The following is a 57,671-nucleotide window of genomic DNA, read 5'->3' as shown; positions in this document are numbered from 1 at the left end:
CGTTCGGCCCCAGCCTATTCGGCGGCGGCCTGGAACGGGCCGAGGCTGTCCAGCGGGATCTTCGCCAGCGCATCGGCCAGGACGGTAAAATCGGCAGCAATCTGATCGAAGCGCGCGGTTCGCTCACGGCGGCGTTCGTCCATATAGATCGCCCGGTTCAGCTCGATCTGGATGGCGTGCAGCCCACTGGCCGGGTTGCCGTAATGCTCGGTAATGAAGCCGCCGGCATAGGGCTTGTTACGGCCCAGCGAATAGCCGAGGCCGCCGAATGTGTCTTCGACCACCTCGGCCAGGATAGTGGCGCAGCTGGTGCCATATCGGTCGCCGACGACCACGTCCGGGCGGCGCGGCTCCTCGCGGGAAATTCCGATCGAGGGCATCGAGTGGCAATCCACCAGGATCACCGTGCCGAATGTCTGGTGCGCCTTGTTGATCAGGCGGCGCAGGGCGCGATGGTACGGCTTGTACAACGCCTCGATCCGGGTGAGGGCGTCATCGACGTCCAGCCGCTCGCGGTAGATCTCCTGGCCGTCGCCGACCACCCGGGGAATAGTGCCAAGACCGCCGGCGACCCGCATCGAGCGGGTATTGGCAAAGCTGGGCAGCCGGCCGTTGAACATCCGCGGATCGAGCTCATAGGGCTCGCGATTGACGTCCACATAGGAGCGCGGGAAATGCACCCGGACCACCGGGAAGCCGCGATCGCTCAATCCCGCGATCAATTCGTCCATGAACGAATCTTCCGAGCGGCGCAGTGCCGTCACGTCAATGCGGGACGCGCTGAGGAATTCCGCCGGATAGACCGAGCCGGAATGCGGGGAATTGAAAATGATCGGGGCGCGCCAGTTGGCCGGCTCGACGATCTCGAAGGGAGGCGACAGCTCACCGTCAAACTGGGTCATCGTCGCGCATCGTCCCTGCAGCCGCGTTCTTCGGTTTGCCCAGTCTGGCAGAAAACCGGCGCTTTGTGAGGCTGCATTGTCGATAACGGAAACAAGTCTGCCAAGTTAAAAACCTTCCGCAGGCGCGGCGATCGCGAGAAACGCGCTCATTTGTTGTGTTTCACGACGTTCTGGCGCACCATCTTGAGACGCTTATGCACAGTCTGCGCTGATCACCTTCACCCGAAATTTACCAGACCTCGGGCTTAGTGGGCGAACAGGTCCTCTCATTCGGGTTCGACGTCCAACCGCCATGCACAAAATCCTTCTCGCAGAAGACGACAACGACATGCGCCGCTTCCTGGTGAAGGCGTTGGAAAACGCCGGTTTTCAGGTGTCGCACCACGATAACGGGATGTCAGCCTATCAGAGACTCCGCGAGGAACCCTTTGAAATGCTTCTAACGGACATCGTGATGCCGGAGATGGACGGGATCGAACTGGCGCGCCGCGCCAGCGAACTCGATCCCGACATCAAGATCATGTTCATCACCGGTTTCGCCGCCGTGGCGCTGAATTCCGACTCGGAAGCGCCGAAAAACGCCAAGGTTCTGTCCAAGCCGGTCCACCTGCGCGAATTGGTCAGCGAAGTGAACAAGATGCTGGCGGCCTGAGGGCAGCCCGCTTTCCTGGATTTCTTTCTTGGATTTCCTGCAAATCAGGCAAGGATTGGCCCTCCGCCGTCCTTGCTTGTCCGGGTTTGACCCGTTATAGACCCCACACCCGTAACGACCGGTTCTTAGGGCGCGTAGCTCAGCGGGAGAGCACTTCCTTGACATGGAAGGGGTCACAGGTTCGATCCCTGTCGCGCCCACCATCCAAACGCACCTTACACTTTCGAAAACTGCCGGATTGGCGCTTTTTCAGGCGCCGGGAGACGTTTCTTTCCCTAATGCTCCGATTAGTGACAGTTTTATTTCGGAACCAGTCGTGTTCACGCCGTGACTCGGCTATAGCTCAATGGTCCAGGATTTTTCGACCGGAAGCTGATGCCAACGAAGACCCGGCCGGTAATCGGCGTGATCGGCAACGCGTATCGCATTGAGAACAGGTTCTCCGTCCAGGCGGTCGGAGAAAACAACCTTCGTGCGGTCGCGGAAGTGGCCAATGCCCTGCCGATGATGTTTGCCGGCACCCCCGACATTACCGATATCGGTCAGGTGCTCGATCTGGTCGATGGCATTCTGCTCACCGGCGCGCGTGCCAATGTCCACCCGACCCGGTTCGGCATGGAAGCCCATGCCCGTCACGAGCCCTATGACAACGGCCGCGATGCGGTGGCTCTGGCCATGATCGAAGCCTGTGTCGCGCGCGGAGTCCCGATTTTCGGTATCTGCCGCGGATTGCAAGAGATGAACGTCGCATTCGGCGGTTCATTGCATCCCGAGATCCGCGAGATTCCCGGCCGTATCAATCATCGCATGCCGCGGCTCGAGAGCGGCGAGATCCATCCCGATCCGGCCGTCGTATTTGCCGATCGCCACGACGTGCATCTGACCAGCAACGGCACCTTCGCCAGCCTGCTGGGGCGCGAGACCATCACGGTCAATTCCCTGCATGGTCAGGGCATCGATGTCCCTGGCGAGCGAGTGGTGATCGAGGGTATTGCCGAGGACGGCACCATCGAGGCCATCCGCATTGCCGATGCGCCGAGCTTCGCGCTCGGTGTGCAATGGCACGCCGAATATGATCCGCAGATCAACCCGATCAACCGGACGCTGTTTCAGGCCTTCGGCGAGGCAGTGGCCGCTCGCAGGCAGCGTGGGGCCTTCACGGCTGCGGCCGCGCCGCTATCAGCAGGAATGCGCTGAGCGCGGCTGCGACACAGAGCACAGCACCCGCGACCGTCGCTGCTGCAAAGGCGCTGATCAGCGCCGGCCCCTTTGCCGCCATAACCGATCCGATCAGCGCCGTGACCACAAGACCGCCCGTGCGTGCGACCGCGCTGTTGAAGCCCGATGCAGACCCGGTGTGACGCGCATCGACGGACATCAGCACGGCCGTCGTCAGAGGTGCGACAGCGCCGGCCATGCCGATGGCGATGACGACCATGGCGGGGAAGACACTGGTCCAGTAGCTGGTGTCGGGACCGATTCGGAGCGCCAGCAGAAAACCCATCGCCACAATCACCGGTCCCAGCGTCAGCATGATCCTCGGGCCGGTTCTGGCTGCGAGCGAGCCAGCAAGCGGTGATGTCAAAGAGATGACAAGCGGCAAGGGCAGCAGCGCGGCACCGGCCTGTGTCGCCGTGTAGCCGGCGGCTTCGATCAGGAGAAAAGGCATCAAGACGAACAGCCCACCGAGTGCGCCGTACAACAAGAATGTCAGCAGCGTCAGGCCGACGAAGCTCGCCGACCCGAACAGTGCGAGCGGCATCATCGCGCGTTCGCCTTTGCGGCCTTCCACCCACACGAAAACGAGCAACAGCAGGAGTCCTGCGACGAGCGCGCCAAGCGTGAAACCCGTCCAATCATGTGACGTAGCTTCGGTCAGACTCCAGGTCGTCAGGCCAAGTCCCGCAGTCGCGAGGATGGTGCCGAGACTATCGAGCGGCTCGTCGCTGTCGTGTCGATCGCGGGGGATGCCTAGCCAGGCAAGCACCATTGCCACCAATGCGATCGGCACATTGATGAGAAAGATGAGATGCCAGCTGCCGATGTCGATCAGCCATCCGCCCAGCACCGGGCCGAGCGCGCCGGCGGCAGCGCCGCTGGCAGCCCAGATGCCGATAGCGCGGCCCTTGGCTTCGCCGGAAAACGTCTGGCCGAGGATCGCCAGGCTGTTCGGCATCAGCATCGCCGCGCTGACGCCCTGAAGGAAACGCGCGGCCAGCAGCAGAGGCAGGCTGGGCGCCACAGCGCAGGCCAGCGAGGCCAGCGCGAACAGGCCGACTCCGCAGATCAGAAGCCTGCGGCGGCCGAAGCGGTCGCCTGCTGCACCGCCGAGCAAAAGAAGTGCACTGAGCGGCAGCAGATAGGCATTGATCACCCATTGCAGGTCGACGGCATCGGCCTGAAAACTCGCAGCAATGGCCGGAAGTCCGACATTCACCACCGATCCGTCGATGAAGGCCAGGCTGGAGGCCAGAATCGTGGTGGTGATCACCAGGCCGGGATGGCTGATATCATCGATCTTTTCCGTGGCGCCGGCGGCGCCTGCGTCACAAAGCGCATGCAAGGCGTTACTCATGACCGGGTTGTAGGGGGAACGGGAGCTCAGAACAAACCATTGTCCTCCGATCGGGCAATTCCGTTTTGGCCCCGATTGTGCAAGCATCCCGGGCGGTCGTGCCGGGGCGCTCGGTAAGAGAGTCGTCGGCGTGAGATCGGACTGTGTTGAGGAGAGGGACTATGAAACGAATTTATCTGTTGGGGACCATGATCGCCGCGGCGGTCTGCACGACGCAGGCGGGCGCTCAGGAGCTCACCGGCACGCTCAAGAAGATCAAGGACACCGGCGCCATCACCATCGGCTTCCGCGATTCCTCGGTGCCGTTCTCTTATCTGGATGACAATCAGAAGCCCGTCGGTTTCGCCATGGATATCTGCTACAAGATCGTCGATGCGGTGAAGAAAGAGCTGAAGAACGACAAGATCGAGGTGAAGCTCAATCCGGTGACCTCTGCCACCCGTATTCCGCTGATTGCCAACGGCACCGTCGACCTCGAATGCGGCTCGACCACCAACAATGCCGATCGCCAGAAGCAGGTCGCGTTCACCAATACGCACTTCCTGACGGCCAGCCGCTTCGTTTCGAAGAAGGCCGCCAAGCTCGACAAGATCGACGATCTGAAGGGCAAGTCGGTGGTCTCGACCTCCGGCACCACCAACATCAAGCAGCTCACCGAAGCCAATGCCGCGCGTAATCTCGGCATCAACGTCATTCCCGCCAAGGATCACGCCGAAGCATTCCTGATGGTCGAGACCGACCGTGCTGTGGCCTTCGTGATGGATGACATCCTGCTTGCCAGCCTTGCTGCCGGTGCGCGCGATCCGAGCGCCTATGTGATCTCCAAGGACGCGTTCTCGAAAGCTGAGCCCTACGGCATCATGCTCCGCAAGGACGACGCGCCGTTCAAGAAGGTTGTCGATGCGGCCACTGCCGAGCTCTACAAGAGCCCGGAAGGCGCCAAGATCTATGACAAGTGGTTCACGCAGAAGATTCCGCCCAAGGGCCTCAATCTGAACGTTCCGATGGGAGCCGAGCAGAAGAAGGCGTTCGCCAGCCCGTCGGATTCGCCTGATCCCGACGCCTACGCAGCCAACTAACTCTTGCTTACCTCTCCCCGCTTGCGGGGAGAGGTCGTCTTACATGCGCGTAGCGCGTGTAAGACGGGTGAGGGGGAGGCAGCGAGTAAAACACTGGCTCCCCCTCACCCGTCTCGAACGACCCTCGGTCGTTCGATCCACCCTCTCCCCGCAGGCGGGGCGAGGGAAGAAGCAATGGCCCGGCCATTGCATGGGTTTCTGCCTGAGGTTGCCAGGTTTTCGCGTGGACGGCGCGTGGGGGTGAATGCGTGAACTATAACTGGAATTGGGGAATCTTCTGGGATCAGACGCCTGATGCGACGGGGACCTATTTTGGCTCGCTGATGAGCGGCCTTCAGGTCACGATCCTGCTCGCACTCTGCGCCTGGTTCATCGCGTTTGTGATGGGCTCTCTGATCGGCATCATGCGGACCCTGCCTGCGCGCTGGGCGGTGTTTGTCGGCAATGCCTATATCGAGATGTTCCGCAACATTCCGCTGCTGGTGCAGTTGTTCATCTGGTTCTTCGTCGTTCCCGAACTTTTGCCCGGCGATCTCGGCATCTGGATCAAGCAACTGCGCAACGGGCCGTTCATCGCCGCGATGCTCGGGCTTGGCTTCTATATGTCCTCGCGTGTCGCTGCACAGATCACCGCCGGCATCAATGCACTGCCAAAGGGCCAGCGCATGGCCGGCACGGCCATTGGCCTTACCACCTGGCAGACCTATCGCTACATCCTGCTTCCGCTGGCCTATCGCATCATCTTTCCGCCGCTGACCTCCGAATTTCTCAACACCATCAAGAACACGGCGCCCGCACTCACCATCGGTGTGCTTGAACTGACGGCACGGGCGCGGTCCATGCAGGAGTTCTCGTTCCAGGTGTTCGAGGCCTTCTCGGCTGCGGCCGCCATCTACCTCGTCCTCAGTGCCGTCGTGACGATCGGAATGCGCATCCTCGAAAAGCGCCTGGCGATCCCCGGCTTCAACGAGGGGAAATAAGCGATGTTCAGCAATTTCGATTACGACGTCATCTGGCGTAGCCTGCCCTACCTGTTTCAGCAGGGCATGGCGTTCACCCTCACGCTGACGGCTATTGCGACGGTCTTCGGTCTCATCCTCGGCACCTTGATCGCGATGATGCGGCTGTCGTCCAGTGCCGTGCTGTCGGGCTTCGCCGTAAGCTACGTCAATCTGATGCGCTCGCTGCCGCTCGTGCTGGTGATCTTCCTGTTCTACTTCCTGATGCCCTATGTCGGACAGTGGATCATCCGCTCCGATCAGCCGGTACAGGTCGGCGCCTACGCCTCGACTATCGTCACCTTCACGCTGTTCGAGGCTGCCTATTTCTCCGAGATCATGCGTGCCGGCATCCAGTCGGTGCCGCGGGGGCAGGTGATGGCCGGTTATGCCATCGGCCTCAACTATCGCGAGGTGATGCGCCATGTCGTGCTGCCGCAGGCGTTCCGCAACATGCTGCCGGTGATCTTCACCCAGACCATCGTGCTGTTCCAGGACACATCGCTGGTCTACGTGCTGTCGATCACGGATTTTCTGGGTGCTGCGTCCAAGGTCGCACAGCGCGACGGTCGTCTCACCGAAATGTATCTGTTCGCGGCGCTGGTCTACTTCCTGATCTGCTTCACCGCGTCATTCTTTGTGAAGCGCTTGCAGAAGCGCATCAGCATCATCCGCTAGCCACTTTCGCTTTCAGTCTTTGCCTCCAACTATCGGTCGCTCATCATGCCCATGATCACCATCGAAAAAGTCAGCAAGTGGTACAACCCGCAGTTCCAGGTGTTGAAGAACTGCACGACGGCCGTTGAGAAAGGCGAGGTGGTCGTCGTCTGCGGTCCCTCGGGATCTGGCAAGTCGACGCTGATCAAGACCGTGAATGCGCTGGAGCCCGTGCAGCAGGGCACCATCATGGTCGATGGACTGAATGTGACGACGATGAAGAAGGACCTGCCGAAGCTGCGCTCACGCGTCGGCATGGTGTTTCAGCACTTCGAACTGTTTCCGCATCTGAAGATCGTCGAGAACCTGTGTCTCGGCCAGACCATCGTGCTCGGCCGCTCCGAAGATGCGGCGAAGGCCAAGGCCATGAAGATGCTGGAGCGCGTCGGCCTCACGGCGCATGCGCAGAAATATCCCGGCCAGCTCTCCGGCGGTCAGCAGCAGCGCGTCGCCATTGCGCGCGCGCTGGTGATGGATCCTATCTGCATGCTGTTCGACGAACCGACCTCGGCGCTCGATCCCGAAATGATCAACGAGGTGCTCGACGTCATGGTCGAGCTCGCCAAGGAAGGCATGACCATGATGGTGGTGACCCACGAAATGGGCTTCGCCAAGAAGGTCGCCAACCGTGTCATCTTCATGGATGCCGGTGAGATCGTCGAGGATGCGCAGAAGGAAGACTTCTTCGGCCATCCGCGCAGCGATCGGGCCCAGCAGTTCCTGTCGAAGATCCTCGCGCACTGACGCAAGAGCGGGCGCATACAGCATCGCGCAAGCGCCTCAAGTTTATGCAGATTCTTGAATGCTGCATGACGGGGCAATTAACGAATGTGTCAGAAATGGAGTGGTATCCTTCAACCGTGAGGGCGAGGGCCTGTTGGTCCGCTGATTGAACTCCACCGGAGCGATCGGGTCTTTGTCCTCACGGACAATTCCACGACGCCACGTTCTCAGCCTCTGCCCAATGCTTCTCTGACCGTCTTCCAACGACCCGAGCCGAGGCTGCGCGAGCCATGCTTGCGCGCGTCCTGACTTGGCCCTTCTCCGGAAAGTGCATCGCATGATCAAGATCAACAGTGTCGGCAACAAATTGGGTCTTGCCGGTCTCGTTGGCATCTTGCTCTCGGCGGGCGTCGTGGCGAACCAGATGAGGACCGAGACCGCGATCTCGGAGGTCAACCGTCTGGCCGATGTGCAGCAGAAAATCGCCGATAGCGCGATGGAGGCCGACGGCCAGATGCGCGCCATGCAGGTGGCCAGTCAAGGCCTGCGCATGGCCATCACGACACCCGAGATTGACAAGAACGCGGCCGAGATCAGGGCCGCCAAGGCTGCGCAGGACCGCATCATCGATGCCGCGTCCGCCCTGGCGACCAGGCAGGAATACAAGGACAATTTCGCGAAGATTAAATCGCTGACGTCAACCTATCTCGCCGCTGCCGACGAGATCGTCGGTCTGCAGAAGAAACTGCTCGAGCTCTATCGCAACCGCAACGTCGCCGTGATCGACTGGAACCGGCATCTCGACCAGCTGCGCCTCACCACTGCCGTGACCGAGGCGACGAACTGGCCTGAAGTCGATGGACAGCTCAAGATCGCGGACAATGCCATCAACGCTGTGCAGGCAGCCGCATGGCGTTATGCGTCGATGAATGAAGTCACGCAAAAGGGTCAGATTATCACCCGGGCCAAGGTGCTGACCGACGCACTGGCCAAGGCCAGCGTGTTCGAAGACAGCGAGCTCGTGCAGAGCGGTCTGATCCAGCTCGGCACCGACATGAAGAAATTCATGACGGCCACCGATGAAGCGATCGGCAGTAACGACCAGAAGACCGATATCGTCCGCACCAAAATCACGCCCGCCGCTGTGGCAGCATCTCAACTGGTCGCGCAATCGGTCTCGTCGGCGAAGGCTGCGGTTGGAGAGGCCCGGGCGCAGGCCGCCGAGGAAATGGCACGATCCGGCCAGGTCAATCTCGCGCTCGGCCTCGCGGTCGTGCTGGTGCTGATCTGCACCATGGTGTTCTCCTTTGTCGGCGTCGCACGGCCGATGACGCGCCTGAACGGCGCCATGGGCAAGATGGCGGCCGGCGATCTCGATGTCGTCATCCCCGGCGCCAAGCGTGGCGACGAAATCGGCGATATCGCCAAGACCGTTACGGTCATTCGCGCCAATGCCGAACAGAAGGCACGCGACGAGGCGTCGGCCCGCGTCGATCAGGACAATCTGGCCGCGGCGTCGCGCAAGCGCGAAATGGTCGAGCTCGCCGGGACGTTCGAACGCGCCGTCGGCAATATCGTCGACAACGTCTCCTCGGCGTCGAACAGACTCGAGGAGTCCGCGGGCGCGCTGACGGCAACAGCCGAACAGGCCAAGGAGCTGACCGCTGCAGTCGTTGCTGCATCGGACGAGGCATCCACCAATGTGCAGGCGGTTGCGTCATCGACCGAAGAGATGTCGTCATCGGTCAACGAGATCAGCCGGCAGGTCCAGGAATCTGCGAATATCGCCAACTCGGCCGTGGCGCAGGCGCGCAAGACCAATGAGCGTGTGGCCGAGCTCGCCAAGGCAGCGGCCCGGATCGGCGATGTCGTCGAGCTCATCAATACCATTGCCGGCCAGACCAACCTGCTGGCGCTCAACGCCACCATCGAAGCGGCGCGCGCCGGCGATGCGGGCCGCGGCTTTGCGGTGGTTGCGTCCGAGGTGAAGGCGCTGGCCGAACAGACCGCCAAGGCGACGGGCGACATCAGCCACCAGATCAACGGTATCCAGGCGGCGACCCAGGAATCCGTCGGCGCCATCAAGGAGATCGGTGACACCATCGGCCGCATGTCCGAGATCGCCTCGACCATCGCCTCTGCCGTCGAGCAGCAGGGCGCGGCAACCCAGGAAATCTCGCGCAATGTTCAGCAGGCAGCGCAGGGCACGATGCAGGTGACGTCGAACATCACCGATGTACAGCGTGGCGCCAGCGCGACCGGATCAGCTTCGACGCAAGTGCTGTCCGCGGCGCAGTCGCTGTCCGGCGAAAGCGCGCGGCTCAAGCTCGAAGTCGGCAAGTTCCTGGACTCCGTCCGGGCCGCATAAATTCATGCTCCTCCCATAATGGGGGAAGCAGCAACGAAGACGGCGCCCGTCGCCGAAGCCAGATCAGATCCCACCTAGGAAGCCAATGATGTCGCTGCTCAATCTCCGTATCCGCGGTCGCCTCTATGGTGGTTTCGGCGCGCTGGTCCTGTTTGGTCTCGCCAGTTCGGGATTTGCCGTCTGGCAGATGACGGAAGTTGGAACGCAGGTCGACTCCCTGAACATTCTTTCGGCCAACACGATCCGGGCCTCGGAGATCGCCTCCGAACTGCACGCGATCCGCGGTGCCGTGTTGCGCTATTCGTTCGATCAGGATGAAGCGGCGCTTGCGGATGCCGACAAGCGTCTCGCCGGGGTCACCGCCAGCCTGGATACGGTGATCAAGACCAGCCGCTCGGAAGAGCGCCGCGCCGCCTACCGCACCATCGAGAAGGACGTTGCCGACGTGAAGGCGCAGCGCCAGGCGCTTGGCGAGGCCATCAAGCAGATGGTCGCCGGCCGGGAAGTGCTGCAGGAAGCCGGCGACAAGCTGTCATCCAGCCTGCGCAAACTGGTGATCAGCACGCGCAACACCATGTATGGCCAGGGTTCGACCAAGCTCGAATCCGATACGCTCATGGTGCAGATTGCGAATTGGCGCTTCTTCGTTAGCCGCGACGAGAAACATATCGAATCGTTCAAGGATCACGTCCGCATCGCCGAGCAGCAGATCGGCGAGATGGAGAAGATGCAGATGCCGCCGACGCTCAGTGCGTTGTTCGGCACTATCCGCAGCAACCTGAAGAGCTACGCCGCCCAGTTCGAGAAGGCTGCCGCCAGCCTGCAGACGGCAGATGGCATCTTCAACAAGTCGATCAGCCCGACCGTCGTGAAAGCGATCGGCAAGGTCGAGACCATCAAATCCGACATCCAGCAGGTTCAGTCGCAAACCGTCGCCGCAACCAGCAACCGCATGTCGACGACGAGCATGCTGCAGCAGATCGTGGCCGGCGTCGCTACTGTGGTCGGTCTAGCGATTGCCTTCCTGATCGCGCGCGGCATTATTGGCCCTCTGTCGGGCCTGACGGCTGGCATGAAGCGGCTCGCTGACGGGGATTTCAGCGTGGTGCTGCCGGGTCTCGCCCGCAAGGACGAGGTCGGCGACATGGCGCGTGCGGTCGAGACCTTCAAGGTACGAGCCGAGGAGAAGGCGCGCGCCGAAGCCGAAGCCAAGCTGACGCAGGACCAGCAGGCAGCGATTCAGCGCCGCCGGGACATGATCCGTCTCGCGGACGATTTCGAGGGCGCCGTCGGCAGCATCGTCGAGAACGTGTCATCGGCCTCGAGCCAGCTCGAAGAATCGGCGGGCGGACTGACTGCGACCGCCGAGCAATCCCGCCAGCTCACCGCCATCGTGGCCGCAGCCTCCGACGAAGCGTCGACCAATGTGCAGGCGGTGGCGTCATCCACCGAGGAGATGTCGTCCTCGGTCAACGAGATCAGCCGTCAGGTTCAGGAGTCGGCCAATATCGCCAACTCCGCGGTGGCACAGGCCCGCAAGACCAATGATCGCGTGGCTGAGCTTGCCAAGGCGGCCGCGCGGATCGGCGATGTTGTCGAGCTGATCAACACGATTGCCGGCCAGACCAATCTGCTGGCGCTCAATGCCACCATTGAAGCGGCGCGCGCCGGCGATGCCGGTCGCGGCTTCGCGGTCGTTGCATCGGAAGTAAAGGCGCTCGCCGAACAGACGGCCAGGGCAACCGGCGACATCAGTCACCAGATCTCCGGCATCCAGGCCGCGACTGAAGAGTCGGTCGGCGCCATCAAGGAAATCGGGGACACCATCGGCCGCATGTCGGAGATCGCGTCGACCATCGCATCTGCCGTCGAGCAGCAGGGTGCGGCGACACAGGAGATCTCGCGCAACGTTCAGCAGGCCGCGCAAGGCACGATGCAGGTGAGCTCGAACATTCTGGATGTGCAGCGCGGCGCGAGCAACACGGGTTCAGCGTCGTCGCAGGTCTTGTCCGCTGCGCAATCGCTGTCCGGCGAAAGCGCGCGGTTGAAGCGCGAAGTCGGCAAGTTTCTGGACTCCGTTCGCGCGGCATAGGACAAAACGTCACACGATCGCGCGCGTTCGCCTGACGAATAAGATACAACTAGCAAACAGCCCGGATGCGTCATCGCATCCGGGCTGTTTGTTTTGGTGAGTCAAACGATGACACGCGCGACAAAAAGTCATTCCACTTTAAAGCGTTTGCGCGGCTGAAATTAACCTGAAGTTCTCGCAACCTGACGATGATCGGATTCGAGATTGCCTCTTGCGTTGCGGGTGCGATTCGCGACGTGCAAGGTTGGCTGTCAGTGGTTCTCCCAAGAAGGGCATGTCGCATGTCGCTATTCAATCTCCGCATCCGTGGCAGGCTGTATGGGGGCTTCGGTGCGCTCGTGCTGTTCGGGTTGGCCATGGCGGGTTTCGCGGTGTGGAAACTCACGGAAATTCGCGACGACGTCTCGGCGATGAATGCCCAGTCCGCCAATGCGATGCGCTCGATGGAGATTTCGGCGGAACTCCAGGCGCTTCGCCGCGCGATGCTGCGCTATACATTCGATCAGGACGAGGCGTCATTCGCTGAAGCCGAAAAGCTGCTGACTCAGGTCGGTGGTGTGCTGGAAGAGACGATCAAGGCGAGCTCGGAGGAGCGTCGGGGGGTCTATCGCGAGGTCGAAAAGACGATCAATGATTTGAAGAGCAAGCGAGTCGATCTCGGCAACACCGTCAAGGAGATGATCGACGGCCGCAAGGCACTGCTTGCCGAAGGTGAAAAGCTTCAGACGGACCTGAAGAAGCTCGTGCTCTCGACCCGCAGCTCACCATTTGCGCAAGGGTCGACGACGCTGCAATCCGAAACCCTCCTGGTCCAGATGGCGAACTGGCGGTTCTTTGCCGGCCGCGATCAGGACAATGTGACGCTGTTCGCGAACAGCGTGAAGAATGCGCAGCAACAGATCGCCGAGATGGAAAAGTTCGACATGCCGCCAAGCCTTGCGGCGCTGTTCGAGTCGATCAAGAAGGGACTGGTCAGCTACTCCAGCGTGTTCGATAAGGCGTCCAACAACCTGCTGAAGATGGATCAACTCTATTACAACTCGATCACTCCGATGGTGGTCAGCGCCATCCGCAAGACCGACGGCATCAAGGCAGCGATCCAGCAGGAGGTCGTGAGCGCGACGACAGCCAATGAGCAGCGCATTTCCGGCACGATCACGCTGCAGCAGATCGTGGCCGGCGCAGCGACCATCACCGGTCTGCTGATTGCGTTCCTGATCGCGCGCGGCATCATCGGGCCACTGTCGGGTCTGACGGCGGGCATGAAGCAGCTCGCCGAGGGCAATTTCGGCGTGGTGCTGCCGGGGCTCGGCCGCAAGGACGAGGTCGGCGACATGGCGCAGGCTGTCGAGACATTCAAGGTCAAGGCGGAAGAGAAAGCCCAGGCGGAAGCCGAGGCACGGATCACGCAGGATCAGGCGGCGGCCTTGCAACGCAAGCAGGACATGATCCGGCTCGCCGACGATTTCGAAGGTACGGTCGGTGAAATAGTCGAGGCGGTGTCGTCCGCGTCGACCGAATTGGAAGCCTCGGCCAGCACGCTGACGTCAACAGCGGATCGGTCGCAGCAGCTCACCACGGTCGTCGCGACGGCGTCGGAGGAAGCCTCCACCAACGTGCAGTCGGTGGCGTCCGCCACTGAGGAAATGGCCTCGTCCATCACCGAGATCGGCCGTCAGGTCCAGGAATCCGCGCGTATTGCCAATGAGGCCGTGGACCAGGCTCAGAAGACCAATGATCGCGTCGGCGAGTTGTCGAAAGCTGCCGGCCGCATTGGCGCGGTGGTCGAGCTGATCAACACCATTGCGGGGCAGACCAACCTGCTGGCGCTCAACGCCACCATCGAGGCTGCGCGTGCAGGAGACGCCGGCCGCGGCTTCGCAGTGGTCGCGTCCGAGGTGAAGGCGCTCGCCGAGCAGACCGCCAAGGCCACCGGCGAGATCAGCCAGCAGATCGCGAGCATCCAGACTGCGACCGATGATTCCGTCTCGGCGATCCGCGAGATCGGCACGACCATCGGCAAGATGTCGGAGATCGCGTCCACGATCGCTTCGGCTGTCGAAGAGCAGGGCGCGGCGACGCAGGAGATTTCCCGTAACGTGCAGCAGGCTGCGCAAGGCACGATGCAGGTCTCGTCCAACATCATCGACGTGCAGCGCGGCGCGAGCGAGACCGGCGGCGCGTCGTCTCAGGTGCTGTCGGCAGCGCAGTCGCTCTCGTCAGATAGCAACCGTCTGAAGCATGAAGTCAGTCGCTTCCTGAACTCGGTCCGCGCGGCCTGAGTTCTCCAACATCGCAATTCACTGGCTTGAGTAACGGTGCGTTCTCCGCACACCGCCACTCAAGCCGCTGTATGCTCCGAGAGAATTCAGGGCCTCGAAATATCGCGTGCAGGGAATCGCATGATGAGGTTGCAATTTTAGATTGTTAATTCAGAACCTCTGATGCCTGAACTCGAACTCCATCACTGTCTGAAAAGTCCGAATTGCTCGACGACCATTGCGGTACCGGCTCAATTTGAGTGATTGCATCATCGGCGCGTTAACGTTTGTGTCAGAAGCGCGGTGGTAGGTTCCTGCCCATGAGCAGGTGATTTGATCGATCATCGAACGTATCGCCCGCTCATATGAGCCGATGACGCTTCTCGTTCAGGATCGGCTCACGCCAAGCTTCGCGTGCCCGTCGGATTGCCGCCGGGCTGCGCCAAAAATGACAACCGCTTAGCATTCGACCATTTCACGCGACGCCGGACTCCGTCCGGCGAAGGACGACCCGACTCATTTTTCTGCCGCTTCATTCCCAGGAACTGTCATGGCCTTCATCCAGAATCTGCGTATCGGCACGAAGCTCGCGATTGCGTCCGGGCTCGGCATCATTCTCCTCGGTGTCATGATCTATATGCAGACGATGGGAAGCGCAGGCGTTCGCCAGTCATATCAGACGGCCGGCGTCTATCAGGGCATTGCGCAGAACGCTGCCGAGGCCAAGGCCTCGTTTCGCGGCATGCAGATCGGCGTGCGTGACTTCCTCGGGGCAACGAAAGTGGCCGATGTCCAGAAGGCCGCCGACTATTTCACGGCGCGTACTACCGCCGGCCTTAAATTTTCGGCTCAGATGCTCAAGCTTGCGACCGCACCGGACGAGCGCGAACGCATCGGCAAATTCCTCGACATGATGACGACCCTCGGTAAGGGCGGCGACAAGATCGGTGTAATCCGCACAGATATCTTGAATCTGCAGGCGACGCGCAACGAAGCTGGCGAATTGTCTGCGGATGCCTCCACGCGCATCACTGCACTGGGTGCGGAGATCGTGAAGCTCCGCACCGACGTGCTGCTACCCATGAGTGCAGAACTCGACAAGCTGGCCGATACGATCGTCAATCTGGCTAAGGAGAACGTCGAGCAGCAGACGAATGCTGCGGCGAACGAGGCCGCTGCGACCGAGCGAGACTCGCTGATTCTCGGTGGTGTGGTCGCCCTGATGCTGATCGGGACCTGCGTGTTCTCGGTGTTCACCATCGGGCGTCCGATGCGCGCGCTGAGCCGTTCGATGGAAGAACTCGCCGAGGGTAATTTCGGTGTGGTGTTGCCGGGCCTGGGCCGCAAGGACGAGATCGGCGACGTCGCTGGCGCCGTGGAGAAGTTCAAGGTCAAGGCGCAGGAGCGCGCCCGCGCCGAAGCGGACGCTCAAAAGCAGCAAGAGCAGATCGCCGCCGAGCAGCGCAAGCGCGAGATGATCACGCTGGCAAACGATTTTGAGAGCGCAGTCGGCGAGATCGTCGAAACAGTGTCGTCGGCATCGACTGAACTCGAAGCGTCGGCGGGCACGCTGACGTCGTCTGCCGAACGTTCGCAGCATTTGACCACCATGGTGGCAGCCGCTTCGGAAGAGGCCTCGACGAACGTACAATCCGTGGCATCGGCGACCGAGGAAATGGCGTCATCCGTGAACGAGATCAGCCGCCAGGTTCAGGAATCTGCGCGTATCGCCAGCGAGGCGGTACAGCAGGCCCAGAAGACCAACGACCGTGTCGGCGAGCTATCCAAGGCGGCCAGCCGTATCGGCGACGTGGTCGAGCTGATCAATAGCATCGCGGGGCAGACTAACCTTCTGGCGCTCAATGCGACCATCGAAGCCGCCCGCGCCGGTGAAGCGGGCCGTGGCTTCGCCGTGGTGGCGGCCGAGGTGAAGACGCTCGCGGAACAGACCGCCAAGGCGACCGGCGAGATCAGCACGCAGATCGGCAGCATCCAGTCCGCCACAGACGAATCGGTCAGTGCCATCCGCGAGATCGGCGTCACCATCGGCCGGATGTCGGAAATTTCGTCCACGATTGCTTCGGCCGTCGAAGAGCAGGGAGCCGCCACCCAGGAGATTTCCCGCAACGTGCAGCAAGCCGCGCATGGCACCCAGCAGGTCTCGTCCAACATTACGGATGTGCAGCGCGGCGCCAGCGAGACCGGGTCGGCCTCGTCGCAGGTTCTTTCGGCAGCACAGTCGCTGTCGTCGGACGGCGCGCGGCTAAAGGTCGAAGTCGCGCGGTTCCTCAACTCTGTTCGCGCGGCCTAGGCCATGCGGGATCAGAACTGATCATTCTATCGAGCGATAACAGGACGTCCAGCCATGCTCTCGAACATCTCTATCAAAGCCAAGATCACCATCGTTATCGCTTTTCTGTTAATCGCAATGACGGGGATGGGGGCGCTTGCTGTCAGCAAGATGCAGACAATTAACGCCAATGCGTCGGACATCCAGAAGAACTGGCTTCCAAGCGTCCGTGTGCTCGGCGGGCTGCGGGCGACGACCATCGATTATCGCAATCTGGTGCGCGCGCACATCCTCGCAGCCAATGCTGACCAGATGCAGAAGACCGAGGCTGGTATCGACACCATCGTCAAGCGGGCCACCGATGAGCGGACTGCCTATGACAAGTTGGTATCGAGCCCCGAAGAGCGCGCAATCTTCAACGACTGGAGCAAGGAGTGGGACAACTACGTATCACGCAGCCAGGAAATCTTTGTGCTCGATCGCAAGAATCTCGGCAAAAGCAGTCAGGAAGCCCATGAGCTCAATCTGAATGTGATCAATCCGCTGGGATCCAAAGCCGATTTTGCCCTGCGCAAGGCCATCGAATTCAACGACAAGGGTGCGGCAGCATCGGGACAGAAGGCCGATGAGAGCTATGGTTCGGCGCTGATGACAGTCATCGCGATCATTGCAGCGACGGCGGTCATCGGCATCGGTGTCGGCATTTATCTGGTCAAGGACGTGTCGTCGGGTATCGCTTCGATCGTGCAACCGATGCAGGCGCTGAGCGCCGGCGATCTCACGGCGCATGTGGCGCATCAGGGCGAAAAGACCGAGATCGGCGCGATGGCCGACACGCTTCAGGTGTTCAAACAGGCGCTGATCGACAAGCGCGCGGCGGATGAAGCTGCCTCTGCCGACGCCGAAGCCAAGATCGAGCGTGGTCGCCGCGTTGACAACATCACCCGCGAATTCGAATCGATGATTGGCGAGATCGTGGAGACCGTATCGTCGGCATCGACCGAACTCGAGGCCTCCGCAAGCACGCTGACCGCGACGGCCGAACGTTCCCAGGACCTAGCCACTACAGTGGCGGCAGCGTCCGAAGAAGCCTCCACCAACGTCCAGTCGGTGGCATCGGCCACTGAAGAAATGGCCTCGTCGGTCAACGAGATCAGCCGACAGGTGCAGGAGTCGGCGAGCATCGCCAATCAGGCGGTCGACCAAGCGCGGCGCACCAACGATCGCGTCAGCGAACTCGCCAGCGCTGCGTCCCGCATTGGGGACGTTGTCGAGCTCATCAACAATATCGCCGGCCAGACAAACCTGCTCGCGCTCAACGCAACCATCGAGGCGGCGCGTGCCGGTGAAGCGGGCCGGGGCTTCGCGGTCGTGGCTTCCGAAGTAAAGGCATTGGCCGAGCAGACTGCCAAGGCGACTGGCGAGATCTCGACGCAGATCTCCGGTATCCAGGCGGCGACGCAGGAATCGGTTGGCGCCATCAAGGAGATCGGCGACACCATCGGCCGGATGTCCGAGATTGCCTCGACCATCGCATCGGCGGTGGAAGAGCAGGGCGCCGCAACGCAGGAGATTTCGCGTAACGTCCAGCAGGCGGCACAGGGTACCATGCAGGTCTCGTCGAACATCACCGATGTGCAGCGCGGAGCGTCCGAGACCGGCTCTGCGTCGTCGCAAGTGCTTTCGGCCGCGCGGTCGTTGTCATCGGACAGCACACGTCTCAAGAATGAAGTCGGCAAGTTCTTGAACTCGGTGCGCGCTGCCTGACGGGCTTGAACACAAGTGTACAGCGTAAAAAGCCGGCGCGTGAGCGTCGGCTTTTTTGCGCGATAGTGTTGTTATGCGCGAGCGCTACGTTCGCTCAAGAAGCCATGCACGAGAAGCAGTCATGATGCACTGCTCCTTAACTTTATCCGGACAATCTCGATCACGAGATCGTTGAAAGCTATCGACGCTCGGCCGGCAGCTCCAATGCATGCCGTGTCTTCAAACCCAGAAAATGCCATTCGTGCAGTTGCGCGCCAACGGTCAAAAACCGAGGGACCATCACCTATGTTTGCCAGCCTGTCCATCCGCACCAAGATCACTCTTGTCGTCTCGTTCCTGCTGCTCGCCATGTCAGCAATGGGCGCGCTGGCCATCAAGCAGATGTACACCATCAACGGAGCGACATCCGACATCGTCACGAGCTGGCTGCCGAGCGTGCGCGCTCTGGGTGAAGTCCGCGCTGCAACGATCAGCTATCGTTCGGTGGTTCGTGGGCATCTGCTTGTGACCGATGCCGCAGATACGAAGGTCCAGGACGACACGCTGGTGCGTTACGCTGAGATGCTCGACAAGGCGCGCAAGAGCTATGAGCCGATGATTTCGTCGCCCGAGGAGCGCGCGATGTATAGCGAATTCAACAAGCTCTGGAGCGAATACATAGCGGCGTTGCAGCCGGTTCTTGCGTTGTCGCGCAAGAACGCTCGTGATGAAGCGCGAGATATGAACGTGAAGGTCAACCAGATTGGCTTCAAAGCGGACGAAGCCCTGCAGAAGGATGTCGAGCTCAACAACAAGGGAGCTTTGACAGCCGGAGAACTGGCGACGGACAGCTTTGGGGTCGCCATCAAGATGGTGATCGGTTCGCTCTTGTTTGCGATTGTTGTCGGCATCGGTGCGGCTATCTTGCTGGTGCGCGATGTCTCCGCCGGCATTACGTCGATCGTGCTGCCGATGCAGGCGCTTGGCACAGGAGATCTGACAGCAAATGTTCCGCATCAGGGCGAGAAAACCGAAATCGGTACGATGGCGGATTCGCTTCAGGTATTCAAACAGGCGCTGATCGACAAGCGCGCGGCGGATGAAGCCGCGGCGGCCGATGCAGAAGCCAAGATCGAGCGCGGTCGCCGCGTCGACAGCATCACCCGCAACTTCGAATCGATGATCGGCGAGATCGTGGAGACGGTGTCGTCGGCATCGACCGAACTGGAAGCCTCGGCAGGTACGCTGACCGCCACGGCGGAACGTTCGCAGGAATTGACCACGACGGTTGCCGCAGCCTCCGAAGAAGCATCTACCAATGTTCAGTCAGTGGCATCGGCAACCGAAGAAATGGCCTCGTCGGTCAACGAGATCAGCCGACAGGTGCAGGAGTCGGCTGCGATCGCAGGGCAGGCGGTCGATCAGGCACGCAAGACCAATGATCGCGTCGGCGAGCTCGCCAGCGCTGCGTCGCGCATCGGCGATGTGGTCGAGCTGATCAACAACATCGCAGGCCAGACGAACTTGCTGGCGCTCAACGCCACCATCGAAGCGGCGCGTGCCGGCGAAGCCGGTCGCGGCTTCGCCGTCGTTGCCTCCGAGGTGAAGGCACTCGCTGAGCAGACTGCCAAGGCGACTGGCGAGATCTCGACGCAGATCTCCGGTATCCAGGCGGCGACCCAGGAATCGGTTGGCGCTATCAAGGAGATCGGAGACACGATCGGGCGGATGTCCGAGATTGCCTCGACCATCGCATCGGCGGTGGAAGAGCAGGGCGCGGCGACGCAGGAGATTTCTCGCAATGTTCAGCAGGCGGCACAGGGCACGATGCAGGTCTCGTCGAACATCGTTGATGTGCAGCGTGGTGCAACAGAGACTGGATCTGCCTCGACCCAGGTTCTCGCTGCGGCGCAATCACTGTCCTCGGACAGTACGCGATTGAAGGATGAAGTCAGCAAGTTCCTGAACGCGGTGCGGGCAGCCTGAATTTCAATACAGCATGATCAAGAAAGCCGGCGCGTGAGCGTCGGCTATTTTGTGGATTGCATGATCTGTCGCAGGCAACGCTATCGCATCGGGATTATGCAATAACGCAGTTCGTGCTGCACTGCTTTTTAACTTTATCTCGCCACTCTCTTTCGCGCGAGCTCAGACCGTTCTTTTCAATCTGTGCTCGACTGGTAATTGCTGCCAAACCTCGCGCGAGGCGCGATCATAAAAATCAAGCTCTGCCATTGCTGACCAACGGTAGAATACCGAAGGAATACGGTTTCATGCTCGCCAAGATTTCCATTCGCACCAAGATCACCATTGTCATTTCCTTCTTATTGATTGCCATGGGTGGCATGGGCGTTCTGGCTGTCACCAAGATGCGCGCCATCTACGGCGAAGCATCGGAAATCCAGAAGAGCTGGCTGCCGAGCGTCCGTTCACTGGGGGAGCTTCGTGCAGGCGTAAATGTCTACCGCAATATCGTGCGCCTCCATATGCTCGCTGCGACACTGGAAGCGAAGGCATCGGCCGAGAAGCGCCTGATCAATACCGACGCGGATAACATGAAGATCCGTGCGACCTATGAGAAGCTGATCACCTCGCCTGAGGAGCGCGCGCTGTATACGCAATGGGCGCAGCAGTGGAGCCTCTACATGAATGGTGTCCAGGAAGTTCTAGCGCTTTCGCGCGCCAGCGTCGGCAAGATTCCGAACGAACCGCAGGATCTGAACGAGAGCAAGGTGTTGCCGATCGGCAAGAAGGCGGACGACCTGCTCGACAAGGATATCGCGCTGAATAAAGCCGGCGCGGATGCAGCCGGCAAGAGCGCCGAAGACAACTACGAGACAGCCTTCATGTTACTTGCGATCATGCTCGGTGCATCGGCAATCCTCGGGATCGGCGTCGGCATCTATCTGGTGAAAGACGTGTCGAGTGGCATCGCTTCGATCGTCAAGCCGATGCAGGCGCTCGGCGCCGGCGATCTGACGGCTGTCGTGCCCCATCAGGGCATGAAGACCGAGATCGGCACCATGGGTGATACGCTGCAGGTGTTCAAACAGGCGCTGATCGACAAGCGCGCGGCGGATGAAGCCGCAGCGGCCGATGCAGAAGCCAAGATCGAGCGCGGTCGCCGCGTCGACAGCATCACCCGCAACTTCGAATCGATGATCGGTGAGATCGTCGAGACGGTGTCGTCGGCATCGACCGAACTGGAAGCCTCGGCAGGTACGCTGACCGCCACGGCGGAGCGCTCGCAGGAATTGACCACGACGGTTGCCGCAGCCTCCGAAGAGGCATCCGCCAATGTGCAGTCAGTGGCATCGGCAACCGAAGAAATGGCCTCGTCGGTCAACGAGATCAGCCGACAGGTGCAGGAATCGGCGAGCATCGCCAATCAGGCGGTCGATCAGGCGCGCCGCACCAACGATCGCGTCAGCGAGCTCGCGAGCGCCGCGTCGCGCATCGGCGATGTGGTCGAGCTCATCAATAACATTGCTGGTCAGACCAATTTGCTGGCGTTGAACGCGACCATCGAGGCCGCGCGTGCTGGTGAAGCCGGCCGTGGTTTCGCAGTCGTGGCCTCCGAGGTGAAAGCGCTGGCCGAGCAGACCGCCAAGGCGACCGGCGAGATCTCGACGCAGATTTCCGGTATTCAAGCGGCGACGCATGAGTCGGTCGGCGCCATCAAGGAAATCGGCGACACCATCGGCCGCATGTCCGAGATCGCCTCGACCATCGCTTCCGCGGTGGAAGAGCAGGGCGCCGCGACGCAGGAGATTTCGCGTAATGTCCAGCAGGCGGCGCAGGGCACGATGCAGGTCTCGTCGAACATCGTTGATGTGCAGCGTGGTGCAACGGAGACTGGATCTGCCTCGACTCAGGTTCTCGCTGCGGCGCAATCACTGTCCTCGGACAGCACGCGACTGAAGGATGAAGTCAGCAAGTTCCTGAACGCGGTGCGGGCGGCCTGATCATGGCTTGTAGGGTGGGCAAAGGCGCTCTTGCGCCGTGCCCACCGCAGCGCTTTCGATGATGGTGGCGGGCACGCTGCGCTTTTGCCCGCCCTGCGGATGTCGAGCGTTCTATCTCGTACTCGCCGACACCAGCCCCGCGATATCCATATAGGTGCGCACCAGCGGGGCGACGAAACGATGCGCCGATGTCTTCGACACCAGCGTATCGTGCAGGATCAGGTGGTCGATGCCGGTATTGATGAAACACGCCATGGCGTCGCGCGGAGTCTCGACGATCGGCTCGCCCTTCACGTTGAACGACGTGTTGAGCAGCACCGGCACGCCGGTGAGCGCATCGAATTCCTTCAGCAGCCGATAGAGCACCGGATTGGTGTCTTCCGTGACGGTCTGGATGCGCGCCGTTCCATCGATGTGCACAATGGCCGGAATCTTCTCGCGCCATTCGGGGCGCACCGGGGCGGCGATCAGCATAAACGGCGAATCCTGATCGCCTTCGAAAATCTCTCTGGCGCGCTCGGCGAGCACAATCGGCGCGAATGGCCGGAACGGCTGACGATGTTTCACGCGTGAATTAAGGATGTCCTTCATCTCCGGTCGGCGCGGATCGGCGATGATGCTGCGATTGCCGAGCGCGCGGGGGCCGTATTCCGAGCGACCCTGAAACCAGCCGATCACTTTCTGGTCGGCGAGCAGCTTGGCCGTATCGCGGCAGATATTGTCGCTGCGCACCGCGCTGGTCTGCGCCTTGACGAGTGTGCGCTGGGTCGCTGTCTCGACGTCGCGATCGGTGTAAGTCTTTCCCGTGTAGGAATGCGTCATCACATAGGAGCGCGGCTGCTTCTGTACCTCCAGCAGGCCGTAATAGGCGCAGCCGATGGCGATGCCGTTGTCGCCGGCAGCGGGCTGGATCCAGACATTTTCGAAGCCGGCTTCGCGGGCGATGCGGCCATTAGCGACGCAATTGAGCGCGACGCCGCCGGCGATGCAGAGGTTCTTTGCGCCGGTCGTTTCGCGCAGCCAGCGCGCGCGGGCGAGCAGCACCTTCTCGGTGTCGTCCTGCACGCGCCAGGCGAGATCCTCCCAGTGCCGCATGGACGGATGGGTGTCCCACTTGCCGTCGCTGTCGGCGATATAGGGCTGGTTGTATTCGGGGGTCCAGCGCGGCACGCTGAGGACATTGTCGGTGACATCCATCAGCGGCTTGACCTGGTCGCGGCGGCCATAGGGCGCCAGCCCCATCAGCTCGCCGCATTTGTTCCAGTCGCCGAACACATAGGTCGAGGCCCGGCTATAAAGCGCCCCGAGGCCTGGCATGTTGTAGAATTCATCGCTGAGGAAGCCGCGGTCCGGCTCCATCCAGACTTTCTTGAGGCAATCGAGCTGCGTGCCCTTGAACGTGTAGTAGCTCTCGGATTCCCGGGCGAGCTTCGAGCCCGGCTCGTCGCCGGGATAGACCTCCATCACATCGGAGCGATAGCTGCCGACGCCGTCGACGATCATGATCGCCCCCTCTTCGAAGGGGCAGACGGCAAACGCGCTATAGGCGTGCGCCAGATGATGCGAGATCGTTTTGACCTTGCCGGTGCGCGCCCGAAACAGCGGATGGACGCTGGCGTCCTGCCGTTCATATTCGGGCAGGAAGCCCGGCATGTCCTGATAGATCAGGCGGTCTTCCATCTCCGGAACTGGCAGGATGTAGCAATTGCTCACCACCAGGTCGACGTCGCCCAGCGTGATGCCTTCGGCGTCGAGGACGTAGTCGATCACTTCCTTGTAGAACCCCGTCGCGTGTTTCTCGCGGGTAATCCGCTCCTTCTCGATCGCATAGGCCAGCGCGCCGTTGCGCAGCAGGCAGGCGCTGACGTCGTGATCGTAGGTGTTGAGACCGAGGATGTAGCTGGGTTTGGACATGAATCAGCTTCTGACAATTCGCGGGAAGGGACGAATGATGGGATCGAGCTGCTAATGCAGACGCGGCGGGTGGGGCTGACCGCATATTCGCAGTTGCGAGGTGCGGCGATCAGCATAGTGCGAGGCAATATGAAGAGAAGATGAACGCAGGAGGTCAAAAGCGAGGTGACGCGTGAAGGTGCGCATTCGTTCGTAGTGACAGCGTTGCCGGCAACTTGACCGGCGTTCGAGCTTGACCCTATTGTAAAGTTGTTCGTGCGTGCACGCCTTGTGATGGCCATATTACTATTCTGGTTTCAGCACCTGTGTGAATCAAGAATTGCTCACTGAACGATTCGAGGCCGGAAGCATTCTAAAGCCGTGCTTCTGCAGAATGGGAGTTCCTAAGAATGGCTCAAACCAAAACGACGCGCCATAATATCGTGACCCGCTGCCTGGCAGCGATGGCGCTTGTGTCTGTCTACTGTGTTGGTCTGATCGGCGCATCCACGGTGTTGCTCACCACGAGCAGCACCTCGGCCGAGGCCCGTGGCGGTGGTCGCGGTCGTGGCGGCGGCGGTTGGGGCCGTGGACGCGGTGGCGGCTTCTATCGTGGCGGCGGTCGTGGCTATGGTCGCGGCTATGGCTTCTACGGTGGACCGCGCTTTGTGGCGCCGGGCTGCTATTTCAGCCGTCGCTGGGGCCGGGTGGTCTGCCCGTACTAAGTCATAAGCGCTACGGCGCTGAATGAACGAGATAGAGAGGCGCGCCGGGTAACCGGGGCGCCTTTTGCTTTCCAGGCTCGCCTTTCTCCAGGAAACGGGCCTCTCTTTCGGGAATGATTTGTCGAAAGCTACCCTCCTTGCACAATGCTGAGGTCGCTTTTGGCATGCCATCTTGTGTTTTCTCATCCAAATTCCAATGTCGGCATGGCAAGCTTGCGCGCCCGCGCATGGCAATTCGGTCCTCCCACCCTGGAACCTTCATGAGCGCCCTGTTCTCTCCCTTCAAGCTGCGCGACCTCACGCTGCCAAACCGTATCGTCATTGCACCGATGTGCCAGTATTCTGCCGAAGATGGCCGGGCCACCGACTGGCACATGATCCATCTCGGCAATATGGCCCTGTCGGGCGCCGCCATGCTGGTGATCGAAGCGACCGCCGTGGAAGCCATCGGCCGCATCACACCCGGCGATCTCGGCCTCTATAATGACGCGACCGAAGCCGCGTTGAAGCCGGTGCTAGCGGCAATCCGCAAGCATTCGAACATTGCCGTTGGCATGCAGATCGCCCATGCGGGCCGTAAGGCGTCGAGCCACGCCCCATGGGATGGCGGCCAGCAGGTCCCGCTCGACAAAGGCGGCTGGGTCGCCCAGGCGCCCTCGGCCATTCCGCAGAAACCCGGCGAACTGGCGCCGCAGGAGATCGACGTTGCCGGCCTCAAGCGCATCCGCGATGCCTTCGTGGCCACGGCGAAACGCGCCGAGCGGCTCGGCATCGATGCGCTCGAGATCCACGCGGCGCACGGCTATCTGCTGCACGAATTCCTGTCGCCGATTTCCAACCAGCGCACCGACAATTATGGCGGCTCCCTGGAGAACCGGATCCGGTTTCCACTCGAAGTGTTCGACGCGGTACGCGCGGCTTTTCCCGCGCACAAGCCTGTGGGCGTTCGCGTATCGGCCTCGGACTGGGTCGAGGGCGGCTGGGATATCGAGCAGACCATCGTCTTCGCCAGTGAGCTGAAGAAGCGCGGTGTCGACTGGATGGATGTTTCGTCCGGCGGTGTCTCGCCGCAGCAGAAGATCGCGCTCGGGCCGGGTTATCAGGTGCCGTTCGCCGAAGCCGTGAAAGCGGCGACGGGACTGCCGACGATTGCGGTGGGGTTGATCACCGAAGTGCAACAGGCTGAAGACATCGTGGCCTCCGGCAAGGCCGATCTGGTCGCCATCGCACGTGGCATTCTCTACGATCCGCGCTGGCCGTGGCACGCGGCGGCGCAGCTTGGCGGTCAGGTGCAGGCGCCGCCACAATACTGGCGCTCGCAGCCATCGACGCAAAAGGCGTTGTTCGGCGATACGACGTTCGGCGGGCGCTAAACCACTTCAAGGCGCCTCACTTTCAACACCCACACATTGTCCCGCAAGCCCGATGCGATGTGTGGGTGTTTGTCGTTGCGGCGCGTCCACTCCGCGAATGGCAGCCCTGCGGCAGCATCGTGTTTACATGACAGAATGTCGCACCTACACAGCGCAAAATTCTGCGCCGTAAAATAATCGTGGCATCCGGCGCTGCCCGCCTATCGAGAGGAGCCGCGCCATGGCCCGCCATTTCTTATGGCTTCTGCTGATCCCCTTCGTCGGCCTGCTCTGGGTCCCGTTCTACAATTTTCATGATCCGGTGCTGTTCGGCTTTCCGTTCTTCTACTGGTACCAGCTCGCCTGGGTGCCGATGACCGCCTTTCTGACTTGGCTCGCTTACCGGACTTACGCCAATGAAGACTGAGCTCGATATTCCCGCCGTTGCGGTCTTTCTGTTCTTCTTCGCGCTCGTCACCGTGATGGGCTTCGTCGCCTCGAAGTGGCGCCGCCCGAAAACGCTGGCCAGTCTCGACGAATGGGGCCTTGGTGGCCGCCAGTTCGGCACCTGGATAACCTGGTTTCTGGTCGGCGGCGATTTCTATACCGCCTATACGGTGATTGCCGTGCCGGCACTGGTCTATTCGGTCGGTGCTTACGGCTTCTTCGCGCTGCCTTACACGATCCTGGTCTATCCCATCGTGTTCATGGTGATGCCGAGGCTGTGGCAGGTCGCCAAGGACAACGGCCATGTCACTGCCGCCGACGTTGTGCATGGCCGCTATGGTTCACGCATGCTGGAAGCAGCAGTCGCCATCACCGGTGTCGTCGCCACCATGCCCTATATCGCGCTGCAGCTGATCGGTATGGCCACGGCTGTGAAGGCGCTTGGCTTCGAAGGCGAATTGCCGCTGATCGCGGCCTTTGTCGTGCTCGCGCTCTACACCTACTCTTCGGGCCTGCGCGCGCCGGCATTGATCGCTTTCGTCAAGGACATCATGATCTATATCGCCGTCATCGCGGCAGTGTCAGTGATCCCCGGCAAGCTCGGCGGCTATGCCGCAGTGTTCGACGCCGCCGATCAGGCATTCAAGGCCAAGGGCTCGGGCAGTATCCTGCTGCAGCCCAGCCAGTATGTCGCCTATGCCACGCTGGCACTTGGTTCGGCGCTCGCGGCCTTCATGTATCCGCATACGCTGACCGGTATCTTCGCCAGCAAGAGCGCCACGACCATCCGCAAGAACGCCGTACTGTTACCGGCCTATACACTGATGCTCGGCCTGCTGGCGCTGCTCGGCTATATGGGCCACGCCGCCAAGTTGAAGCTCGCCAGCAATAATGACGTGGTACCGGCGCTGTTCCAGACGCTGTTTCCGAGCTGGTTCGCAGGCTTCGCTTTTGCGGCGATTGCCATCGGCGCGCTGGTCCCGGCAGCGGTGATGAGCATTGGTGCTGCCAATCTCTTTACCCGCAATTTCTGGAAGGCCTATGTCAATCCGCAGGTCGATACGGCGGGTGAAGCAGCCGTTGCCAAGATCGCGTCGCTGGTGGTGAAGGTCGGCGCGCTGCTGGTCATCATCTATCTGCCGACGCAGTTCGCGCTCGACCTGCAGCTTCTCGGAGGCCTGTGGATCCTGCAGACGCTGCCGGCCTTGATCTTCGGCCTGTTCACCCGCTGGTTCACCGCACCGGCCTTGCTGGCCGGCTGGGTCGTCGGCCTGTTTGGCGGCACATATCTGGCGTGGACGGACGGCCTCAAGCCGCTGCACTTGCTGTCGATTGGCAGCTTCCAGGCGACGGTTTATGTCGGGCTGATTGCCTTGGTCGCGAATATCGTGGTCGCAATGCTGGTCAATCTCGTGGTGCCGAAGCCGGTGGCAACGGCCGAGGCGGCGAGCACTTAAAGGCCTCGCTGTAAAGCCCGCGCGCGCATTGTTTCCGGGGCGCGCTGGCTTTATTGTCCGCGCGAATGCCCGCCATCCCTGTGCGGGACCGCCGGATGGAGCTTGCCTGAGTGACTGAAACGATGCGCATCGGCACGCGCAAAAGCACCATGGCGCTGGCCCAGACCGAAGAGATCGCGCGCCGGCTTGCGGTTGTCGCGCCGGAACTGGCCGTCGAGATCGTGAAATTCGAGCCGGTCGGCGACCGTGACCAGACCAGCAATCTCCTGAAGCATGGCGGCAAGGGCGGCGCTTTCGTCGGCGAAATTCGCGCGGCCGTGCTCAAGGGTACGCTGCATGCGGCGATGCATTCGCTAAAGGACATGCCCGGCAATGAAGACACGCCGGGTCTCGTGATCGGCGCCACGCTGGTGCGCGATCCGCCGACCGATGCACTGGTGCTGCGCGAAGGCGTTAGCCTCGACGATCTCAAGCGCACGCATGGCAAAGGCTTCAAAATCGGCACCAACGCCGTGCGCCGCGCGGCCTATATTCGGCGGCTATTTCCCGAGATCGAGGTGATCCACTTCCGTGGTGCTGCCGATACGCGCGTGCGCAAACTCGACAATGGCGAGATGCAGCGGCTGCCTGATGGTGACGAGGTCGGCCCCGCCGACGCGCTGATCATGGCGCGTTCAGGCCTCGAGCGTGTTGGATTAGCGAGCCGCATCGCACGTGATTTCACGCCGCAGGAAATGTTGCCGGCCGTGGGGCAGGGCATCGTCGCAGTCGAATGTGCGGCGCATGATTGGGCCTCGCGGCGTCATCTGTCACTGATCGACGACCCTGCGGCGCATCTGTCCTGCGATGCCGAGCGCGAGGTGCTTTGGGTGCTGAACGGCCACTGCAATTCGCCGATCGCCGGCTATTCGGTGATCTCAGGGCACGAGATGTCGCTGACCGCATCGGTGCTGGATGAAGCTGGCGGGCAGTTCATTGAGGTGACGCGCATAGGGCCGGCGGATCGTCCGCGCGAGCTGGGGCGGGCTGTCGGGCTGGAGCTGCTCGACAAGGGCGCCGGCGCGCTGATCGAGGCCAATCGGCCGGAGCACTAGGCCGTTCGATACGACACTTTGCCCTCTCCACGTCATGCCCGGGCTTGACCCGGGCATCCATCCTTTGATGTACGACAGTGAAGTTGGATGGCCGGGTCAGGCCCGGCCATGACGGAGTGTGTGGCGACTAGCTCTCCGCCATCCCCACCGACCACAGTGCGAACGCATAGACGATCGCGATCTCATCCAGCCGGTTGAAACGCCCGGACGCGCCACCGTGACCGGCGCCCATATTCGTCCGCAGCAGCACCGGCCCGCCACCCGTCATCGTCGCGCGCAGCCGTGCGATCCATTTCGCCGGCTCCCAATAGGTGACGCGTGGATCGGTGAGGCCACCCATCGCCAGGATCTTCGGATAGGCTTTCGCCGCGACCTGGTCATAGGGCGAGTAGGACAGGATGGTCTTGAAGTCGGCTTCGCTCTCGATCGGGTTGCCCCATTCGGGCCATTCCGGCGGCGTCAGCGGCAGCGTGTCGTCGAGCATGGTGTTGAGCACATCGACGAATGGCACTTCGGCAACGATGCCGGAGAATAGCTCGCCGGAGCGATTGGCGACGGCGCCCATCAGCATGCCGCCGGCGCTGCCGCCATGGCCGACGATGCGCTTCTCCGAAGTGTATTTCGCGTCGATCAGCGCGCGCGCAGCCGCGGCGAAATCGTCGAACGAGTTCGTCTTCTTGTCGCGCTTGCCGTCGAGATACCAGCCCCAGCCCTTGTCGGCGCCGCCGCGGATATGTGCGATGGCATAGACGAAGCCGCGATCGACCAGCGACAGCCGGTTGGCGGAGAACGACGCCGGCATCGCCATGCCGTAGGAACCATAGCCATAGAGCAGCAGCGGCGCCTTGCCGTCCCGTGCCAGGTCCTTGCGATGCAGGATCGACACCGGGACTTCGGCGCCGTCATGGGCCTTGGCCATGATGCGCGTGGTGAGATAGTCAGCGGGGTTGTGGCCGGACGGGATCTCCTGACGCTTGCGCAACGTCCGTTCGCGCGTCGCCATGTCGTAATCATAGACTTCCGACGGCGTCGTCATCGAGGAATAGGCAAAGCGAAGCGTGGTCGTATCGAATTCGTAGCCGCCCATGGTGTCGAGCGAATAGGCGGCTTCGTCGAAGGCGATGGCGTGTTCGTCCTTGGTGGTGAGATCGCGAATCACGATCGACGGCAGCGCATTGGCACGCTCCAGACGGACGAGATGGCCGGCAGTGAGATCCATGTCGAGGACATAGATGCCCTCGCGATATGGGATCAGGTCCGTCCAGTTGGCGCGCGCGGGCGAAGCCAGCGGTGCGGTGACGATCTTGAAGTCGATGGCGCCATCGGCATTGGTCAGGATGAACAGCTCGTCGCCGCGATCGGCCAGCGAATACTGCACGCCATCTTCGCGTTTCGCCACGAGGCGCGGCGGCGCGTCTGGCGTGTTGAGATCAATCAATTGCTGCTCGGACGTTTCATGATCGCCGCCGGCGATGACGCAGAAGCGGCCGCTGGCGCTTTCATGGATGTGGGTGAACCAGCCGGAATCCTGCTCCTCGAAGATCAGCCTGTCGTCGGCCTGTTTGGTGCCGAGCTTGTGCAGCCAGACCTGCATCGGGCGATGGTTGTCGTCGAGCTTCACATAGAAGAAGGACTTGCAGTCGAGCGTCCACACCACGCCGCCATCGGTCGCCTCGACCACGTCGTCGAGATCGCTGCCAGTGGCCCAGTCACGCACGCGGATGGTGAAATATTCCGAGCCCTTGACGTCGGCACTCCAGGCTTCCAGCGCATGATCGGGTGAATGGCGGGCGCCGCCGAACTTGAAATATTTGTGGTCGGCGGCAAGCCTGTCGCCATCGAGAATGATGGCGGCCTCGCCGCCATCCCGCGGCATGCGGCCGAATAATTCATGCTGGCCGCCCTCGCGGAATTTCCGCAAATAAGCATAAGGGCCATCCGGCGACGGGACGCTGGAATCGTCTTCCTTGATGCGGCCGCGCATTTCCGCAACCAACTTGGTCTGCAGCGCCGCCGTGCCGCCGAGCAGGCTCTCGGTATAGGCGTTCTCGGCCTCAAGATAGGTGCGGATCTCCGGCTCCAGCACGCTGGGATCGCGCAACACCTCCTGCCATTTGGCATCCTTCAGCCAGGCATAGTCATCGCTGACGGTGATGCCATGGGTCGTGAAGGAATGCGGATGACGCGGCGCAACCGGCGCGGGCATGGAGGATGTCTGCTTTGTCATGAACGCTCTTTTCGCGGAAGCCTGATCGGATATGATTACGGAACACGCGCGCATCGGCGCCTGCTCCGCATATTGGATATTCCATGGATATAGAGATTATCGACCGCCTTGCCATCCGCGATCTCATTGAAAACTGGGTGGTCTGGCGCGATGCCGGCGATTGGGACCGCTTCCGCACCGTCTGGTTCGACGATGGCCGCATGGTGGCCACCTGGACCCAGGGCACCGCCGACGAGTTCATTGCCATGAGCAAGGCCGGCTGGGCCAAGGGCGTCTCGATCATGCATTTCCTCGGCGCGCAATCGATCGATCTCGCTGGCAACCGCGCAATTTCGCAGACCAAGATGACCATTGCCCAGCGCGCGCTGGTACACGGCGTCAATGTCGACGTGATGCTGACTGGACGCTTCTATGATTTCCTCGAAAAGCGTGACGGCAAATGGGGCATGGTGCTGCGGCAGCCGATTTATGAAAAGGACCGCATGGATCCCGTCGTGCCCGGCGCGCCGCTGAAGCTCGATGCGGATCTGCTCGCGAGCTTCCCCGAGGGCTATCGCCATCTCGCTTATCTGCAGAGCCAGATCGGTTATCAGATCAAGCCGGATATGCCGGGGCTGCGCGGCGACGCGGTGGAGGCGCTTTATGCCAGCGGGAAGAAATGGCTGAACGGCGAAAAGCTGGATCGGTAGCCGCCTTACCCTCAGCCCTCATTGCGAGGAGCCTCTTGGCGACGAAGCAATCCAGTCTTTCCTTGTCGCTTTCTGGATTGCTTCGTCGCTCCGCTCCTCGCAATGACGTGGATAGTTGATAAAGAACAAAAAGACTGGGAGAAACAACATGCCCGACTTCATCACCCTCGATGCACTGGTCCGTAACACCGCCGCATCCAAGCCGACCAAGATCGCCGTGATCGATGCTGATCGCCAGATCGACTACGCCGTATTCGACGCACTGATCGACCGTATCGCTGCATCACTGCAGGCCAGTGGCCTCAAGCCGCGCGACGCGATCTCCATCTGTGCGCTGTCGTCGATCGAATATGCAGCGGTGTTTCTTGGTGCGTTGCGCGTCGGTGTGGCGGTGGCGCCGCTGGCGCCGTCATCGACACCCCCGGATTTCGCCGCGATGGTGAAGGATGCGGCCGCAAAAATCCTGTTCATGGACGACGCGACGGCCGCCTCCTTCGCGGAGGCTACGATCGATCCCTCCATCCAGCGCGTCGCGCTCGACGGCGGCAAGGCCGGCAAGCCGTTTGTGCAATGGCTGGCGCCGGAAGGTGCGACGCCAGCGCCGGTGACGATTGATCCGGAATGGGTCTTCAATATCATCTATTCCTCGGGCACGACCGGTACGCCGAAGGGCATCATCCACACCTATTGGATGCGCTGGCGGCAATATGGCCAGCTCGATCCGCTCGGCTACGGGCCGGATGCGGTCACCGTGCTGTCGACGCCGCTCTATTCCAACACCACGCTGGTCTGTTTCAATCCGACACTCGCCGGTGGCGGCACCCTGGTGCTGATGAAGAAGTTCGATGCGCGGGGTTTTCTTGAACTGAGCGCGAAGCATCGTGCGACCCATGCGATGCTGGTGCCGGTGCAGTATCGCCGCATCATGGCCGTTGAAGATTTCGACAGTTTCGATCTCAGGTCTTTTGTGATGAAGTTCTCAACCTCGGCGCCATTCGGCGGCGCGCTGAAGGCCGATGTGTTGAAACGCTGGCCGGGCGGGCTGACCGAATATTACGGGATGACCGAGGGTGGCGGCACCTGCGTGCTGCTGGCGCATGAACATCCGACCAAGTTGCACACCGTCGGCCAGCCAGCGCCAGATCATGAGATCCGCCTGATTGACGAGGACGGCAATTTCGTTGCCCAAGGCGAAATTGGCGAAGTGGTCGGGCATTCGCCCGTCATCATGCAGGGCTATCTCAACCAGCCCGGCAAGACCGCCGAGACGTTCTGGCACGACGCTTCCGGAAAGCGCTATGTCCGCACCGGCGATGTCGGGCGCTTTGACGAAGACGGCTTTCTGCAGCTGATGGACCGCAAGAAGGACATGATCATTTCTGGCGGTTTCAACATCTATCCGAGCGATCTCGAAGCCGTGCTGACGAAACACGACGACGTGCTCGAAGCCGCTGTCGTGGCCATGCCGTCGGAAGAGTGGGGTGAGACACCGGTCGCCTTCGTGGTGATGAAGGCGGGTGCCTCGGTCGATGCGCCGGGACTGAAGGCTTGGACGAATGAGCGTGTCGGCAAGTTCCAGCGACTCAACGATGTCGTGCTGGTCGATGTGTTGCCGCGCAGCGCCATCGGCAAGGTGCTGAAGCGCGAGTTGCGAGACCGCAAGCTGGCGGCGGATTTGTCGGTTTAGAGCACTGGCCTATCAGGTGTCGTCCCCGCGGAGGCGGGGACCCATAACCACGGTCAGTATGGTTCAAGCGGCAGAGTTATAGCCACAGCGTCTTTTCTAACTCTTCGGCGTGTATGGGTCCCCGCCTCCGCGGGGACGACGGCTGAGTTTGGGATCGCCGCCTCAATAATGCGGCGGAGGTTCATTCCGCGGCGCACCGCTGTTGCTTTCGGCCTCCTGCAGCCGCTCGCCGAGCGTGGCGACCTGCCGCGTCAGCATGTCGATCTGTTTCCACTGAGCGGTGATCGTCGCATTCAGCGTTTCGATTGTGTCGTCCTGATAGGCGATGCGGGCTTCGAGTGCGTCGATACGTTCGCGCAAGCCTGTCAGGTCGTTTGCGGTCTCACTCATCGGATGCGCTCTTCCGCAGCATCGCAAAATCTTCCGAATTGATCGGCAAGTCAGGCTTGATCGACTGGCTCTCGACAAGGCCATGGCCGAGTGCGACGCGCTGGTCGAACACGAAGCATTCGCCGCGCCAGCGGCTCTCGACCTCAGGGATCTCCTCGAGATATTTCAGGATGCCACCCTTGAGGTGATAGACGTCGGCGAAGCCGCGCGACAACAGATACGAGCTCGCTTTCTCGCAGCGGATGCCGCCGGTGCAGAACATCGCGATCTTCTTGTGCTTCTCGGGATCGAGCGTGCGTGCGACGAAATCCTTGAACTGGCCGAAGCTTGCGATCTCCGGATCGACCGCGCCCTCGAACGTGCCCATCGCCACTTCGAACGCGTTGCGCGTATCGAGCACCAGCGTGTTCTCGTTGGCGATGAGATCGTTCCAGTCGGCGGCGTCGACGTAGGTGCCAACCGTCTTGGTCGGATCGGTCTGGGGATCGCCGAGGGTGACGATCTCCTTTTTCAACCGCACCTTCATGTGCAGGAACGGCATCAGGCTGGCGCGGGAGAATTTCAGCTCGAGATGGTTCAGCCGGTCGCTGAACATCACGCCGGTCTCAAGTTCGCGCACCAGTGCGTCGATGGCGGCGTCTGTCCCGGCCACGGTGCCGTTGATGCCCTCGTCGGCGAGCAGGATCGAGCCTTTGATGCCGAGATTGACGCAGAGTGCGCGCAGCGGCTCGCGCAATTGCCGAAAATCCGGCAGCGCGGCGAATTGATAGAGGGCGGCGACCTTGAACATGGCGGGGGTTTACCAGCCGGACCCGCGAGGGGGAAGTCCGGGAACTGGCCGAAATATCGTTGCCATCAGGGCTTTGGGCCGGATGCCCCCCCTGCGCAGGTATTGACCTATGTCATACCCGGCGAAACCAGCGCAACGCGTAGTGCCAGAACGCAAAAAACCGGCCCCTTACGGGACCGGCTTCTTTTGCAGCGCCACCTGCGACCGACGGAGGAGTCAAAACTCCGCCGGTTGGAATTGGTTAAAGTTTGCGGTTCGCAAAATCCGACGCCTTGTCGGCGGCGTCCTTGGCAGCCTGCTTGGCATCGCCGACGGCCTTCTGCGCGTGGCCCTTGCCTTCCTGGATGAGGCCTTCGCCCTGCAGGCGGTCAGAGCCGGTCGCTTCACCGATGCCCTGCTTGGCCTTGCCGATGGCTTCGTTTGCGGTTCCCTTGATCTTGTCTGCGGTGGCACCCATGGGATACTCCTGTCATGTAGCAGACGCAGTTCCGAGACCATTCTCGATACGCGCTGCTTGAGCTTCGCAGAGACAATTGCCAGCTCAATTGAATGTTCCTCACTCCCGGGGGCGTGATGCCGCATGCGGTGGCAGCATTTCTTCGGAACCCAAGAAGGCATTGAAATGTCCGGTCACGGCCACGATCACACTCATCCGCACGATCACGCGCATGATCATTCTCACGACCATGATCCGGATCGCTGGAAGCACGACGGCATTCGCGTCATTCCGGCTGACAACCTCGATACCAACGTGCCCTCGACGAAAGGTATGGACCGCGCGGCCGCGATCAATTTCGCGCGCGTCGGTGCGCAGAAGCTCTGGGCCGGCACCGTGTCGATCCAGCCGGATGCCAAGACTGGAGCGCATCACCACGGCCATCTCGAAAGCGTCATCTATGTGGTGAAGGGCAAGGCGCGGATGCGCTGGGGCGATCGCCTGCAGTTTACCGCGGAGGCCGGTCCTGGCGATTTCATCTTCGTGCCGCCGTACGTGCCGCATCAGGAGATCAATGCCAGCGCTGAAGAAGTGCTGGAATGCGTGCTGGTGCGCAGCGACGGCGAAGCGGTCGCCATCAATATCGATATCGAGCCGGTGGAGAAGCCGGAGACGGTGTTGTGGGTCGATCCTACGCATCCCGATGGGGCGGTGAAGAAATAGTTATCTTACCTCGCCCCGCTTGCGGGGAGAGGTCGCTTTCCACATGCGCAGCATATGGAAAGCGGGTGAGGGGGAGTCAGTGTTTCACTCGCTGACTCCCCCTCACCCGTCGCGACAAGCTTCGCTTGCCGCGCCACCCTCTCCCCGCAAGCGGGGCGAGGGAAGAAGGCTATTTGATCTCGGGCAGTCCCGGCGAAAACGCCAGCGCGCTCTCGATCCATTTTGCCACGCGCAGTGTGCGCAGATCGTTCAGATAGGGGCCGACCACCTGCAGGCCGAGCGGCAGATGGTTCTTGCCGAACCCGGCCGGCAGCGACAGCGCGGGCACGCCGATCAGGGTCCATGGCGCGCAATATTCGGCATCGCCGGTATAGCTCAGCCCTTCCGGTGCTTCGCCATAGGCCGACAGCGTCAGCACCGCATCGTAATTCGTCATCTGCGCGGTGAAGTCCGCGCGCAGCTTTGTCTGCAACGCCTTGGCCTTGAGATAGGCTGCCGCGCTGATGGCGCTGCCGGTTTCCACCAGTTTCTTCAGGTGATCGCTGGTCTTGTCAGGATAGCGTGCGACGAGATCGCCAAAGATCACCGCCCCTTCGGCGGCCAGAATGATGTTGATCGCGTCCCAGTTGCTGCGATCCAGTTCGGGCAGTTCAAGTTCCTCGATCGACGCGCCGGCGCTGCGCAGTCGCGCGACAGAGGCCTCGAACACCTGTTGCTGTTCGCTCTCGGCCTTGGCGAATTTGGCAAAGCGCACCACTGCGAGACGTGGTGACGGCAGCGGCGGTACACCGCGCTCGACGGAGATTTCGAAACCCGGCACCGACGCGCCATGCGGATCGCTGTCGCTGGTGCCTGCGATCAGTGACAGCGCATAGGCGACGTCATCGACCTTGCGCGCGAAGAAGCCGATGTGGTCGAGCGACTGGCTGAGGTGGTGCGCGCCGCTGCGGGGGATAGCGCCGAAGCTCGGCTTGAAGCCGACGACGCCATTGAAGGCGGCGGGGCGGACGATGGAGCCCAGCGTCTGCGTGCCCAGCGCCAGTGGCACGATACCGGCAGCGACGGAGGCTGCGGAGCCGGAGGACGAACCGCCCGGCGTGTGCTTGCTGTTCCATGGATTGGTGGTCGGGCCGGGATGGCGCCAGGCGAATTCGGTGGAGACGGTCTTGCCGAAGATGGTGGCGCCGAGATTGCGCAGACGTTCGACGACCCATGCATCGGCCGATGGCACGTGATCGGCATAAACGGCCGAGCCATTGGTGGTCGGCATGTCGGTGGTGGCGATGATATCCTTGACGGCGACGGGAATGCCGGAGAGCGGCCCTGGCTTGCGCACAGTGTCGGTGGGGAGGACCTCAAAGGCCTTCAGCATGGGCTCGGCAGCCGTGGCCTGTGCGAGCCGCTCCGATGCGTAGTGATCTGCCGCAGATGTGTTGCCCTTGAACAGCCGCAGCAGGTCCAGAACCCCCGCGCCAGATGTTGCAGTGCGCGCGGTTGCATTCGTCATGTCGTGTTGTCCTGAACGTTTCTTCTGGGATCACGAGAGGCGCGCAACCGCGAGGCTGCGCGCGTTCGATATTACTTCATCGCCAATGCGGGCTCGATATATTTCTTCACGACAAACTTGTCATAGTCAGGCTGGGCCGCGAGATTGCCGAGCGCGATCTGGGTGTCCATGGAGATCTTCAGCGAGGGTGCAGAAATATCGACGCTGTCCGGATAGACGCCGTCGGCCAGCATACGCTTGACGGCGGATTCAATCACGGCCGGATCCAGCGTTGGAAATTCCTTCTGCGCAATGGCTACGGTCTTGGCAGGATCTTTCTTCATGAAGCGCATCGCCATTTCCATGCCGTTGGTCACACGTTGCGCCAGATCCGGATTGACATCATTGCGCGCCGTCACCGACGAAAATGCATAGGCGCCATAGCTCTTCGGGAAGCCGTAGACCACTTTCATGCCCTTGGCGACCACCTGATCGAGGCCGGGTTCATACATCACGGCGACGTCAGCCTGCTTGGCGAGGAACGGGCCCGGTTCGCTGCCGATCGCGACGGGGATCATCTCCACATCGGTCTTGCCGTCCATGCCGTTCTCCTTCAGCAGCTTCAGGAACAGCGAGGTGCTGGTGGTCGGCATGGTGCCGACGACCACTTTCTGGCCTTTCAGGCTCTTGACGTCGGTGAACTTGAAATCCGGCGCGGTCGCGATCCACACGGCGGCGCCGTTGACGACATTGGCGATGATGCCGACCGGCGCGCCCTTGGAGGCCGCAATGGCTGTCCATTCCGGGCCATGGATCGAGAACTGTGCGCTGCCGGAGATCACTGCCGAGAGTGCGACCGTGGGCGAGCCTGCGGTTTCCTTGGTGAGGTCGAGGCCCTGCGCGGTGAAGAAGCCTTCATTGATGGCGACATAGAGCGGCAAATACAGCATCGACTGGAAGGCCTGCGACAACACCACCTTCTTGTTCTGCGCCATCGCTGGCGTGGCGAGCAGGATTCCAGCCAGCGCGACCGCGCCGGTGATACGCTTCAACAACGACATAGAACGTCTCCGTTATGGTGGAAAGGGGGGATTAAACCTGGACCTGATGCGAGGTGGTCGCCTGCTTCCACGGCAGCGAAGTGCGCTCGATGATGTCGATGACGTAATAGAGCACGAAGCCGAGGATCATCAGCGTGAACAGCCCGACCCAGACCGAGTTGAGGTCGTACAGGCTGGAGGCGAGGAAGATCATGTGGCCGAGGCCGCGCTGCGACGAGATGAACTCGCCGACAACGGCGCCGACCAGGCCGAAACCGATATTGATGCGGAAGGTGGCGATGATCGACGGCAGTGTGGATGGCACCACAGCCTTCCAGAACACCTGATGCTTGTCGGCGCCCATGGAGATCATCAGCGACTGCAGATCGACGTCGGCATCCTTGGCCGCCTGATAAGCGGCGATCAGCGCTACCAGTGCAGTGAGTGAAACGGCGAGTGCGACCTTCGATATCAGGCCGGTGCCGAACCACAGCACCACGATGGGCGCGAGCGCGATCTTCGGCACGGAATTGATGGCAACGATGAAGGGCTCGACCAGCTTCGCGACGAACACCGAATACCACAGCGCCAGACCGAACAGCGATCCGAAGATGGTGCCGATGATGAAGCCCAAAATGGCCTCGAACAGCGTGTACCAGGAATCCGACAGCAGTTCGCCGCTTAGGATCAGTTTATAGAACGTGGCGAAGATGCCGGAGGGCGATCCCATCAGGAAGGCGGAGATAAAGCCGGCATGCACGCCGGCCTCCCATAGCGCGAAGAACACTGCGACGGCGAGCAGCTGCAACACCGCGCGGCCGAGCGTCGTGTCGAAGGTCGATCGCTTCTTGCGCGGTGCGGTCTTCTTGCGCGCGGATGTGCCGGACATCACGAGGCTCATGATGTTGTCTCCGTCTGGATATCGAGTTCGGCGCAAAGCGTCTTGAAATAAGTTGAAAATTTCACGTCGTTGCGCGCGGTGATGGGTGAGGTTGCCTCGATGTCGATCTCATGCACGACCTTCACCCGTGCCGGGCGGCCGGACAGCACGACGACGCGCTTCGACAGCGCGACCGCCTCGTCGATGTCATGGGTCACGAGGATGACCGTCTTGTTGAATTTCTGGACCGCATCCTTGAGCACGCCTTCGAGATACAGCCGCGTCTGATAATCCAGCGCCGAGAATGGCTCGTCGAGCAGCAGGATGTCGGGATCCATGATCAGCGTACGGATCAGCGCCACGCGCTGGCGCATTCCACCGGACAGGGTCTTGGGATAGGCGTTCTCGAAGCCGGCGAGGCCGAACTGCTTGAGATACTCGCGCGCTTTCTCCTCGGCCTCCTTCTGGTCGACGCCGCGAGTCTGCAGCCCGAGCAGTACATTGCCCATCACCGTGCGCCACGGAAACAGCAGGTCTTTCTGCATCATGTAGCCGATGCGGCCGCGCAGGCTTTCGATTTCCTTGCCGCGATAGGTGATAGTGCCGCCATCGGGCTCCAGCAGGCCGGCGATGATGTTGAAGATGGTCGTCTTGCCGCAGCCGCTGGGGCCAATAATGCTGACGAAATCGCGCTCGTTGATGGTGAAGGAGAGGTCGTCGAGCACATTGACGTCGCCGCCCTTGCCGGCAAACGACTTGCTGATGTTCTGGATGGTGAGCTGAACTTGTTTCGGCGGCATGATGCGGTTTCCTGGGTACCGCACATACGCAAGCTGCGTGCCATCTTGGACGCGAAAAAGCCTCAAGCAATCGCGCAGGTTTTCTGCGGATAGCTTGAGGCTTGAAGTGTTTTGCCCCGGCTTTGGGCAGGCTGGAATTATTCTCGGCGATAAATTGAGCAGGCACGCCGAAGTGCATTTTTGGCGAACAGTTCGCGCATCAACCCGTGACGGCCATCACCGCTTCCCTGATCTTGGCCAGCGCGTAATTGCCGACCATGGCGGCGTCCACATGCGGCAGGTTTGGGATTTCGTCGGCAGCGACCACGCAATCGACGATGGCGGGTCCGTCACAGGCCAGCGCGTCGGCGATGGCCTTCTTCAGATCGCCCGGCTGCTTGGCCGTAAAGCCCTGCGCGCCGCAGGCACGCGCCAGTGCGGCGAAATCGGGATTGGGGAATTCGATGGCTTCGCGGAACGGCGCCAGGCCGATGCTTTCGGCTTCCAGCGTGATCAGACCCAGTGCCGAATTGTTGTAAACGATCACCTTGATAGGCAGCTTGTGCTGCACAGCGGTCATGAATTCGCCCATCAGCATGTTGAAGCCGCCGTCGCCGGTGAGCACGATCACCTGTTTGCTGCGATCGAGGATCTGCACGCCGTTGCCCTGGCCGACGGACGTGCCGACCGCGGCATTGTTGAACGAGCCGATGATGCGCTGGGTGCCGTTCTGGCGGATCCAGTTGGCCGACCACAGCGTGTTCAGACCGGTGTCGAACACGAAGATTGCATCGGGCCGTGCGAGATCGCTGGCGATGCGCGCGACGGCCTGCGGGTGGATCTTGTTCTTGCTACGGGCCGGGTCGGCCTGCTTGTCGAGCATCTCATCCCACTTCTTGCGGGCGTGACTGGTCGTCTCGAAGAACTGGCCGTCGGTCTTGGTCTGCACCCTGTCCAGCAGCATCTTCAGCGCTGGCCGTGCCGAGCCGATGACGCCGAGGCTCGTCGGTGTGCGCCGTCCCAGTGCTTCGGCGCGCACGTCGATCTGGATGACATTGCCCTTGCGCGGCAGGAAGTTGGAATAGGGATAGTCGGTGCCCACCATGACGAGCAGGTCGCAATCATGCACAGCATTGTAGACGGCCTTGGTGCCGATCATGCCGAGACCGCCCATCCATCGGACGTCATCGAACGCCATGATCTCCTTGCCGCGCACCGAATGCACCAGTGGCGCCTTCAGCCTGTCGCTGAGCGCACGCAGGAGTTCGGCGCTGCCGATGGCGCCATGGCCGCACATGATGACAACGCTGCTGGCTTCGTCGATGCGGCGGGCGGCTTCCTGTATGGCGGCATCATTCGGGAGGATCTCGCCGCGTGGCACCAGCGTGGCAAGGCTCGCTGTCGCCCCTTCGGCTTTCGACGACAGCACGTCGACAGGCAGCGTCAGATGCGCGACGCCAGGCCCTGCATAGGCGGTGGAGATGGCCTGATGGATCACGCCGGGCGCCTGCGCGGCGGTGGTGATGGTCTGGGTGTAGAGTGCGACGTCGCGAAACAGCAGGTCCGGCTCGGTGGTCTGGAAAAAGTCGACGCCTTTTGCTGCTCGCGCCATTTCGCCCGAGAGTGCCAGCACCGGGGCGTGATCGCGCGCCGCTTCATAGAGACCGGCGACGAGATGCGTGCTGCCGGGCCCGGTGGAGCCGGCGCAAACGCCGAGCTTGCCGGTGAGCTTGGCCTGGCCTGCGGCGGCCAGCGCTGCGCCTTCCTCGTGCCGTACCCCGACCCATTCGATCTTGCTGCGCCGGACCGAGTCCGCCAAAGGATTAAGCGAGTCGGCGATCAGGCCGAAAATCTGCTGTACGCCAATCGCCTCAAGAACATGGACAATCTCATCCGCGACAGTTTTCGACATTGGGGGCTCCGATTTCTAGAATTGGCTCTCCGCCGGGAGGCGGGCTGATGCAGCAATGCGGTCGGTCCAATTGTGATTGGAGCCGAGTGGTCGCACTGCAGCAATAGCTGAACCGCGAAACGGTTTCATGATGGTCAATTATGTTTGCGCAATGCTTGGAGAAATGCGCGATGTGTTGAACGTTTGTTACGTGTATCGGAAGATCGGATCGTCATAGGCGATGGCCGGAAATATGTTCTTGTCGCTCCAGTAGTCCTGGTTGTGCTGCCACTCCTGCTTGTCGCCGCGCTTCGGCAACAGGTGCATGCCGCGCATGATGTAGCCGGGATTGAAGTCCTCCGGATCGATCCAGGGCAGTAGCGGCATGTCGCGGTCTTCGGGCCGCAGCATCGGCGTCACTGTGGTCGTGCCGGTCTCTTCCATGTGCTTCAGCAGCCCGCAGACGAAGTCGGCGACGAGATCGACACGCAATGTCCAGCTGGCACGGAGATAGCCGAAGATCCACACCATGTTCGGCACGCCGGTGAACATCATGCCGCGATAGGTCACAGTGTCGGAGAAATTCAGCGGTGCGTCATCGATGGAGAAGGCGATATCGCCGAGCATGTTGAGATTGAAGCCGGTGGCGGTGACGGCCACGTCGGCGTCGATCGTCTTGCCGGATTTCAGCGTGATGCCGTATTCCGTGAAGGTCTCGATCTCGTCGGTGACGACACTCGCCTTGCCGGCCTTGATGCTCTGGAACAGGTCGCCATCCGGAATGAAGGCGATACGCTGCCGCCATGGTCGGTAGCGCGGCGTGAAATGGGTGGCGATGTCGTAGTCCTTGCCGAGATAGGCCTGTACGCCCTTCAGCAGTTCCTCTTTCACCACCTCCGGTTCGCTGTTCGTCCGCTTGGTGAAGGCCTGCTGATCGAACAGGATCTTGCGGCGGACGATCTCGTGGACCCATTCTTCGTCGACATCCAGCTCGCGCAGCGTCTCCGCCAGCGCGTTGGCATTACGGCCGGTGATGAAGAAGGTCGGCGAGCGCTGCAGCATGGTGACTTCAGCGCATTTATCGGCGATGGCCGGCACCAGAGTCGCGGCAGTCGCGCCGGAGCCGATCACGACAACCTTCTTGCCGGTGACGTCGAGATCTTCCGGCCAGGTCTGCGGATGCACCAGGCGGCCCTTGAACCGGCCCATGCCCGGCCATTGCGGCGTGTAGCCCTGATTGTGGTTGTAATAGCCCTGACACATCCAGAGAAAACGCGTGGTGAAGTTCAGCGTCTCGCCGGTGTCGTGACGGATGACGGTGAGCGTCCAGAGCCTGTCGGCATTCGACCAGTTGGCAGACAATATCTTGTGGCGATAGCGGATATGCGTGTCGAGGCCGTTCTCGGCGATCACGTCCCCCATATAGCGCAGGATTTCCGCAGCGGTGGCGATGGGCGCCGATGTCCAGGGCTTGAAGCGATAGCCGAACGTATGCAGGTCACTGTCGGAGCGGATGCCGGGATAGCGATGGGTGTGCCAGGTGCCGCCGAAACTGTCCTGGGTTTCCAGAACCAGAAAACGCGTGTCCGGATTTTGCTTGGTGAGGTGATAAGCGGCGCCGATGCCGGAGATCCCGGCGCCGACGACGATGACATCGACATGTTCGGGGGAGTTTTCGACGGATGGATCTGTGGCGATCTTTCGCTGGACGTTCATGGGCTCCCGATCTTTTTTGGCTCTCGCGCTTGGTGCGCGGATGCTTTTATGCGGCGATCCCCGGTTTAAGGCCGGAGATCGCCGCGATCGGTATCATTGACGATCGCAGGGAATGCGCAAGCGGGAATTGCGCTGGAGAGGCGTCAGCTTTCTGCTGCAGGGGCCGCCGCGGGTGACTGTGCGCGTCTCGAGAACAGGATGCGCTGATACAGCCAGCCGATGGCTACCAGCACGAGGCCGAGGCACATGAAGGACAGTGCGCGGTAGACGCCGGTGAGCGACGACATGTCGACCAGGAACGCCTTCAGCACCGTCAATGCGATCACCACGGCAGAGGCGAGCCGCGCGCGCTGAGAGTTGACGAGGATGCCGATGCCGAGCAGCACGACGCCAAAGCCGAGCCATGCGATCGACAACGTATATTGCTCGGCATCGGTGATCGCGGCGTTGTAGAAAATCGGGCCATGATAGATGCGGCGGATTTCCAGCGTCACATACATCAGGGCTAGCACCAGCGCGCCACCGGCGATGGTGTTGCCGTAGGCCGGCTTGCGACGGCCGGCGACGGCATAGGACAGCAGCAAAGCGAGCACCGCGGGGAGGGCATAGCCGAGCAGCAGCAGGTTGATGACCACGCCGCCCACATCGATGTGCCAGATGCCGGGATTGGTGAGGAACAGTAACCCGCCGAGACTTGCGACGCCGGCGAACAGTGTCAGCAACCCGGCACTGACGCTGTGCACGATGCTGCGGCTCCGCTCCCACAGGCGTTCCAACCCGATTGCCATGGCCAGCGCGACGCAGACCTGCAGCGCGACTTCGGTGAGGCTCGAGGAGGACCGATAGACATCGCCGCCATTCACGAAGTGGCGGATCTCCATAAAGGCCAGCAGCACCGTGAACAGGATCGCTGCGGACTCCACCATGCGCAGCGGTGCATCATCGCCGCGCCGGCGCATCAGGATGCTGGCGGCCCAGAACGAAGTAGCGGGCACGCCGTAACCCCATAGCAGCCAGTTGAAGATCGGCGTGGTGCCGACGAGATCTCCGACCACGCGCGGCTCCCATCCCATCCGGGCGACGACAATGCCGGCAAGGATGGCCGCGAGCCAGCGCAGGAACGGGATCGGCCGCTGCATGGAGATCCAGGCTGTGCCCAGCGCCATCAGCGACAGTGCGATGGTGAGCCAGCCTTTCTCCAGTGCAAAGGTCAGCCCCAGCGCCAGCGCACCGAGGGTACCGGTGGCGAACAGCGCCGTGGAGATCGCGAGGCCCGGACGTGGCTCGCGCTTGCCGAGTAGTTCGGTGGCGGCCGCGAAGGCTGCGCCGATGATCACGGCGAGAATGGCGAAGGGGATCGAGCGATCGAGATGCGCGATGCGGGCATAGAGCGCGATCAGCAGCGCCAGCGGCGTGAATACCGCGGCGCCCGACCAGATCACCGGAATAACGGCGCTAACGGATCGGCCCTGTGCGAGGAAGCCGAGCACGCCGAAGCCGAGGGCGAAAACCGCCGCGGAGGCGAGATGCAACGACACCGAGCTTTCCACCGGGCTGGCGCCGATGCCCGCCAGTGGCCCGCCGGGCAGCACCAGCATGTCGAGATTGCCCTGGATGGCCCATTCCAGGAAGACCACGGCGACGAAGCCTGCGGCCACGGCAACCGCCGCGGTGGCGGCTTGAGCGTACCAGGCGACGAACAGTGTGCCGGCGACGACGAGCGCGAATGTCACCATGGCCATGTCGGCATGAAAACTGGAAAGTACGACCAGCGTCGCGCTGAGCAAGCTCGCACTGAGTGCGCCCGATGAGATGCCTTCGATGCGGCCTTCTTCGGCCGGCGGACCATACAGGAAGCCGCAGACGACCAGCAGTGAGGCCAATATGAAGCCGGCCAGGACATGGAACGCATGGGGCGCGAGTGCCGGTGTGCCGGCGTCGAGGCCCGGCAGGGTCCACAGCGTCGCGAAGACGATGGTGGTCAGCGCCAACCAGCGCCACAGCCGGATACGCGCGAGGCTGAAGGCAGCCGCCATGACGATGGCGAGATAGATATACAGCGCCCAGTAGTCCGGCTTGCCGGACGACACCAAAACCGGCGTGACGAAGGCGGCGGCAATGCCGAGGCCCGCGAGCGCCGGGCCGTGCAGCAATGCCGCGGCCATGGTGCACATGGCGACGATGCCGAGCAGGGCGAAGGCCGTGCCGGGGACGAGGAAGTCGTACAGCGCATAGGCGGCGTAGACGGTGGCAAAGGCGACGGCAGTGCCGGCCGCTGTGAGGATCGCCGGAATATTGGCGATGGGCAGCGGTGCAATCGCAGACAGGCTTTCCTTGCGGCGCGCAAATTCGCCGACGGCAAGCAGTGCCAGGGCGAACAGGCCGCCGAGCAGCACGCGCACTTCGGGGCCGAGCAGGCCGGCCTCGATGGAATAGCGCACCATGAAGAAGCCGCCGAGCGCCAGCGTGAGGCCGCCGACCCAGACCACCCAGCGCGTGCCGATGCGTTCCTCGAAGCCGGGGCCAGCCGCAGGGGCTTCCACAGGCGCGGCGGGTTCGGGCGTAGTATGAGCAGGGACATCCGGCTGGATCGAGGGGGCAGCTTCGCGGGTCACCTCGGTTGGAGTCTCGGATACGGCAGGGGCGGATGCAATGTTCGGCGTGGTCGGTGTGAGGTCCGGCCTTGCGACGGCGGCCGGCATTGCCGCCACGCGCGGCAGCGCCTCATAGGCGTCGACCCGGGCGCGCAGCACCTTCACTTCATTGCGCGCCTTGCGCGCGAAGATGAAGGCAACGATGGCAATCACTAGCGTGACGAAACCGAAATCATCGAACATCGACTATCAAACCTTCAGGAAGCAGGGCACACGCCAATCATGCCCCGGAACGGCGCCCGGGGACATGGCCATCGGTATGTGTTGTCGTGGAGAACTTTAGTTCACGCGCCGCGCGTAATTGCTGGAATTAATCCAGATCGAGGCGAAACGGCTTGCCGATCACGGTCAGATTGCCGGGGCCCATCTCGTCGAGCGCGCGGACCATGCGGCCGCCGCGGCCCAGCGCCTTGTCGGCGAGAGTCACGAGCAGGCGGTTGGGGGAGGCGATCGGCGAGGCGGCGCGGATTCGCAGCGCGATGTCGCGCTCGTCGCGGTCCGGATTGAGCATGCAGGCGGCGGCAAAGGCGCTGGCGGTGGAACGCGAGATGCCGGCATAGCAATGGATCACCAGCGGCGAGGCGCGATCCCAGCCGCGGACGAAGTCCAGCACCTGCGTGATGTGACCTTCGTTGGGCGCGACAAAGCCGTCCATCACCTCGGTGATGTCGTCGACCTGCACCCTGAGATGATTGGCCTCGCTGATCGACGGCGGCCGCTGCACCTGCGCGACATTGGCCATGATGGTGAGCACGTGGCTCGCGGCCGTGTCCTTCACGGTGGGATGCAGATCGGCGAGCGAGCAGACGTGGATCATCGGGGAACCTTTTGTTGAGCGTCGTTATAACGCTCCGTTCTCTCCACGTCATGCCCGGGCATGACGGAGTTTAAATTACGCCAGCAGCGCCTCAAACCTTGCCAGAAACCGCTTCTCAGCCTTCCCCGCCGACCACGGCGTCAGGTAATCTTCCACCATAGCTTCCGAGAGGCCGGGATCCTTGCCGAACAGACGCTTTGCCTCGGCCTCCTTAAATCCCGCAAGCCGGGTTGCTTCCAGATAGGCGGCGCCCATATCGGCGGCCTTGATCTGTTTGGTGATCCCGGGCTCCAGCGCTGGCGGCAGGCCGAAGCGGATGTGGATGGCGCCGAGCAGGCGATTCTCGATCACCTTGTAATCGCCGCCGATCACCGCCTTGAACGGCGAGATCATGTCGCCGATGACATATTCCGGCGCGTCATGCAGCAGGGCTGCGAGCCGCACGCGCTCGTCGGCGCGCGGCATCTGCTCGCGCAACACGGCTTCGACCAGCAGCGTGTGCTGTGCTACCGAGAAAATATGCGCGCCGTGGGTCTGCCCGTTCCAGCGCGCGACGCGCGCGAGCCCGTGGGCAATATCGGCAATTTCGATATCCAGCGGCGAGGGATCGAGCAGATCAAGCCGCCGGCCCGACAGCATGCGTTGCCAGGCGCGGGTGGCGACGTCGCGGGAAAATCTTTGGTCGAATTTCGATTTGGCCATCGGTTCTTGGTCTTGAGTTTCTTGTTGCTACTTCGCCTTGAGGCGCGGCTTGCGCTTCAGGCCCATGCAGGCCTCGTGGCAAAAGCAGGTCACGAGATGATCGTTGACCATGCCTGTGGCCTCCATAAAGGCATAGACGATGGTCGGGCCGACGAATTTGAAGCCGCGCCCCTGCAGGTCTTTCGAGATATTGGCCGATAGCGGTGTCGAGGCCGGCACGCTGCCATGGGTCTTGAAATTGTTGACCAGCGGCTTGCCGTCGACGAAGTCCCACAGATATTTCGAGAAGCCGGCACCTTCTTCCATGATTTTCAGATAGCCCTTGGCGCTGAGGATCGCGCCTTCGATCTTGGCGCGGTTGCGCACGATGCCGGCATCGTTCATCAGCGCATGAACTTTCTTCTCGCTGTAGCGCGCGATTTTTTCCGGCTGAAAGTCATCGAATGCTTTGCGGAAATTGTCGCGCTTGCGCAGGATGGTGATCCAGGAGAGGCCGGCCTGGAAGCCATCGAGGATCAGCTTCTCGTAGAGCGCGCGGTCGTCATATTCCGGGACGCCCCATTCGGTGTCGTGATAGGCGACATAGAATGGATCTTCACCCGGCCACGGGCAGCGCGTCTTGCCGTCGTCATGCGTGATCGCGGGTTTGCTCATGCCGAGATCTTTTTCATGCGGGGGTCTTCTTCGTGGCCAGTGCGCGTACGGCAGCGGCGTCGGCGAGATGAATGGCGATGTCGCCGGCCAGGAAAGCGGCATCGGCATCGAGCGCATCACTGGCGCGGTCGGTGCGGATCATGGCGAGGCCACGGCCATCGGCAGACGAGCCCATGGTGCCGATCGGCTTGTCCGCGGCGCGGATTTCGGTGCCGGCGGCCGGCGCCGCGCCATCCAGCGTGACGCCGACGATGCGCGTGCGCGCGGTGCCGCGATGCTGCATGCGGGAGACGACCTCCTGGCCGATGTAACATCCCTTGTCGAAATCGACTCCGCCGAGCTTGTCCATATTGGCCTCATGCGGAAATGCGTCGCTATAGGCGAAATCAGCTCCGCCGCGTGGCACGCCGAGCCTGATGCGGTGCGCTTCATAGGCTGATGCATCGACCGGTTCGGCACCGACCAGCGCCGCCGTCTTTGCGGCGAGATCCGCCGGCACGAGGATGCGATAGCCGAGCTCCGCATTGCGCGGATCGGCGAAGGTCAGGTCCGGCTTCATGCCGGGCTCGCCATCCCAGACCGCAAGCACGCCGAACGCGTCGGAGAGATTCTCTACCGTCACCTTGGCGCGCAACTTGTAGAAGCCGAGCTTGGTGGCCAGCGGTTGTGCCAGTTCGCGCGGGCAGTCGATCAGGAGCCCGCCGCCATGGCCGGCCGGCGCTTCGGTGATGAGGAAGTCGGCGATGATCTTGCCCTGCGGCGTCAGCAGCGCGCCGAACCGGGCGATGCCAGGCGCCACCACCTCGATCTCGGAAGTCACGAGGTTGTTGAGGAAACCGCGGGCGTCGTCGCCGGCGATTTTCACCACACCCCGATCGGGGAGAAACGCTGCTTTCATTGGGAAAATCTCGAAAAATCCAATAAACGAGCCAGGAACCGAGGGTGAATCACGGCTGGCGGATATGACAGCTAAAGTTAAGCCGCTAAGATGCCGACAACAAGGCCCGCGCTCATCCTGCGCGCCATTCACAGGCTGTGACGAGACCAGATGACCCAGACATTCGATACGATTTTGAAGAACGGCACCGTCGTCAATCAGGACGGCGAGGGTGTGCGCGATATCGGCATTCGCAATGGCCGAATCGCGGCCATCGGATCGCTCGGTGCGGCCTCGGCCGCTGAAGTGATCGACTGCAAGGGGCTGCACATCCTGCCGGGCGTGATCGACACCCAGGTGCATTTCCGCGAGCCGGGCCTCGAACAGAAGGAAGACCTGGAGACCGGATCACGCAGCGCCGTGATGGGCGGCGTCACCGGCGTGTTCGAAATGCCGAATACCAATCCGCTGACCATCGACGAGGCGACCTTCACCGACAAGGTGAAGCGGGGTCATCATCGCATGCATTGCGATTACGCCTTCTTCATCGGCGGGACCCGCGAGAACGTGCAGGACCTGCCGGAGCTCGAACGCGCGCCCGGCTGCGCCGGCGTGAAAGTATTCATCGGCTCATCCACCGGCGCGCTGCTGGTCGAGGATGACGACAGCCTCCGCCGCATCTTCCAGGTCATCAAGCGCCGCGCCGCCTTCCACGCCGAAGACGAATATCGCCTCAACGAGCGCAAGAACCTGCGTATCGAAGGCGACACCCGTTCGCACCCGGTGTGGCGCGACGAGACTGCGGCGCTGATGGCGACGCAGCGGCTGGTCAACCTTGCGCGCGAGACCGGCAAGCGCATCCATGTTCTGCATATCTCGACGAAAGAAGAGATCGAATATTTGCGCGACCACAAGGACGTCGCGTCCTGCGAGGCGACGCCGCATCATCTGACCATGGCGGCGCCAGAATGCTACGAACGCCTCGGCACGCTGGCGCAGATGAACCCGCCGGTGCGCGATGCCAGCCATCGCGACGGCATCTGGAATGGCATCAGTCAGGGCATCATCGATGTGCTCGGCTCCGACCACGCGCCGCACACGCTCGAGGAAAAGAAGAAAATCTATCCGGCGTCGCCCTCGGGAATGACCGGCGTGCAGACGCTGGTGCCGATCATGCTGGATCACGTCAATGCCGGCCGCCTGTCGCTGGCACGCTTCGTCGATCTGTCGAGTGCAGGTCCCGCGCGGCTGTACAACATCGCCATGAAGGGCCGCATCGCGGCGGGCTATGACGCCGACTTCACCATCGTGGATCTGAAACGCACCGAGACCATCACCAATGACTGGGTAGCCTCGAAGGCCGGCTGGACGCCCTATGACGGTGTGAAAGTCACCGGCTGGCCCGTCGGCACCTTCGTGCGCGGCCGCCGCGTGATGTGGCAGGGCGAACTGGTCACGCCGTCGCAGGGCGAGACGGTGAAGTTCCTGGAGACGTTGAAGGCTTGAACTCTTCACCCTCCCCTAGTGGGGGAGGGTCGATGCGAGCGAAGCTCGCAGCGGGGTGGGGTGAAATCACGAGCGACGTAGTGTGTGGCCTCACCCCACCCCGTCTCGCATCCGCTTCGCGGATTGCTCACCGACCCTCCCCCCTTCAGGGGAGGGTAAGAAATCTTACTGCCGTGCCAGTGTCAGCGAGAACTCGCCATTGCGCACGCGGCCCGGAAGACCCTCGACAAACTTCGCCACGGCGTCTTCGCCATAGGTGCCGACGAGCTCGGCAAAGGCTGCGAACAGGCTGGCCTGCGCGAGGCAATCGCCATCGACGCCGTCATGCCGTGCTTCCGCCCAGGCTTCGTTGAGATAGCTCAGCGCGGCCTGCTTCTGTTCCTGATCCGGTAGCGGATCGCGGGCGGGGCGGTACGACAATGATTCGCTCATGAAATTCCCAAAACGGTCTTCGGTGCGCATCAAAGCGAAGCGCGCCTCGCAAGTTCGAATCGAGATTTACCACGCGGAGCAGGTTCCGCGAGCGACATCTTTAAGAAAGGTTAACGACAGTGACTCACATTGTCCGACATTATGTTAACAGCGGGAACCGGTCATCTTGACCGGTTGAGGAAGCCTATGGACGCAAACAGTTTTTCGTCTTTCGCGAGTCCCGGCGACGCTGCGCGCGCAGCAGAGTTGCGACGCGTCAAGGCGATTGCGGCGCTGGTGCTGGCGAGCTGTCTGGTCGTGTTTGTCGGTGCAAAAATCTTGCTGTCGATTCATCCCGCGTTCGGATTCGTTGCGGCCTTCGCGGAAGCGGCCACTATTGGCGGATTGGCGGACTGGTACGCCGTTGTCGCGCTGTTCCGTCGGCCGCTGGGTCTGCCGATTCCGCACACCGCGATCATCCAGGCGAATCAAAATCGCATTGCGGACAAGCTGGGTGAATTCATCGAGGTGCATTTCCTCGAAGCCGGGCCGGTCGAGGCCAAACTACGTGAGGTGGATTTTGCGAGTTTCGTTGCAGACTGGCTGAGCGATAAAAAGCGTAGCGCGGATCTCGCGCGTTTCTTGCTGCGGCTGCTGCCGGAGGCGATGTCGGCGACGGAAACGTCTGGTCTCAAAACCTTCATCACGCGCCGCGTGATGACTCAGCTGCAGTCAGTTGATCTCGCGCCCATCGCTGCCGGCACCATGCGCGGCTTCATTCGCGATGGTCGCCATCAGGGCCTGCTCGACAATCTGCTCGGCGCCATGCATGGCGCGCTGACCGAGCCGGACACGCTGGCTGTCATCAAGAACAAGATTCGCGACGAGCTGCCGACGTTGCTCAAACTCTATCGCGCCGATGCGTTCCTGCTGAAGCGCATCGTCGCGTCGGCCACGACCTTCTTTGACGATGTACGCAAGGATCCAGCGCATCCGTTCCGTGGTGAGTTCGACCGCATGCTGCTCTCCTTCGTCGATCGGCTGGAGACCGAGCCCGGCTTCACCGGCCGCATCGATGGGTTGAAGCGCGATCTGCTGGCGCGCCCCGAGCTTGCCGAACTTGGGCGTAATCTCTGGAACAATGCGCGCAGCTTCATCGAGCGCAGTGCATCAGGTGAAAGCAATGTACTGGCACATCATCTGGCCAATGTGTTCGTCGAGGCCGGTGCAGCGCTGCGCGCCGATGCCGAGATGCGCGGCGAGATCAACCAGGGCATCGTCGTGGTGCTGCGCACGTTCATCGCCGATCAGAAAAGCGGCGTGTCGAGTTTTATCGCCGATCAGGTGAAGGGCTGGGACATGCAGCAGCTGATCGGTGTCATCGAAGTCAATATAGGCCGCGATCTGCAATATATCCGCTTCAACGGTTCGCTGATCGGCGGCCTCGCTGGGCTGGCGCTCTACACGATCGAATATCTGTTGCGACTGCTGTGAGAGCAGTTCCGCATTGCGGAAGTGAGGCACCGGGGGGTATCGGGATGCGCTTGAACTGCCACAAACCCGACCTTAACTTGAGTGAACTGATAGTTGCTTCGGTGCGTTGTGTGATTCCCTCCCTGTGAGGCTGCTTTCAAATCAATCGATATGACCGGCCAACGCGCCGGCGAGAGGAAATCAGATGTCGGCTACGGCCCAGGCGCAGCGTCCCCCATCGAAAACCCTGATGTTTCTTGAAGGCCGTGCGGTTCACGAATTCGGCGCCTTTCTCGGCGCGCTGCCGCTGCTGAATCTCGCGCCGCGTGGCGATGGTCATCCGGTACTGGTACTGCCGGGCCTTGTGGCCTCGGATGTTTCGACAGGTCCGCTCCGCACCTTCCTCAAAGGCCGCGGCTATGCCGTCAGCGGCTGGAAGCAGGGCCGCAATCTCGGCCTGCGCGACGGTGTGCAGGGCAGCATGGTCGAATTGCTGAAAGAGATGAACGAGAACCACGGCCGCAAGGTGAGTCTGGTCGGCTGGAGTCTCGGCGGCCTTTACGCACGCCAGCTTGCCAAGATGATGCCGGACCGCGTCCGCTCGGTGATCACGCTGGGTAGCCCGTTTGCCGGCCATCCGAAATCCACCAATGCCTGGCGCGTCTATGAATTCGCCAGCGGCAAACGCGCCGATGACACCGACGACGATTTCGGTGGTTCGCTTGCCGATACGCCGCCGGTCCCGACCACCGCGATCTACAGCCGCACCGACGGCGTCTGTGCCTGGCAGGGCTGCATGGAGAAGTCATCGGCGATGTCGGAGAGCATCGAGGTCGAGAGCAGCCATTGCGGGATGGGGCATCACCCCGCCGTCGTCTATGCAGTGGCGGAGCGTCTCGCGCAAAAGGAAGGCGCGTGGGCACCGTTCGATCGCTCTGGCTGGCGCAGCCTGGTCTATCCGGACCCTAACAGGTAAAGGCGCGTCAGCGACACGCTCACTCTGCTGCTGTCGTCACGATCCTGATCTCAGATGTCAGTGTCCGGTGTACCGGGCACTTGTCAGCGATCTCCATGAGCTTTGCGCGCTGCTCGGCGTCGAGCTTGCCGTCGATCGTGATGACGCGCTCAATCTGGTCCAGCATGCCGTCCTTGGTCTCGCATTCCTCGCAATCCCTGGCGTAGATCTTCTTGTGGTTCAGCGTCACCGTAACGTGGTCCATCGGCAATGCCTTGCGCTCGGCATAGAGCCGCATGGTCATCGCGGTGCAGGCGCCGAGCGCGCTGAGCAGCAGATCATACGGACCGGGTCCGGTGTCCTCGCCGCCGGCCGCGATCGGCTCGTCGGCGAGTATCTGATGCGGGCCGACATTGATGACCTGCTGGAATTTGCTGGCGCGCGTCTCGCTCACCACCACCTTGCGCGGCTCATCGGGCGGGCTCGCTACGGGCGTGACGGCGACCGCATTGAGATAGCGCCCAGCCCAGGCGGCGATGACATCGGCGACATAGATCGCGTCATGCTTTTGCGTGAGCAGATGATCGGCGCCGGCCAGCGAGACGAAGCTCTTGGGATGTTTGGCAGCGACGAAAATCTTCGTGGCGTTGTCGATGCCCACGGTGTCGTCGGTGGGCGCATGCATGATCAGCAGCGCCTTGTGCAGCCTGGCGACCTTGGCCATCAGATTGTGCTCGGCGATATCGTCGAGGAATTCACGCTTGATGCTGAATGGCCGGCCGGCGAGCTTGACCTCGACCTCGCCTTTTTCTCGGATCGCGTCGACATGTTCGGCGAACATGTCGGTGACATGCGCGGGATCGGAGGGCGCCGCGATGGTGACAACGGCCTTGGCTTCCGGCACCTGTTCAGCGGCGGCGAGGATCGCTGCGCCGCCGAGGCTGTGGCCGATCAGGATTGCCGGTGCCTGGCGTATTTCCCGCAAATGGTCCGCGGCCTTTACGAGATCGGCGACATTCGACGAGAACGTGCTATTGGCGAAATCGCCATCGCTGGAGCCGAGGCCAGTGAAGTCGAAGCGCAGCACGGCGATGCCCTTGAGCGTCAGCGCCGCAGAGATACGCCGCGCCGCGAGCACGTCCTTGCCGCAAGTGAAGCAATGCGCGAACAGCGCATATGCATGGACATCGCCATCGGGCAGGTCCAGCGCCGCCGCCAGCATATGGCCGGCCGCGCCGGGGAATTGAAAGCGTTCAGTTGGCACGGTGGGCTCCTGTCGTGACAGATGTCTCTTTCTACACCGATTCCACCCAATCAATCAGTGGGTACCCAACACCCGCGCGAGAATGAGGCCGAGCTGCTCTCTTGGCGTCGCACCTCGGGTTGAACTTTAGTTCTGCGCGGCCGCTCGAGCACGCGCTTGCCGGCCTCCGATGTCGGTGCTAGATGTCGGGTCATCGTACAACTTTTGGGGTGCGCTGCCGCTACAAGCTGATGGACGGCGGGCCGGCACGCTCCTAGAATTGTGACAAGATCGACCCCGCAAAGGGGCGAACCAGAATAATGGCCAACGCGCCGCATCGGGAAATTCACAGGGAGGATTTCGTCCATGAAGAGAAGAGATGTCGTCAAAGGCGGACTGGCCGCGCTCGCGGTTGGCGCTACCGGTCTCGGGCGGTTCACGCCTGCGCAGGCGCAGACCAAGATGGTCCTCAAGGCCTCTGACGTCCACCCGCTCGGCTACCCCACGGTCGAATCCGTGGTGCGCATGGGCAAGAAGCTGGATGCCGCCACAAGCGGCCGGCTCACCATCCAGATGTTTCCGTCCATGCAGCTCGGCGGCGAGAAGGAAGCCATCGAGCAGGCCCAGGTCGGCGCTCTGCAGATCGCGCGCATTTCCGTCGGCGCCGTCGGCCCGGTGGTCGATGACGTCAACGTCTTCAACATGCCGTTCGTGTTTCGCGATTCCAAGCACATGGAAGCGGTCCTCGATGGCGAGATTGGCACCGAGCTGCTGAACAAGATCACGGCCAATGAAAAAACCGGCCTGGTCGCGCTTGGCTGGATGAATGCCGGCTCGCGCAACATCTATAACAGCAAGCGCCCGATCAAGACGCTCGCTGATCTCAAGGGTCTCAAGATCCGGATGATCGGCAATCCGTTGTTTATCGACACCATGAATGCGCTCGGCGGCAATGGTGTCGCCATGGGCTTCGATCAGGTGTTTAGCGCCATGCAGACCGGCGTCGTCGATGGGGCCGAGAACAACCTGCCATCCTTCGTGGCGCAGAACCACTTCCAGGTCGCCAAGTATTTCTCGATGACAGAGCATCTGATCATTCCGGAATTGCTGGTGTTCTCGAAGGCGTCATGGGCGAAGCTCACGCCGGACGATCAGGCGCTGCTGAAGAAATTCGGCCGCGAAGCGCAGCTCGAACAGCGCGTGCTCTGGTACGAGGCGGAGAAGACCGCGCTGGACAAGATGAAGGAAGTCGGCACCGACATCGTCACGTCCATCGACAAGCAGCCGTTCCGCGATGCCGTGAAGCCGGTGTGGGACAAATACGGCGCGAAATACGCCGAGATGACCAAGCGCATTGCTGCGGTGAGCTAGCGGCATGTTCTCAATGTGTCGTCCCCGCCTTCGCGGGGACGACAGGATAGGCCAGCGCTTCCGTCGCGTTACCTGAGGTCTTCATGTCTGACGTTATTTCCAAACTGCCGGCTGCATCCAGTCATCACGCCGATACGGCCAGCCATGGTGCGGCTTACGCGTTCCGCCGCGCCATGAACGCACTGTACTGGTCCGGTGCCGTTTTTTCTTGCCTGGCGCTTGTGCTGATCTCCGCGATTATCCCTTGGGCTGTTTACACCCGCTACATTTTAAACAGCGCGGCGTCATGGCCGGAGCCGCTGGCGGTGTTGCTGACGATAGCGGTGACTTTCATCGGCGCCGCCAACTGCTATCGCCAGCGCATCCACATGAACATGACGGTAGGTACCAATCTGCTGCCGCCTCACGCGCGTGTCGTAGCTGCTTTCATCAGCGAGTTGCTGATGGCTGCGGTGGCACTGTTCATGGTGATCTGGGGCATGAAGCTGGTGATGACCACCTGGGGCAATTCGGTGGATGAATTTCCCTGGTTGTCTGTCGGGATCACCTACATGCCGATCCCGGTTTCCGGCGCGATGATGTTTCTCTTTGTCGTCGAACGCCTGACCATCGGTCCGCCGCCGCAGGATGGCAGCGACGCACACATACCTCTCGACTAGCTTCGCCGATCAGCTCCAGCCAGAATAAAGAAAATCCGACATGGACATCGCCGTTCTTCTGCTCAGCATGTGTCTGTTCTTCGCCGTCGGCATGCCGATCGCCTTTGCCCTGGCGCTTTCCGCGCTGGTCGGCGCACTGTGGATCGATCTGCCCGTTGCAGCTGTGATGCAGCAACTCTCCAGCGGCGTCGGCAAGGTGTCGATGCTGACTGTGCCGTTCTTCGTGCTGGCCGGCGCCATCATGGCAGAAGGCGGCATGGCGCGAAGGCTGGTGGATTT

At 61.7% G+C, this 57,671-nt stretch carries 47 protein-coding genes and 1 tRNA gene (1 of these 48 only partly in view); 28 read left to right on the top strand and 20 right to left on the bottom strand.

Annotated elements, in window-relative coordinates; translation table 11 throughout:
* Positions 1-14: 14 nt before the first annotated feature.
* Positions 15-902: an N-formylglutamate amidohydrolase gene (locus AB8B02_RS20990; RefSeq protein ID WP_120287184.1), complete on the bottom strand. Its 888-nt coding sequence runs from the start codon at positions 900-902 to the stop codon at positions 15-17.
* Positions 903-1,194: 292 nt separating this feature from the next.
* Here AB8B02_RS20990 and cpdR point away from each other — a divergent pair, with 292 nt between their 5' ends.
* The 3 genes from cpdR (at position 1,195) to AB8B02_RS20975 (ending at position 2,751) form a co-directional block, all read left to right on the top strand.
* The gene (gene cpdR / locus AB8B02_RS20985; protein ID WP_015669438.1) at positions 1,195-1,554 is read left to right on the top strand and encodes a cell cycle two-component system response regulator CpdR; all 360 of its coding nucleotides are present in this window, start codon (positions 1,195-1,197) and stop codon (positions 1,552-1,554) included.
* Between the two features lie 128 nt (positions 1,555-1,682).
* Positions 1,683-1,757: transfer RNA gene (locus AB8B02_RS20980), tRNA-Val, on the top strand.
* A gap of 172 nt (positions 1,758-1,929) precedes the next feature.
* Entirely contained in the window at positions 1,930-2,751 is an 822-nt protein-coding gene (locus AB8B02_RS20975) for a gamma-glutamyl-gamma-aminobutyrate hydrolase family protein (RefSeq protein WP_120287183.1), read from the top strand.
* On the opposite strand, the gene AB8B02_RS20970 is transcribed toward AB8B02_RS20975, so the two are convergent.
* Positions 2,711-4,129 (bottom strand): DHA2 family efflux MFS transporter permease subunit, encoded by a 1,419-nt coding sequence (locus AB8B02_RS20970; protein WP_439065069.1) that lies wholly within the window; start codon positions 4,127-4,129, stop codon positions 2,711-2,713. The two genes, AB8B02_RS20975 and AB8B02_RS20970, sit on opposite strands and share 41 nt — an antisense overlap.
* 161 nt (positions 4,130-4,290) lie before the next feature.
* Between AB8B02_RS20970 and AB8B02_RS20965 the strand changes: the two genes are divergently transcribed.
* The 11 genes from AB8B02_RS20965 to AB8B02_RS20915 all read left to right on the top strand — a co-directional run bounded on the left by AB8B02_RS20965 (position 4,291) and on the right by AB8B02_RS20915 (position 22,368).
* On the top strand, positions 4,291-5,208 hold the full coding sequence (locus AB8B02_RS20965; RefSeq protein ID WP_093757187.1) for an amino acid ABC transporter substrate-binding protein: 918 nt from the start codon (positions 4,291-4,293) through the stop codon (positions 5,206-5,208).
* Between the two features lie 248 nt (positions 5,209-5,456).
* On the top strand, positions 5,457-6,188 hold the full coding sequence (locus tag AB8B02_RS20960) for an amino acid ABC transporter permease (protein ID WP_068728920.1): 732 nt from the start codon (positions 5,457-5,459) through the stop codon (positions 6,186-6,188).
* A gap of 3 nt (positions 6,189-6,191) precedes the next feature.
* Positions 6,192-6,884 (top strand): amino acid ABC transporter permease, encoded by a 693-nt coding sequence (locus tag AB8B02_RS20955; RefSeq protein WP_068728918.1) that lies wholly within the window; start codon positions 6,192-6,194, stop codon positions 6,882-6,884.
* Positions 6,885-6,935: 51 nt separating this feature from the next.
* The gene (locus AB8B02_RS20950) at positions 6,936-7,667 is read left to right on the top strand and encodes an amino acid ABC transporter ATP-binding protein (RefSeq protein WP_120288011.1); all 732 of its coding nucleotides are present in this window, start codon (positions 6,936-6,938) and stop codon (positions 7,665-7,667) included.
* A 316-nt stretch (positions 7,668-7,983) separates the two neighbouring features.
* Positions 7,984-10,014, top strand: coding sequence for a methyl-accepting chemotaxis protein (locus AB8B02_RS20945; RefSeq protein WP_439065068.1), 2,031 nt, complete (start codon positions 7,984-7,986; stop codon positions 10,012-10,014).
* Between the two features lie 88 nt (positions 10,015-10,102).
* Entirely contained in the window at positions 10,103-12,106 is a 2,004-nt protein-coding gene (locus AB8B02_RS20940) for a methyl-accepting chemotaxis protein (protein WP_439065067.1), read from the top strand.
* Positions 12,107-12,387: 281 nt separating this feature from the next.
* Entirely contained in the window at positions 12,388-14,388 is a 2,001-nt protein-coding gene (locus AB8B02_RS20935) for a methyl-accepting chemotaxis protein (RefSeq protein ID WP_439065066.1), read from the top strand.
* A 529-nt stretch (positions 14,389-14,917) separates the two neighbouring features.
* Entirely contained in the window at positions 14,918-16,678 is a 1,761-nt protein-coding gene (locus AB8B02_RS20930) for a methyl-accepting chemotaxis protein (protein ID WP_439065065.1), read from the top strand.
* Positions 16,679-16,732: 54 nt separating this feature from the next.
* Complete coding sequence (locus AB8B02_RS20925) at positions 16,733-18,424, top strand: methyl-accepting chemotaxis protein (RefSeq protein ID WP_439065064.1); 1,692 nt, start codon at positions 16,733-16,735, stop codon at positions 18,422-18,424.
* 285 nt (positions 18,425-18,709) lie between these two features.
* Positions 18,710-20,389: a methyl-accepting chemotaxis protein gene (locus tag AB8B02_RS20920; protein WP_439065063.1), complete on the top strand. Its 1,680-nt coding sequence runs from the start codon at positions 18,710-18,712 to the stop codon at positions 20,387-20,389.
* A 287-nt stretch (positions 20,390-20,676) separates the two neighbouring features.
* Entirely contained in the window at positions 20,677-22,368 is a 1,692-nt protein-coding gene (locus AB8B02_RS20915) for a methyl-accepting chemotaxis protein (RefSeq protein ID WP_439065062.1), read from the top strand.
* Positions 22,369-22,479: 111 nt separating this feature from the next.
* Here AB8B02_RS20915 and AB8B02_RS20910 read toward each other — a convergent pair whose 3' ends face one another.
* Positions 22,480-24,282, bottom strand: coding sequence for a carbamoyltransferase family protein (locus AB8B02_RS20910; RefSeq protein ID WP_439065061.1), 1,803 nt, complete (start codon positions 24,280-24,282; stop codon positions 22,480-22,482).
* Positions 24,283-24,671: 389 nt separating this feature from the next.
* On the opposite strand from AB8B02_RS20910, the gene AB8B02_RS20905 reads away from it, so the two are divergent.
* The 5 genes from AB8B02_RS20905 (at position 24,672) to hemC (ending at position 29,336) form a co-directional block, all read left to right on the top strand.
* Positions 24,672-24,986 carry a hypothetical protein gene (locus AB8B02_RS20905; protein ID WP_089265834.1) on the top strand — a complete coding sequence of 105 codons (315 nt, stop codon included), beginning with the start codon at positions 24,672-24,674 and terminating at the stop codon, positions 24,984-24,986.
* Positions 24,987-25,246: 260 nt separating this feature from the next.
* The gene (locus tag AB8B02_RS20900) at positions 25,247-26,359 is read left to right on the top strand and encodes an NADH:flavin oxidoreductase/NADH oxidase (protein WP_439065060.1); all 1,113 of its coding nucleotides are present in this window, start codon (positions 25,247-25,249) and stop codon (positions 26,357-26,359) included.
* 220 nt (positions 26,360-26,579) lie between these two features.
* Positions 26,580-26,765 (top strand): DUF3311 domain-containing protein, encoded by a 186-nt coding sequence (locus tag AB8B02_RS20895; protein ID WP_093757178.1) that lies wholly within the window; start codon positions 26,580-26,582, stop codon positions 26,763-26,765.
* Positions 26,755-28,242, top strand: coding sequence for a monocarboxylate uptake permease MctP (mctP, locus tag AB8B02_RS20890; RefSeq protein WP_439065059.1), 1,488 nt, complete (start codon positions 26,755-26,757; stop codon positions 28,240-28,242). Before AB8B02_RS20895 ends, mctP begins: the two co-directional genes overlap by 11 nt.
* 110 nt (positions 28,243-28,352) lie before the next feature.
* Positions 28,353-29,336 (top strand): hydroxymethylbilane synthase, encoded by a 984-nt coding sequence (hemC, locus tag AB8B02_RS20885; protein WP_439065058.1) that lies wholly within the window; start codon positions 28,353-28,355, stop codon positions 29,334-29,336.
* 127 nt (positions 29,337-29,463) lie between these two features.
* Here hemC and AB8B02_RS20880 read toward each other — a convergent pair whose 3' ends face one another.
* The gene (locus AB8B02_RS20880; RefSeq protein WP_439065057.1) at positions 29,464-31,563 is read right to left on the bottom strand and encodes a S9 family peptidase; all 2,100 of its coding nucleotides are present in this window, start codon (positions 31,561-31,563) and stop codon (positions 29,464-29,466) included.
* An 83-nt stretch (positions 31,564-31,646) separates the two neighbouring features.
* Here AB8B02_RS20880 and AB8B02_RS20875 point away from each other — a divergent pair, with 83 nt between their 5' ends.
* Together AB8B02_RS20875 and AB8B02_RS20870 are read left to right on the top strand one after the other, a co-directional pair.
* On the top strand, positions 31,647-32,252 hold the full coding sequence (locus tag AB8B02_RS20875; protein WP_184512045.1) for a nuclear transport factor 2 family protein: 606 nt from the start codon (positions 31,647-31,649) through the stop codon (positions 32,250-32,252).
* Positions 32,253-32,400: 148 nt separating this feature from the next.
* A complete protein-coding gene (locus AB8B02_RS20870; RefSeq protein ID WP_439065056.1) occupies positions 32,401-33,939 on the top strand; it encodes a class I adenylate-forming enzyme family protein in 1,539 nt (512 codons plus the stop codon).
* A 162-nt stretch (positions 33,940-34,101) separates the two neighbouring features.
* Here AB8B02_RS20870 and AB8B02_RS20865 read toward each other — a convergent pair whose 3' ends face one another.
* From AB8B02_RS20865 to AB8B02_RS20855, 3 genes are all read right to left on the bottom strand, one after another.
* A complete protein-coding gene (locus tag AB8B02_RS20865; protein ID WP_439065055.1) occupies positions 34,102-34,329 on the bottom strand; it encodes a SlyX family protein in 228 nt (75 codons plus the stop codon).
* Entirely contained in the window at positions 34,322-35,119 is a 798-nt protein-coding gene (gene trhO, locus AB8B02_RS20860) for an oxygen-dependent tRNA uridine(34) hydroxylase TrhO (RefSeq protein ID WP_439065054.1), read from the bottom strand. The genes AB8B02_RS20865 and trhO overlap by 8 nt, the downstream gene beginning before the upstream one ends.
* 241 nt (positions 35,120-35,360) lie before the next feature.
* On the bottom strand, positions 35,361-35,576 hold the full coding sequence (locus AB8B02_RS20855; RefSeq protein ID WP_089265843.1) for a CsbD family protein: 216 nt from the start codon (positions 35,574-35,576) through the stop codon (positions 35,361-35,363).
* Between the two features lie 165 nt (positions 35,577-35,741).
* Between AB8B02_RS20855 and AB8B02_RS20850 the strand changes: the two genes are divergently transcribed.
* Positions 35,742-36,278, top strand: a complete 537-nt coding sequence (locus AB8B02_RS20850; RefSeq protein WP_184512042.1) for a cupin domain-containing protein — start codon at positions 35,742-35,744, stop codon at positions 36,276-36,278.
* Between the two features lie 169 nt (positions 36,279-36,447).
* Here the strand turns inward: AB8B02_RS20850 and AB8B02_RS20845 are convergent, their stop codons facing one another.
* The 11 genes from AB8B02_RS20845 to ygfZ form a co-directional block, all read right to left on the bottom strand.
* Entirely contained in the window at positions 36,448-37,785 is a 1,338-nt protein-coding gene (locus AB8B02_RS20845; protein ID WP_439065053.1) for an amidase, read from the bottom strand.
* A 71-nt stretch (positions 37,786-37,856) separates the two neighbouring features.
* Positions 37,857-38,825 (bottom strand): ABC transporter substrate-binding protein, encoded by a 969-nt coding sequence (locus AB8B02_RS20840; RefSeq protein WP_439065052.1) that lies wholly within the window; start codon positions 38,823-38,825, stop codon positions 37,857-37,859.
* 31 nt (positions 38,826-38,856) lie between these two features.
* On the bottom strand, positions 38,857-39,705 hold the full coding sequence (locus AB8B02_RS20835) for an ABC transporter permease (protein WP_439065051.1): 849 nt from the start codon (positions 39,703-39,705) through the stop codon (positions 38,857-38,859).
* Complete coding sequence (locus AB8B02_RS20830; protein ID WP_439065050.1) at positions 39,702-40,484, bottom strand: ABC transporter ATP-binding protein; 783 nt, start codon at positions 40,482-40,484, stop codon at positions 39,702-39,704. Before AB8B02_RS20830 ends, AB8B02_RS20835 begins: the two co-directional genes overlap by 4 nt.
* Positions 40,485-40,683: 199 nt before the next feature.
* Positions 40,684-42,375: a thiamine pyrophosphate-dependent enzyme gene (locus AB8B02_RS20825; RefSeq protein ID WP_439065049.1), complete on the bottom strand. Its 1,692-nt coding sequence runs from the start codon at positions 42,373-42,375 to the stop codon at positions 40,684-40,686.
* Between the two features lie 186 nt (positions 42,376-42,561).
* Entirely contained in the window at positions 42,562-44,070 is a 1,509-nt protein-coding gene (locus AB8B02_RS20820) for a flavin-containing monooxygenase (protein ID WP_439065048.1), read from the bottom strand.
* Positions 44,071-44,213: 143 nt separating this feature from the next.
* A complete protein-coding gene (locus tag AB8B02_RS20815; protein ID WP_439065047.1) occupies positions 44,214-46,907 on the bottom strand; it encodes a DUF2339 domain-containing protein in 2,694 nt (897 codons plus the stop codon).
* 127 nt (positions 46,908-47,034) lie between these two features.
* Positions 47,035-47,541: a tyrosine phosphatase family protein gene (locus tag AB8B02_RS20810; RefSeq protein ID WP_231079197.1), complete on the bottom strand. Its 507-nt coding sequence runs from the start codon at positions 47,539-47,541 to the stop codon at positions 47,035-47,037.
* 75 nt (positions 47,542-47,616) lie between these two features.
* Positions 47,617-48,243 carry a YfbR-like 5'-deoxynucleotidase gene (locus AB8B02_RS20805; protein ID WP_439065046.1) on the bottom strand — a complete coding sequence of 209 codons (627 nt, stop codon included), beginning with the start codon at positions 48,241-48,243 and terminating at the stop codon, positions 47,617-47,619.
* Between the two features lie 27 nt (positions 48,244-48,270).
* Complete coding sequence (locus AB8B02_RS20800; protein ID WP_439065045.1) at positions 48,271-48,897, bottom strand: DNA-3-methyladenine glycosylase I; 627 nt, start codon at positions 48,895-48,897, stop codon at positions 48,271-48,273.
* Positions 48,898-48,910: 13 nt separating this feature from the next.
* A complete protein-coding gene (ygfZ, locus tag AB8B02_RS20795; RefSeq protein WP_439065044.1) occupies positions 48,911-49,795 on the bottom strand; it encodes a CAF17-like 4Fe-4S cluster assembly/insertion protein YgfZ in 885 nt (294 codons plus the stop codon).
* 150 nt (positions 49,796-49,945) lie between these two features.
* Here ygfZ and AB8B02_RS20790 point away from each other — a divergent pair, with 150 nt between their 5' ends.
* Positions 49,946-51,280, top strand: coding sequence for a dihydroorotase (locus AB8B02_RS20790; RefSeq protein WP_439065043.1), 1,335 nt, complete (start codon positions 49,946-49,948; stop codon positions 51,278-51,280).
* A gap of 165 nt (positions 51,281-51,445) precedes the next feature.
* Here AB8B02_RS20790 and AB8B02_RS20785 read toward each other — a convergent pair whose 3' ends face one another.
* Entirely contained in the window at positions 51,446-51,712 is a 267-nt protein-coding gene (locus AB8B02_RS20785) for a hypothetical protein (RefSeq protein WP_068730348.1), read from the bottom strand.
* Between the two features lie 186 nt (positions 51,713-51,898).
* On the opposite strand from AB8B02_RS20785, the gene AB8B02_RS20780 reads away from it, so the two are divergent.
* Together AB8B02_RS20780 and AB8B02_RS20775 are read left to right on the top strand one after the other, a co-directional pair.
* Positions 51,899-53,185, top strand: a complete 1,287-nt coding sequence (locus AB8B02_RS20780) for a DUF445 domain-containing protein (protein WP_184512030.1) — start codon at positions 51,899-51,901, stop codon at positions 53,183-53,185.
* A gap of 184 nt (positions 53,186-53,369) precedes the next feature.
* A complete protein-coding gene (locus AB8B02_RS20775) occupies positions 53,370-54,140 on the top strand; it encodes an esterase/lipase family protein (protein ID WP_320445522.1) in 771 nt (256 codons plus the stop codon).
* A gap of 19 nt (positions 54,141-54,159) precedes the next feature.
* Here the strand turns inward: AB8B02_RS20775 and AB8B02_RS20770 are convergent, their stop codons facing one another.
* Complete coding sequence (locus AB8B02_RS20770; protein WP_439065042.1) at positions 54,160-55,383, bottom strand: bifunctional alpha/beta hydrolase/OsmC family protein; 1,224 nt, start codon at positions 55,381-55,383, stop codon at positions 54,160-54,162.
* A gap of 345 nt (positions 55,384-55,728) precedes the next feature.
* On the opposite strand from AB8B02_RS20770, the gene AB8B02_RS20765 reads away from it, so the two are divergent.
* From AB8B02_RS20765 to AB8B02_RS20755, 3 genes are all read left to right on the top strand, one after another.
* Positions 55,729-56,733, top strand: coding sequence for a TRAP transporter substrate-binding protein (locus tag AB8B02_RS20765; protein ID WP_093757160.1), 1,005 nt, complete (start codon positions 55,729-55,731; stop codon positions 56,731-56,733).
* Between the two features lie 83 nt (positions 56,734-56,816).
* Positions 56,817-57,392 (top strand): TRAP transporter small permease, encoded by a 576-nt coding sequence (locus AB8B02_RS20760; RefSeq protein WP_175367803.1) that lies wholly within the window; start codon positions 56,817-56,819, stop codon positions 57,390-57,392.
* A gap of 40 nt (positions 57,393-57,432) precedes the next feature.
* Positions 57,433-57,671, top strand: partial view of a TRAP transporter large permease gene (locus AB8B02_RS20755; RefSeq protein WP_089265860.1) — the beginning only. The gene runs 1,054 nt beyond the window's last position; 239 of the gene's 1,293 nt are visible here — the first part of the coding sequence; it begins with the start codon at positions 57,433-57,435; the stop codon falls past the right edge of the window.

The organism is Tardiphaga sp. 862_B3_N4_1 (assembly GCF_051811085.1).
Classification (GTDB): domain Bacteria; phylum Pseudomonadota; class Alphaproteobacteria; order Rhizobiales; family Xanthobacteraceae; genus Tardiphaga; species Tardiphaga robiniae.
Note: the sequence above shows the minus strand (reverse complement) of the source record. Positions and strands in the feature narration are given on the sequence as shown.

Excerpts from the sequence above, each read along its gene's own strand:
- AB8B02_RS20990 (WP_120287184.1), bottom strand. The coding sequence starts at position 902 with ATGACCCAGTTTGACGGTGAGCTGTCGCCTCCCTTCGAGATCGTCGAG.
- cpdR (WP_015669438.1), top strand. The coding sequence starts at position 1,195 with ATGCACAAAATCCTTCTCGCAGAAGACGACAACGACATGCGCCGCTTC.
- AB8B02_RS20975 (WP_120287183.1), top strand. The coding sequence starts at position 1,930 with ATGCCAACGAAGACCCGGCCGGTAATCGGCGTGATCGGCAACGCGTAT.
- AB8B02_RS20970 (WP_439065069.1), bottom strand. The coding sequence starts at position 4,129 with ATGAGTAACGCCTTGCATGCGCTTTGTGACGCAGGCGCCGCCGGCGCC.
- AB8B02_RS20965 (WP_093757187.1), top strand. The coding sequence starts at position 4,291 with ATGAAACGAATTTATCTGTTGGGGACCATGATCGCCGCGGCGGTCTGC.
- AB8B02_RS20955 (WP_068728918.1), top strand. The coding sequence starts at position 6,192 with ATGTTCAGCAATTTCGATTACGACGTCATCTGGCGTAGCCTGCCCTAC.
- AB8B02_RS20950 (WP_120288011.1), top strand. The coding sequence starts at position 6,936 with ATGATCACCATCGAAAAAGTCAGCAAGTGGTACAACCCGCAGTTCCAG.
- AB8B02_RS20945 (WP_439065068.1), top strand. The coding sequence starts at position 7,984 with ATGATCAAGATCAACAGTGTCGGCAACAAATTGGGTCTTGCCGGTCTC.
- AB8B02_RS20940 (WP_439065067.1), top strand. The coding sequence starts at position 10,103 with ATGTCGCTGCTCAATCTCCGTATCCGCGGTCGCCTCTATGGTGGTTTC.
- AB8B02_RS20935 (WP_439065066.1), top strand. The coding sequence starts at position 12,388 with ATGTCGCTATTCAATCTCCGCATCCGTGGCAGGCTGTATGGGGGCTTC.
- AB8B02_RS20930 (WP_439065065.1), top strand. The coding sequence starts at position 14,918 with ATGGCCTTCATCCAGAATCTGCGTATCGGCACGAAGCTCGCGATTGCG.
- AB8B02_RS20925 (WP_439065064.1), top strand. The coding sequence starts at position 16,733 with ATGCTCTCGAACATCTCTATCAAAGCCAAGATCACCATCGTTATCGCT.
- AB8B02_RS20920 (WP_439065063.1), top strand. The coding sequence starts at position 18,710 with ATGTTTGCCAGCCTGTCCATCCGCACCAAGATCACTCTTGTCGTCTCG.
- AB8B02_RS20915 (WP_439065062.1), top strand. The coding sequence starts at position 20,677 with ATGCTCGCCAAGATTTCCATTCGCACCAAGATCACCATTGTCATTTCC.
- AB8B02_RS20910 (WP_439065061.1), bottom strand. The coding sequence starts at position 24,282 with ATGTCCAAACCCAGCTACATCCTCGGTCTCAACACCTACGATCACGAC.
- AB8B02_RS20905 (WP_089265834.1), top strand. The coding sequence starts at position 24,672 with ATGGCTCAAACCAAAACGACGCGCCATAATATCGTGACCCGCTGCCTG.
- AB8B02_RS20900 (WP_439065060.1), top strand. The coding sequence starts at position 25,247 with ATGAGCGCCCTGTTCTCTCCCTTCAAGCTGCGCGACCTCACGCTGCCA.
- AB8B02_RS20895 (WP_093757178.1), top strand. The coding sequence starts at position 26,580 with ATGGCCCGCCATTTCTTATGGCTTCTGCTGATCCCCTTCGTCGGCCTG.
- mctP (WP_439065059.1), top strand. The coding sequence starts at position 26,755 with ATGAAGACTGAGCTCGATATTCCCGCCGTTGCGGTCTTTCTGTTCTTC.
- AB8B02_RS20880 (WP_439065057.1), bottom strand. The coding sequence starts at position 31,563 with ATGACAAAGCAGACATCCTCCATGCCCGCGCCGGTTGCGCCGCGTCAT.
- AB8B02_RS20875 (WP_184512045.1), top strand. The coding sequence starts at position 31,647 with ATGGATATAGAGATTATCGACCGCCTTGCCATCCGCGATCTCATTGAA.
- AB8B02_RS20870 (WP_439065056.1), top strand. The coding sequence starts at position 32,401 with ATGCCCGACTTCATCACCCTCGATGCACTGGTCCGTAACACCGCCGCA.
- AB8B02_RS20865 (WP_439065055.1), bottom strand. The coding sequence starts at position 34,329 with ATGAGTGAGACCGCAAACGACCTGACAGGCTTGCGCGAACGTATCGAC.
- trhO (WP_439065054.1), bottom strand. The coding sequence starts at position 35,119 with ATGTTCAAGGTCGCCGCCCTCTATCAATTCGCCGCGCTGCCGGATTTT.
- AB8B02_RS20855 (WP_089265843.1), bottom strand. The coding sequence starts at position 35,576 with ATGGGTGCCACCGCAGACAAGATCAAGGGAACCGCAAACGAAGCCATC.
- AB8B02_RS20850 (WP_184512042.1), top strand. The coding sequence starts at position 35,742 with ATGTCCGGTCACGGCCACGATCACACTCATCCGCACGATCACGCGCAT.
- AB8B02_RS20845 (WP_439065053.1), bottom strand. The coding sequence starts at position 37,785 with ATGACGAATGCAACCGCGCGCACTGCAACATCTGGCGCGGGGGTTCTG.
- AB8B02_RS20840 (WP_439065052.1), bottom strand. The coding sequence starts at position 38,825 with ATGTCGTTGTTGAAGCGTATCACCGGCGCGGTCGCGCTGGCTGGAATC.
- AB8B02_RS20835 (WP_439065051.1), bottom strand. The coding sequence starts at position 39,705 with ATGAGCCTCGTGATGTCCGGCACATCCGCGCGCAAGAAGACCGCACCG.
- AB8B02_RS20830 (WP_439065050.1), bottom strand. The coding sequence starts at position 40,484 with ATGCCGCCGAAACAAGTTCAGCTCACCATCCAGAACATCAGCAAGTCG.
- AB8B02_RS20825 (WP_439065049.1), bottom strand. The coding sequence starts at position 42,375 with ATGTCGAAAACTGTCGCGGATGAGATTGTCCATGTTCTTGAGGCGATT.
- AB8B02_RS20820 (WP_439065048.1), bottom strand. The coding sequence starts at position 44,070 with ATGAACGTCCAGCGAAAGATCGCCACAGATCCATCCGTCGAAAACTCC.
- AB8B02_RS20815 (WP_439065047.1), bottom strand. The coding sequence starts at position 46,907 with ATGTTCGATGATTTCGGTTTCGTCACGCTAGTGATTGCCATCGTTGCC.
- AB8B02_RS20810 (WP_231079197.1), bottom strand. The coding sequence starts at position 47,541 with ATGATCCACGTCTGCTCGCTCGCCGATCTGCATCCCACCGTGAAGGAC.
- AB8B02_RS20805 (WP_439065046.1), bottom strand. The coding sequence starts at position 48,243 with ATGGCCAAATCGAAATTCGACCAAAGATTTTCCCGCGACGTCGCCACC.
- AB8B02_RS20800 (WP_439065045.1), bottom strand. The coding sequence starts at position 48,897 with ATGAGCAAACCCGCGATCACGCATGACGACGGCAAGACGCGCTGCCCG.
- ygfZ (WP_439065044.1), bottom strand. The coding sequence starts at position 49,795 with ATGAAAGCAGCGTTTCTCCCCGATCGGGGTGTGGTGAAAATCGCCGGC.
- AB8B02_RS20790 (WP_439065043.1), top strand. The coding sequence starts at position 49,946 with ATGACCCAGACATTCGATACGATTTTGAAGAACGGCACCGTCGTCAAT.
- AB8B02_RS20785 (WP_068730348.1), bottom strand. The coding sequence starts at position 51,712 with ATGAGCGAATCATTGTCGTACCGCCCCGCCCGCGATCCGCTACCGGAT.
- AB8B02_RS20780 (WP_184512030.1), top strand. The coding sequence starts at position 51,899 with ATGGACGCAAACAGTTTTTCGTCTTTCGCGAGTCCCGGCGACGCTGCG.
- AB8B02_RS20775 (WP_320445522.1), top strand. The coding sequence starts at position 53,370 with ATGTCGGCTACGGCCCAGGCGCAGCGTCCCCCATCGAAAACCCTGATG.
- AB8B02_RS20765 (WP_093757160.1), top strand. The coding sequence starts at position 55,729 with ATGAAGAGAAGAGATGTCGTCAAAGGCGGACTGGCCGCGCTCGCGGTT.
- AB8B02_RS20760 (WP_175367803.1), top strand. The coding sequence starts at position 56,817 with ATGTCTGACGTTATTTCCAAACTGCCGGCTGCATCCAGTCATCACGCC.